General features: G+C 59.8%; 55 protein-coding genes, 2 tRNA genes and 1 rRNA gene. 32 read left to right on the forward strand and 26 right to left on the reverse strand.

Translation table 11 applies throughout. The annotated features are described in order from the left end of the window. Window positions 1–142: 142 nt before the first annotated feature. From QWI20_RS25095 to QWI20_RS25120, 6 genes are all read right to left on the reverse strand, one after another. Complete coding sequence (locus tag QWI20_RS25095) at window positions 143–619, reverse strand: hypothetical protein (RefSeq protein WP_369307703.1); 477 nt, start codon at window positions 617–619, stop codon at window positions 143–145. Window positions 620–702: 83 nt separating this feature from the next. Then, entirely contained in the window at window positions 703–1,149 is a 447-nt protein-coding gene (locus tag QWI20_RS25100; RefSeq protein ID WP_369307704.1) for a hypothetical protein, read from the reverse strand. Window positions 1,150–1,224: 75 nt separating this feature from the next. Then, window positions 1,225–1,701 (reverse strand): hypothetical protein, encoded by a 477-nt coding sequence (locus QWI20_RS25105; RefSeq protein ID WP_369307705.1) that lies wholly within the window; start codon window positions 1,699–1,701, stop codon window positions 1,225–1,227. Window positions 1,702–1,876: 175 nt separating this feature from the next. Further along, entirely contained in the window at window positions 1,877–2,164 is a 288-nt protein-coding gene (locus QWI20_RS25110) for a PA4642 family protein (RefSeq protein WP_369307706.1), read from the reverse strand. 67 nt (window positions 2,165–2,231) lie between these two features. Beyond that, on the reverse strand, window positions 2,232–2,717 hold the full coding sequence (locus QWI20_RS25115; protein WP_369307707.1) for a hypothetical protein: 486 nt from the start codon (window positions 2,715–2,717) through the stop codon (window positions 2,232–2,234). A 152-nt stretch (window positions 2,718–2,869) separates the two neighbouring features. Then, the gene (locus QWI20_RS25120) at window positions 2,870–3,427 is read right to left on the reverse strand and encodes a hypoxanthine-guanine phosphoribosyltransferase (RefSeq protein WP_346626971.1); all 558 of its coding nucleotides are present in this window, start codon (window positions 3,425–3,427) and stop codon (window positions 2,870–2,872) included. Window positions 3,428–3,624: 197 nt separating this feature from the next. On the opposite strand from QWI20_RS25120, the gene upp reads away from it, so the two are divergent. After that, a complete protein-coding gene (gene upp, locus QWI20_RS25125) occupies window positions 3,625–4,263 on the forward strand; it encodes a uracil phosphoribosyltransferase (protein ID WP_369307708.1) in 639 nt (212 codons plus the stop codon). Continuing rightward, a complete protein-coding gene (locus QWI20_RS25130; RefSeq protein ID WP_037018282.1) occupies window positions 4,263–5,543 on the forward strand; it encodes a uracil-xanthine permease family protein in 1,281 nt (426 codons plus the stop codon). The genes upp and QWI20_RS25130 overlap by 1 nt, the downstream gene beginning before the upstream one ends. 223 nt (window positions 5,544–5,766) lie before the next feature. Here QWI20_RS25130 and hemH read toward each other — a convergent pair whose 3' ends face one another. Together hemH and QWI20_RS25140 are read right to left on the reverse strand one after the other, a co-directional pair. After that, the gene (gene hemH, locus QWI20_RS25135; protein WP_369307709.1) at window positions 5,767–6,798 is read right to left on the reverse strand and encodes a ferrochelatase; all 1,032 of its coding nucleotides are present in this window, start codon (window positions 6,796–6,798) and stop codon (window positions 5,767–5,769) included. A gap of 14 nt (window positions 6,799–6,812) precedes the next feature. Next, entirely contained in the window at window positions 6,813–7,715 is a 903-nt protein-coding gene (locus tag QWI20_RS25140; RefSeq protein WP_369307710.1) for a TIGR01777 family oxidoreductase, read from the reverse strand. 299 nt (window positions 7,716–8,014) lie between these two features. Here QWI20_RS25140 and QWI20_RS25145 point away from each other — a divergent pair, with 299 nt between their 5' ends. The 6 genes from QWI20_RS25145 (at window position 8,015) to QWI20_RS25170 (ending at window position 13,124) form a co-directional block, all read left to right on the forward strand. After that, on the forward strand, window positions 8,015–9,001 hold the full coding sequence (locus QWI20_RS25145; protein ID WP_369307711.1) for an NAD(P)/FAD-dependent oxidoreductase: 987 nt from the start codon (window positions 8,015–8,017) through the stop codon (window positions 8,999–9,001). After that, window positions 8,998–9,213 carry a TIGR02450 family Trp-rich protein gene (locus QWI20_RS25150; protein WP_369307712.1) on the forward strand — a complete coding sequence of 72 codons (216 nt, stop codon included), beginning with the start codon at window positions 8,998–9,000 and terminating at the stop codon, window positions 9,211–9,213. Before QWI20_RS25145 ends, QWI20_RS25150 begins: the two co-directional genes overlap by 4 nt. A gap of 169 nt (window positions 9,214–9,382) precedes the next feature. Continuing rightward, window positions 9,383–10,363 (forward strand): DUF523 and DUF1722 domain-containing protein, encoded by a 981-nt coding sequence (locus QWI20_RS25155; RefSeq protein ID WP_192174941.1) that lies wholly within the window; start codon window positions 9,383–9,385, stop codon window positions 10,361–10,363. Window positions 10,364–10,365: 2 nt separating this feature from the next. Then, window positions 10,366–11,304 (forward strand): MerR family transcriptional regulator, encoded by a 939-nt coding sequence (locus QWI20_RS25160; RefSeq protein ID WP_369307713.1) that lies wholly within the window; start codon window positions 10,366–10,368, stop codon window positions 11,302–11,304. Between the two features lie 9 nt (window positions 11,305–11,313). After that, complete coding sequence (gene phrB / locus QWI20_RS25165; protein WP_369307714.1) at window positions 11,314–12,759, forward strand: deoxyribodipyrimidine photo-lyase; 1,446 nt, start codon at window positions 11,314–11,316, stop codon at window positions 12,757–12,759. 53 nt (window positions 12,760–12,812) lie between these two features. Beyond that, on the forward strand, window positions 12,813–13,124 hold the full coding sequence (locus tag QWI20_RS25170) for a YkgJ family cysteine cluster protein (protein ID WP_074883972.1): 312 nt from the start codon (window positions 12,813–12,815) through the stop codon (window positions 13,122–13,124). A gap of 193 nt (window positions 13,125–13,317) precedes the next feature. Here QWI20_RS25170 and QWI20_RS25175 read toward each other — a convergent pair whose 3' ends face one another. The 6 genes from QWI20_RS25175 to hemA all read right to left on the reverse strand — a co-directional run bounded on the left by QWI20_RS25175 (window position 13,318) and on the right by hemA (window position 18,700). Beyond that, window positions 13,318–13,836 (reverse strand): acyloxyacyl hydrolase, encoded by a 519-nt coding sequence (locus QWI20_RS25175; RefSeq protein ID WP_192174944.1) that lies wholly within the window; start codon window positions 13,834–13,836, stop codon window positions 13,318–13,320. Between the two features lie 113 nt (window positions 13,837–13,949). Then, window positions 13,950–14,750, reverse strand: a complete 801-nt coding sequence (murI, locus tag QWI20_RS25180; protein ID WP_369307715.1) for a glutamate racemase — start codon at window positions 14,748–14,750, stop codon at window positions 13,950–13,952. Further along, window positions 14,743–15,516 (reverse strand): molybdopterin-synthase adenylyltransferase MoeB, encoded by a 774-nt coding sequence (locus QWI20_RS25185; RefSeq protein ID WP_369307716.1) that lies wholly within the window; start codon window positions 15,514–15,516, stop codon window positions 14,743–14,745. Before QWI20_RS25185 ends, murI begins: the two co-directional genes overlap by 8 nt. Continuing rightward, window positions 15,510–16,343 (reverse strand): peptide chain release factor N(5)-glutamine methyltransferase, encoded by an 834-nt coding sequence (gene prmC / locus QWI20_RS25190; protein ID WP_369307717.1) that lies wholly within the window; start codon window positions 16,341–16,343, stop codon window positions 15,510–15,512. The genes QWI20_RS25185 and prmC overlap by 7 nt, the downstream gene beginning before the upstream one ends. Continuing rightward, on the reverse strand, window positions 16,344–17,426 hold the full coding sequence (prfA, locus tag QWI20_RS25195) for a peptide chain release factor 1 (protein WP_369307718.1): 1,083 nt from the start codon (window positions 17,424–17,426) through the stop codon (window positions 16,344–16,346). Next, complete coding sequence (gene hemA, locus QWI20_RS25200; RefSeq protein WP_369307719.1) at window positions 17,423–18,700, reverse strand: glutamyl-tRNA reductase; 1,278 nt, start codon at window positions 18,698–18,700, stop codon at window positions 17,423–17,425. Before hemA ends, prfA begins: the two co-directional genes overlap by 4 nt. Before the next feature lie 258 nt (window positions 18,701–18,958). Here hemA and QWI20_RS25205 point away from each other — a divergent pair, with 258 nt between their 5' ends. The 8 genes from QWI20_RS25205 to ychF all read left to right on the forward strand — a co-directional run bounded on the left by QWI20_RS25205 (window position 18,959) and on the right by ychF (window position 25,799). Next, window positions 18,959–20,686 carry a tetratricopeptide repeat protein gene (locus QWI20_RS25205; protein WP_369307720.1) on the forward strand — a complete coding sequence of 576 codons (1,728 nt, stop codon included), beginning with the start codon at window positions 18,959–18,961 and terminating at the stop codon, window positions 20,684–20,686. A gap of 4 nt (window positions 20,687–20,690) precedes the next feature. Further along, the gene (gene lolB / locus QWI20_RS25210) at window positions 20,691–21,308 is read left to right on the forward strand and encodes a lipoprotein insertase outer membrane protein LolB (RefSeq protein WP_369307721.1); all 618 of its coding nucleotides are present in this window, start codon (window positions 20,691–20,693) and stop codon (window positions 21,306–21,308) included. A gap of 2 nt (window positions 21,309–21,310) precedes the next feature. After that, a complete protein-coding gene (gene ispE / locus QWI20_RS25215; RefSeq protein ID WP_369307722.1) occupies window positions 21,311–22,162 on the forward strand; it encodes a 4-(cytidine 5'-diphospho)-2-C-methyl-D-erythritol kinase in 852 nt (283 codons plus the stop codon). A gap of 36 nt (window positions 22,163–22,198) precedes the next feature. Then, window positions 22,199–22,273 (forward strand) — tRNA-Gln (locus tag QWI20_RS25220). A gap of 47 nt (window positions 22,274–22,320) precedes the next feature. Then, window positions 22,321–23,262 (forward strand): ribose-phosphate pyrophosphokinase, encoded by a 942-nt coding sequence (locus QWI20_RS25225; RefSeq protein ID WP_037018241.1) that lies wholly within the window; start codon window positions 22,321–22,323, stop codon window positions 23,260–23,262. A gap of 140 nt (window positions 23,263–23,402) precedes the next feature. Further along, window positions 23,403–24,017 (forward strand): 50S ribosomal protein L25/general stress protein Ctc, encoded by a 615-nt coding sequence (locus tag QWI20_RS25230; RefSeq protein ID WP_369307724.1) that lies wholly within the window; start codon window positions 23,403–23,405, stop codon window positions 24,015–24,017. Between the two features lie 75 nt (window positions 24,018–24,092). Further along, window positions 24,093–24,677 (forward strand): aminoacyl-tRNA hydrolase, encoded by a 585-nt coding sequence (pth, locus tag QWI20_RS25235; protein ID WP_369307725.1) that lies wholly within the window; start codon window positions 24,093–24,095, stop codon window positions 24,675–24,677. A 21-nt stretch (window positions 24,678–24,698) separates the two neighbouring features. After that, window positions 24,699–25,799: a redox-regulated ATPase YchF gene (gene ychF, locus QWI20_RS25240; RefSeq protein ID WP_065991776.1), complete on the forward strand. Its 1,101-nt coding sequence runs from the start codon at window positions 24,699–24,701 to the stop codon at window positions 25,797–25,799. Between the two features lie 123 nt (window positions 25,800–25,922). Here the strand turns inward: ychF and QWI20_RS25245 are convergent, their stop codons facing one another. Next, window positions 25,923–26,579 carry a class I SAM-dependent methyltransferase gene (locus QWI20_RS25245; RefSeq protein ID WP_369307726.1) on the reverse strand — a complete coding sequence of 219 codons (657 nt, stop codon included), beginning with the start codon at window positions 26,577–26,579 and terminating at the stop codon, window positions 25,923–25,925. 147 nt (window positions 26,580–26,726) lie between these two features. Continuing rightward, window positions 26,727–28,784 (reverse strand): methyl-accepting chemotaxis protein, encoded by a 2,058-nt coding sequence (locus QWI20_RS25250; RefSeq protein WP_369307728.1) that lies wholly within the window; start codon window positions 28,782–28,784, stop codon window positions 26,727–26,729. 431 nt (window positions 28,785–29,215) lie between these two features. Between QWI20_RS25250 and QWI20_RS25255 the strand changes: the two genes are divergently transcribed. Continuing rightward, window positions 29,216–29,292: transfer RNA gene (locus QWI20_RS25255), tRNA-Met, on the forward strand. A gap of 147 nt (window positions 29,293–29,439) precedes the next feature. On the opposite strand, the gene QWI20_RS25260 is transcribed toward QWI20_RS25255, so the two are convergent. Genes QWI20_RS25260 through QWI20_RS25280 form a run of 5 tightly spaced genes read right to left on the reverse strand, consistent with a single transcriptional unit; the run spans window position 29,440 to window position 34,159 of the window. Beyond that, window positions 29,440–31,458, reverse strand: coding sequence for an LTA synthase family protein (locus QWI20_RS25260; protein WP_369307729.1), 2,019 nt, complete (start codon window positions 31,456–31,458; stop codon window positions 29,440–29,442). Continuing rightward, a complete protein-coding gene (locus tag QWI20_RS25265) occupies window positions 31,458–32,057 on the reverse strand; it encodes a hypothetical protein (RefSeq protein WP_369307730.1) in 600 nt (199 codons plus the stop codon). Before QWI20_RS25265 ends, QWI20_RS25260 begins: the two co-directional genes overlap by 1 nt. Then, on the reverse strand, window positions 32,057–33,325 hold the full coding sequence (locus QWI20_RS25270; protein WP_369307731.1) for an exo-alpha-sialidase: 1,269 nt from the start codon (window positions 33,323–33,325) through the stop codon (window positions 32,057–32,059). Before QWI20_RS25270 ends, QWI20_RS25265 begins: the two co-directional genes overlap by 1 nt. A gap of 22 nt (window positions 33,326–33,347) precedes the next feature. Then, the gene (locus QWI20_RS25275) at window positions 33,348–33,893 is read right to left on the reverse strand and encodes a cytochrome b/b6 domain-containing protein (RefSeq protein WP_369307733.1); all 546 of its coding nucleotides are present in this window, start codon (window positions 33,891–33,893) and stop codon (window positions 33,348–33,350) included. Beyond that, a complete protein-coding gene (locus QWI20_RS25280; protein ID WP_092253609.1) occupies window positions 33,893–34,159 on the reverse strand; it encodes a PepSY domain-containing protein in 267 nt (88 codons plus the stop codon). Before QWI20_RS25280 ends, QWI20_RS25275 begins: the two co-directional genes overlap by 1 nt. Before the next feature lie 148 nt (window positions 34,160–34,307). On the opposite strand from QWI20_RS25280, the gene QWI20_RS25285 reads away from it, so the two are divergent. The 4 genes from QWI20_RS25285 to QWI20_RS25300 all read left to right on the forward strand — a co-directional run bounded on the left by QWI20_RS25285 (window position 34,308) and on the right by QWI20_RS25300 (window position 39,326). Beyond that, on the forward strand, window positions 34,308–34,970 hold the full coding sequence (locus tag QWI20_RS25285; RefSeq protein ID WP_369307734.1) for a response regulator: 663 nt from the start codon (window positions 34,308–34,310) through the stop codon (window positions 34,968–34,970). Further along, window positions 34,967–36,364, forward strand: a complete 1,398-nt coding sequence (locus tag QWI20_RS25290; RefSeq protein ID WP_369307735.1) for an ATP-binding protein — start codon at window positions 34,967–34,969, stop codon at window positions 36,362–36,364. The genes QWI20_RS25285 and QWI20_RS25290 overlap by 4 nt, the downstream gene beginning before the upstream one ends. Before the next feature lie 535 nt (window positions 36,365–36,899). Further along, window positions 36,900–37,604 carry a hypothetical protein gene (locus tag QWI20_RS25295; protein ID WP_369307736.1) on the forward strand — a complete coding sequence of 235 codons (705 nt, stop codon included), beginning with the start codon at window positions 36,900–36,902 and terminating at the stop codon, window positions 37,602–37,604. 141 nt (window positions 37,605–37,745) lie between these two features. Then, window positions 37,746–39,326 (forward strand): aldehyde dehydrogenase (NADP(+)), encoded by a 1,581-nt coding sequence (locus QWI20_RS25300; RefSeq protein WP_369307737.1) that lies wholly within the window; start codon window positions 37,746–37,748, stop codon window positions 39,324–39,326. 98 nt (window positions 39,327–39,424) lie between these two features. Here the strand turns inward: QWI20_RS25300 and QWI20_RS25305 are convergent, their stop codons facing one another. Next, entirely contained in the window at window positions 39,425–40,033 is a 609-nt protein-coding gene (locus QWI20_RS25305; protein ID WP_369307738.1) for a flavin reductase family protein, read from the reverse strand. Window positions 40,034–40,213: 180 nt separating this feature from the next. Between QWI20_RS25305 and QWI20_RS25310 the strand changes: the two genes are divergently transcribed. From QWI20_RS25310 to QWI20_RS25340, 7 genes are all read left to right on the forward strand, one after another. Continuing rightward, window positions 40,214–40,351, forward strand: a complete 138-nt coding sequence (locus tag QWI20_RS25310; RefSeq protein WP_369307739.1) for a hypothetical protein — start codon at window positions 40,214–40,216, stop codon at window positions 40,349–40,351. After that, window positions 40,348–41,100, forward strand: coding sequence for a metal ABC transporter ATP-binding protein (locus QWI20_RS25315; RefSeq protein WP_369307740.1), 753 nt, complete (start codon window positions 40,348–40,350; stop codon window positions 41,098–41,100). The genes QWI20_RS25310 and QWI20_RS25315 overlap by 4 nt, the downstream gene beginning before the upstream one ends. Beyond that, window positions 41,097–41,966, forward strand: coding sequence for a metal ABC transporter permease (locus tag QWI20_RS25320; RefSeq protein ID WP_133771835.1), 870 nt, complete (start codon window positions 41,097–41,099; stop codon window positions 41,964–41,966). The genes QWI20_RS25315 and QWI20_RS25320 overlap by 4 nt, the downstream gene beginning before the upstream one ends. Window positions 41,967–41,993: 27 nt before the next feature. Then, window positions 41,994–42,881 (forward strand): metal ABC transporter substrate-binding protein, encoded by an 888-nt coding sequence (locus tag QWI20_RS25325; protein WP_369307742.1) that lies wholly within the window; start codon window positions 41,994–41,996, stop codon window positions 42,879–42,881. A 128-nt stretch (window positions 42,882–43,009) separates the two neighbouring features. Further along, entirely contained in the window at window positions 43,010–43,660 is a 651-nt protein-coding gene (locus tag QWI20_RS25330; RefSeq protein WP_369307743.1) for an HD domain-containing protein, read from the forward strand. A gap of 195 nt (window positions 43,661–43,855) precedes the next feature. Further along, the gene (locus QWI20_RS25335; protein WP_369307750.1) at window positions 43,856–45,478 is read left to right on the forward strand and encodes a methyl-accepting chemotaxis protein; all 1,623 of its coding nucleotides are present in this window, start codon (window positions 43,856–43,858) and stop codon (window positions 45,476–45,478) included. A gap of 119 nt (window positions 45,479–45,597) precedes the next feature. Beyond that, entirely contained in the window at window positions 45,598–46,764 is a 1,167-nt protein-coding gene (locus tag QWI20_RS25340; protein ID WP_369307744.1) for a hypothetical protein, read from the forward strand. Between the two features lie 120 nt (window positions 46,765–46,884). Here QWI20_RS25340 and can read toward each other — a convergent pair whose 3' ends face one another. Further along, window positions 46,885–47,526, reverse strand: a complete 642-nt coding sequence (gene can / locus QWI20_RS25345) for a carbonate dehydratase (RefSeq protein ID WP_065991764.1) — start codon at window positions 47,524–47,526, stop codon at window positions 46,885–46,887. Between the two features lie 161 nt (window positions 47,527–47,687). On the opposite strand from can, the gene QWI20_RS25350 reads away from it, so the two are divergent. Further along, window positions 47,688–48,101, forward strand: coding sequence for a serine kinase/phosphatase (locus tag QWI20_RS25350; protein ID WP_369307745.1), 414 nt, complete (start codon window positions 47,688–47,690; stop codon window positions 48,099–48,101). A 56-nt stretch (window positions 48,102–48,157) separates the two neighbouring features. Here the strand turns inward: QWI20_RS25350 and rimI are convergent, their stop codons facing one another. Next, a complete protein-coding gene (gene rimI, locus QWI20_RS25355; RefSeq protein ID WP_237254780.1) occupies window positions 48,158–48,610 on the reverse strand; it encodes a ribosomal protein S18-alanine N-acetyltransferase in 453 nt (150 codons plus the stop codon). Further along, window positions 48,603–49,409 (reverse strand): energy transducer TonB, encoded by an 807-nt coding sequence (locus QWI20_RS25360; RefSeq protein ID WP_369307746.1) that lies wholly within the window; start codon window positions 49,407–49,409, stop codon window positions 48,603–48,605. Before QWI20_RS25360 ends, rimI begins: the two co-directional genes overlap by 8 nt. Window positions 49,410–49,553: 144 nt before the next feature. Between QWI20_RS25360 and mksB the strand changes: the two genes are divergently transcribed. Genes mksB through mksF form a run of 3 tightly spaced genes read left to right on the forward strand, consistent with a single transcriptional unit; the run spans window position 49,554 to window position 54,359 of the window. Next, entirely contained in the window at window positions 49,554–50,831 is a 1,278-nt protein-coding gene (mksB, locus tag QWI20_RS25365; protein WP_369307751.1) for an Mks condensin complex protein MksB, read from the forward strand. Beyond that, the gene (gene mksE / locus QWI20_RS25370) at window positions 50,821–51,528 is read left to right on the forward strand and encodes an Mks condensin complex protein MksE (RefSeq protein ID WP_369307747.1); all 708 of its coding nucleotides are present in this window, start codon (window positions 50,821–50,823) and stop codon (window positions 51,526–51,528) included. The genes mksB and mksE overlap by 11 nt, the downstream gene beginning before the upstream one ends. Continuing rightward, the gene (gene mksF, locus QWI20_RS25375) at window positions 51,525–54,359 is read left to right on the forward strand and encodes an Mks condensin complex protein MksF (RefSeq protein WP_369307748.1); all 2,835 of its coding nucleotides are present in this window, start codon (window positions 51,525–51,527) and stop codon (window positions 54,357–54,359) included. Before mksE ends, mksF begins: the two co-directional genes overlap by 4 nt. Before the next feature lie 152 nt (window positions 54,360–54,511). On the opposite strand, the gene rrf is transcribed toward mksF, so the two are convergent. Then, window positions 54,512–54,613: ribosomal RNA gene (rrf, locus tag QWI20_RS25380) — 5S ribosomal RNA — on the reverse strand; the annotation flags it as partial.

The following is a 54,613-nucleotide window of genomic DNA, read 5'->3' on the forward strand; positions in this document are numbered from 1 at the left end:
TCGAGCAACTGCTGCTGAATGGGCATAAAAAAAATCCGATGCCAGGGGGCTGACATCGGATTCTCTATAAAGCCCGGCTTGGACTCAAATGCTTAAGTGAACAGCATTACGCTCACTGAGCGGGGCTTTTTATTTGCGGAGTTCACGACGGATTGACGTCACCCATTTTGACTCGAACGGTGTAGGCCTCCATCGATTTGTGCCCTTTGATGACAGAAGCACTGCACGACGCCGGCACTGTGCCGACTGACCGCGCACTGGCAAACTTGTCAGGCGCCGGGCTGATCCCAAACCATGAGAACGTCTTCTCATGCCCAAGTTTGAATTCACAGACGCGGGCGCCGTCTTTCATGCGAAAGGTTGCCGAATCGTTTCGTGGGTTATTCAACGTCATGCCGAAAGAGGCATTAAGCAGGTTGCCCGGCATGACGTAGCCAGCCAGATCGGTGCCGGGAGGTAACCAGGTTGCAGATGCCAGATACAGATCTGCGTCGGTGTCATTCCACATCTCTATGGTCACGGCCATTTTGTTCGGATAGGCGGCATGGGTGAGCGGCGCGGTGGCCAACGCACCGGTCAGTAACACCGCGCTGCTTGAAAAGATCCGTCTTGTTTTCATTTTGCTTCCTTCCATTCAAACCTGCGTAGACCTGCTCACACGCTATAGCGCGCGGACGGTCGGTTGGTGGATGCAGCCCGGCATCATTTCATCTCGAAGCTCAGGCGCATGCCGTTTGTGTAGTCCCAATCATCCAGCGTCGTTGAACATGTCGCGGGCTTCTTACCCTCGCTTTGCGCATCAGTCCAGATACTGGGCCCTGTCAGCGTGACCGCGCCCCTAACATACGTACGAGGACCATACTTGATGTCATAGACGCAGGCTGCTTTACCGTCGGCGTCACCTCCAAGGAGTGCGAAATAAATCTCACCGCCGTGAGCATCCGCCAGGAAATTAAAGCCGACATGTCCACCGGCGCTGACCACAAGGTCTTTTTCAGCAAACTCGCCTGTTTCCCAACTTTGATAATACAGGCGCACATCGTGACTCAAATCGTTTCGTATCTCCCCTTCAACCTTCATTGTCTCCGAGGCATGTACGCTGGTAAAAAACAGCGAAAAAAAGACAGCGATAATTTGTTTTGAATACATTTTCGAATTCCATTTCAATAAAGATCATTTAAAACACACCCCTCCTGGGTAGTGCGATGGCATCAGGCTGCTTCCTCACTGAATACTGAACTTCAAATCATAGCCCTTGCCCCACACTTTCTTTTTGATGGCTGCCGTGCAGTCAGCATGGAAGCTACCTGTCGATTTGGCGCGAGCCCAGGGGTAGGTTTCAAAGTCATAAATGAGCCAGCCCGCCACTCGCCTTTGATCCAATCCACCCGAAAAATTACAGGTTTTGTCGCCGATCGTATAACTGAAGCTGATTCGGCCTTTTTTCTGGTCTGACACTTTTACCCTAAACTTCCCTGAGTGATGCTTAGGGATTGCATAGTCATCCGATTCAAAGCTTCCGAACGGCCAGGAAGCTTTATTCAATGCAAGATGCTCCCCCGACCCATTCACAAGCGTCACATCAAACGTATGCGGAGTATTGGCGGTCGCTGCACCGGCGGCCAGTGTAAGCAACAACAAGGAGGTTACATTCGGTATATATCGAGTCATTAGAGAATTCCATTTCTTTAGCAAGTCCATTAATGCGCGTCCTGTGCGCAAACAAAAGTATGGCCTCGATAAATATTAACGCATGGGGAATGTAACGATAGAAGAGGTAGGAGAGTTCTTACGACGTGGTAGTGCAACGCCTGTCAGCCGGTATGAGTCTGATCCGGCTGACGAGTGCCTGTCACCAGGCACTGACGGAAGGTGTTCAGCCGCGAGCCTGATTGATCAGATCGATGTACTCGTCAGCGTTGCGCTGATCCTTGATCAACGTAACAAAGTCGTTGCCGTGCTCGTCCTTGCCGTCAAGGTCGTAGCCGGCTTCTTTGAAGAACACCAGAAAACGCGCGAAATCGTCAACGCGCAGGCCTCGGTAAGCCTTGATCAGCTTGTGCAGCGACGGCGAAGTCGCGTCAACCGGCTCGAAATCCAGGAACAGCTTGATCTGGGCGTCGCCGATTTCATCGCCAATCACCTGCTTCTTATCTTTACGCATTGCTGACTCCAACTGACTTGCGGGACATTTCACGGGCGGGCAGTTTACCCCCCGCCCGGTCGCCGGCTCAACGCGCGCGTACGCTGCCGGTGTGCAGGTCAGCCCATACGTGACCGTTGGCGTAACTCAGGAACTGGCAGTAGACCTTTTCGTTACGCAGCAAATCCACGAGCACACGGTATTGCGAAGCCGGGTAATACAGCGTCAGCGTGCGGGACGGCTCGTCGTACGTCGGTTTTTTCAGGCTTTTGCTTTCGCCGTCGAAGTGGATCAGCACGTCGGAGATAGTCGCGCCCTTGTTCATGGGCTTGCCTTTGAGGCGCAGGATCAGCGGCGAGGTGACCGGGATCGGTTGCTGATTGGACTGACGCTGGCTGCCCACCACCACCGAATACTCAGTGATCTGCAGCAATTGCTGCTGCTCGGGTTCGCCCTCGCGCACGGACAACTCGTCCGGCGGCAAGTATTGCGCGTGCATGGGTTCGGCGAGTGCGGGGAGTGGCAGCGTCAACAGCAACATCCACGCAGCGGTGGTTCGAAACGATAACGGCATGGGCGCCTCCCGAAAAAGTGGGGGCACTCTATCATGCGAGTGTCTGTCGACCGTCAACACCCTCCAATCGACCCGGCACCACCCAAAACATCGATAGATGTGGCATGTGTGGAAGCGAGCACGCTCACTCCCACACTGTGACCATGCTTGTCTTACATGCCTTTAACGGCGTAGATCCCGGCCGCATTGCGCCAGTAGCCTTTGTAGTCCATGCCGTAACCGAAGATGTAGCGGTCAATGCAAGGCAGGCCGACGAAGTCTGCTTTCAGGTCAGGGCGCGCCTTGCGGTCGTGGTCCTTGTCGATCAGCACAGCGGTATGAACAGCGCTTGCACCGGCATGTTTGCAGAAGTCGATGATCGCGCCGAGGGTGTGACCTTCATCAAGGATGTCGTCAATGATCAGCACGTCACGGTCGATGAACGAAACTTCAGGTTTGGCTTTCCAGAACAGGTCGCCACCGCTGGTCTCATTCCGATAGCGGGTAGCGTGCAGGTAGGACGCTTCCAGCGGGAAATTCAGATGAGTGAGCAGCTTGCCGGCGAAGATCAGGCCGCCGTTCATGACGCAAAATACCACCGGGTTACGGTCGGCCAGCACGCCATTGATTTGCTCGCCGACGCGGGCGATGGAGGCTTCGACTTCAGCCTCGTTGTAAAGGCAGTCAGCCTCGCGCATGACTTGACGGATATGCTCGAGATCAGCGGACATGACGCTCTCCAAGGGGGCTGTGTAAGGAAAAGCGGGCAAAGGTACGCATCCGCCGACATCAGGGCAAGTGTTTCTGGACTAACGTTGCACTGCCGTTCCAGAAATCTCGACACGCGAACCTAACCGTCAGGACAAGTTACAGCTGAATAGATTAATCTAAGCCGTTTTTTTTGCCCGCCCGCTGGAGCCTTTCCCCTATGCCCATTCGTGAGATCCGCCACCCGCTGATCCGCCACAAGCTCGGCCTGATGCGCCGTGCCGATATCAGCACCAAGAATTTTCGTGAACTGGCTCAGGAGGTCGGCGCGCTGCTGACGTATGAAGCGACCAAGGATCTGCCGCTGGAAACCTACGAGATCCAGGGCTGGGCCGGCACGGTTCAGGTCGAGAAGATCGCCGGCAAAAAGATCACCGTGGTGCCGATCCTGCGGGCCGGTATCGGCATGCTGGAAGGCGTGCTCAGCCTGATCCCGGGCGCCAAGGTCAGTGCCGTGGGCGTTGCGCGCAATGAAGAAACCCTCGAAGCCCACACGTACCTGGAAAAACTCGCCCCCGAGATCGACCAGCGTCTGGCGCTGATCATCGACCCGATGCTCGCCACCGGCGCCTCCATGGTTGCCACCATCGACCTGCTGAAAAAAGCCGGCTGCCGCGACATCCGCGCGATGGTGCTGGTTGCCGCGCCGGAAGGCATCGCCACCGTCGAGAGGGCCCACCCGGACGTCAACATCTATACCGCATCCATCGATCAGCAACTCAACGAACACGGCTACATCATTCCGGGCCTGGGCGATGCCGGTGACAAGATTTTCGGCACCAAGCAGAAGGACGCCTGATGAAGCCGGATGAGTTCAACGATCCACTCTGGCGCACCATCTTGTCGGGCGCGCAGATGCTGTTCGTGGCCTTCGGCGCGCTGGTATTGATGCCGCTGATCACTGGCCTCGATCCCAATGTCGCGCTGTTCACGGCAGGCCTGGGCACCCTGTGCTTCCAGGTGGTGACAGGCCGTCAGGTGCCGGTCTTCCTCGCGTCGAGCTTTGCTTTCATTACCCCGATCATTCTCGCCAAGGGCCAGTTCGGCCTGGCCGCGACCATGGGCGGCGTCATGGCAGCAGGCTTCGTCTACACCTTCCTTGGCCTGGCCGTGAAGATCAAAGGCACCGGTTTCATCGACCGCTTGCTGCCGCCGGTGGTCATTGGCCCGGTGATCATTTCCATTGGTCTGGCGATGGCACCCATTGCAGCCAACATGGCAATGGGGCGCACGGGTGACGGCGCCGCAGAGCTGATCCCGTACAACACTGCAATCATCATTTCGATGGCGGCGCTGCTGACGACGTTGATCGTTGCAGTGTTTGGCAAAGGCATCTTCCGCCTGGTGCCGATCATCTCGGGCGTGCTGGTGGGTTTTGCGCTGTCGTTCTATTTCGGCGTGGTCGACGTGGCGAAAATTGCTGCCGCGCCCTGGCTGGCCTTGCCGCACTTCACGGCACCGGAATTCAACTGGCAGGCGATCCTGTTCATCGTACCGGTGGCACTGGCCCCGGCCATCGAGCACATCGGTGGCGTGATTGCAGTGGGCAGCGTGACGGGCCGCGATTACCTGAAAAAGCCCGGCCTGCACCGCACCTTGCTGGGTGACGGCATCGCGACGACCGTGGCGGGTGCGTTCGGTGGCCCGCCCAACACCACCTACGCCGAAGTCACCGGCGCAGTGATGCTGACCAAAAACTACAACCCGAAGATCATGACCTGGGCGGCCATTTTCGCCATCACCCTGGCCTTCATCGGCAAGTTCGGCGCGTTGCTGCAAAGTATTCCGGTGCCGGTCATGGGCGGGATTTTGTGCCTGCTGTTCGGCTCGATCGCGGCGGTAGGCATGAACACGCTGATTCGCCACAAGGTCGACCTGGCCGAAGCGCGCAATCTGGTGATCGTGTCCGTCACGCTGGTGTTCGGCATTGGCGGCGTGCTGATCGGCACCGGCAACGGCCCTGATGATTTCGGCATGAAAGGCATCGCGCTCTGCGCCGTGACCGCCATCGTGCTGAACCTGATCCTGCCGGGCAATGACGCATGGAAGAACAAGCACCTCGATGATCAGCTGCCGTAGTTTGGAAGCGTTGTGAAAAAGGGGGCATCACTCACGTGATGCCCCCTTTTTGCTTGTGCAACCCCTGAGATCCTCGGCGTACACCGAAACTGTGGGAGTGAGCTTGCTCACGAAGGCGGCGCATCAGGCTCATCAATGCCTACTGAACAGACGCATTCGCGAGCAAGGTGGAACGCCACCCCGGTCGCTCCCACGGGGAATGAACACCACACCCAAGTTCAGGTTATTCCACCACCATCGCCGGTGCCTTTTCGCACAGTGTGTTCAGCGCTTTCGCCCAGTTCGGATCGTCGTTCAGGCACGGAATCAACACCAATTCCTCGCCCCCCGCTTCCCTGAACTGCTCGGCCCCGCGATCGCCAATTTCTTCCAGCGTTTCGATGCAGTCCGCGACAAACGCCGGGCACATGACCAGCAGCTTCTTCACGCCTTTGGCCGCGAGCTCTGCCAAGTGCGGCTCGGTGTAGGGTTCGATCCACTTGGCGCGCCCCAGACGTGACTGAAAAGACACCGACCATTTGCCATCGGGAATCCCCATCAGCTTGGCGAATTCAGCCGATGAGCGCATGCATTGGGCGCGGTAGCAGACCGCCAGAACTTCGGGCGACGCCGTCTCACAGCAGTTCCCGCTCTTGAAACAGTGGTTGCCGGTCGGGTCCAGCTTGGTGATATGCCGCTCGGGCAGACCATGAAAACTCAGCAGCAGGTGATCGTAATCCTGCTGCAGATGCGGCCGCACGCTCGCCACCAGAGCGTCGAGGTATTCCTGCTGATTGAAGAACGGCGTCAGCAGCGAGAAGTCAAAATTCAGCTTTTTCTCACGCACTACGCGTTTGGCTTCTTCAATCACCGTGGTCACGGTACTGTCCGCAAACTGCGGATACAGCGGCGCCAACGTGACTTTCTTAATGCCCTGGGCTGCCAGGCGCGTGAGCACGGTTTCAATCGAAGGCTCGCCATAACGCATCGCCAGCTCCACCGGACCGTGTTTCCACTCCTTGACCATGGCCTGCTGCAGTCGCTTGCTCAGCACCACCAGCGGCGAACCCTCGTCCCACCAAATCGAGGCATAGGCATGGGCCGACTGCTCCGGGCGCTTGATCAGAATCAGCGAGACGATCAGGCGACGCACTGGCCACGGCACGTCAATAACGTAAGGGTCCATCAGGAACTGATTGAGATAGCGGCGCACGTCGGCGACCGACGTGGACGCCGGCGAACCCAGGTTAACCAGCAATAGAGCGTGATCGGTCATGCAACACCTTGATGTCAGTGGCGGCCCAAAAGGTTTTCCAAGGCCGCGCGCAGATCAGTGAATCGGAAAGTAAAACCCGCCTCTTCCAGACGGTCTGGCCGGGCGCGTTGACCGCCCAGCAGCAGGATCGACAGCTCGCCCAGCAACACTCGAAGCGCAACGGCCGGCATCGGCATGAAGGATGGTCGGTGCAGCACGGACGCGAGGGTCTTGGCGAAATCCCGGTTGCGGGCCGGTGATGGCGCGCAGGCATTATAAGGACCTCGGGCCTCGTCCCGGTTCATCAGAAAATCAATCAGGGCGATTTGATCTTCTATATGAACCCACGGCATCCACTGGCGTCCGTTGCCAATCGGTCCGCCCATGCCCATCTTGAAGGGCGGCAACAAGCGTTGCAGCATGCCGCCTTCATCGGCCAACACCAGACCGGTGCGCACCAGCACCACGCGAATGCCCAGGGTCTCGGCACGCTGCGCGGTCTCTTCCCAAGCAATGCACAGACGGCTGGCGAAATCTTCGCTGACCGGTTGCGCGTTTTCGTCGAGCTCGCGCTCACCGCCGTCGCCATACCAGCCTACCGCCGAGCCGGAAATCAACACGTCGGGTTTCTGCTCGCGGCGCTCAAGCCACGTGACCAATTGCTCAGTCAGGGTGATGCGGCTGTCCCACAGCAGTATTTTGCGTTTGCGGGTCCACGGACGGTCGGCGATGGGTGCGCCGGCCAGATTGATCACTGCGTCGACGTGCTGGCTGCCTATGTCGTCGAAGTGAGCGATCCCGCGAACGTTGGCGCCGCAGAGCCGCGCAACGTCATCGGGTTTGCGACTCAAGACCGTCAGTTGATGGCCCTGCGCGAGCCAGTGTTTACACAAACGACGCCCTATCAAGCCTGTACCGCCGGTCAGCAAGATGTGCATGACTGAGTTCCTTACGTGGCGTTCATCGCAATTGCGGAGTCTATTTCTTCACAAGCCATAAGCTCGTGCGCGGAGTCATCACTCCACTTTAGGTCAGGTTACGGCGATCCACTCCACGGCTGTTCTTTAGGACAGCCCGATCGTGCAGTTGAACGATTGAAGTTAAGCGTCAGACTTGTCAGCGAGTCCTTGGAAAGGTCAGCGTCCTGCCTGTGCAGGGCGACAACTTATACCGAAAAACGGCATTGTACAGCTTTTGCCTGAGGCGTAGTCTGTGCAGACAAGGTAACGAGGCCCCTATGACTGTCCCCATTGCAATCATTGGTACCGGCATCGCCGGACTCTCCGCCGCCCAGGCATTGCAAGCCGCCGGGCATAGCATTCATCTCTTTGACAAGAGCCGCGGCAGTGGCGGCCGGATGTCCAGCAAACGCAGCGATGCCGGCGCACTGGACATGGGCGCGCAATACTTCACTGCCCGCGACCGTCGCTTCGCCGCCGCCGTCCAGCAGTGGCAAGCCGCGGGCCACGTGGCCGAGTGGAAGCCGCTGCTCTACAACTATCACGGCGGAAAGCTCAGCCTGTCGCCCGACGAGCAAGTGCGCTGGGTCGGCGCGCCGCGCATGAGTGCAATCACCCGGGCCATGCTCGGCGACATGCCGGTGACCTTTTCCTGCCGGATCACCGAAGTCTTTCGTGGCGAACAACACTGGAATCTGCTGGACGCCGACGGCCAAAGCCACGGCCCGTTCAGTCAGGTCGTGATCGCTATCCCCGCGCCTCAGGCCACCACCCTGCTGGCCGACGCGCCGAAACTGGCGAGCGTTGTCGCGGGCGTGAAGATGGAACCGACCTGGGCGGTCGCCCTGGCTTTCGATGCCCCGCTGGATACGCCTCTCGAAGGCTGCTTCGTGCAGGACAGCGCCATCGACTGGCTGGCCCGCAATCGCAGCAAACCCGGGCGCGACAGCCAGATGGACACCTGGATTCTGCACGCCACCAGCGCCTGGAGCCGCCAGCATGTGGACATGGCCAAGGAGGACGTCATCGATCACTTGCACGGCGCGTTCGCCGAGCTGATGAATTGCGCGATGCCGGCCCCGGCATTCACCCTCGCCCACCGCTGGCTGTACGCAAGGCCGGCTGGCGGACGCGAAGTCGGCGCGTTGTCCGATGCAGATCTGGGTCTGTACGTCTGCGGCGACTGGTGCCTGTCGGGTCGAGTCGAAGGCGCCTGGCTGAGCGGTCAGGAAGCCGCGCGACGTCTGCTGGAACACCTCAAATGAATAGAATCAATCCGCGCAAGCTGCTGCTGTCGAAATGGACGGCAGCGTCTCCTCAAAACCGTGAAAAGCACTTTCTGGTCACCGAGTTGTTTTGTGACGAAGAAGGCACTGTGTTGGAGATCGAACTGCAAGCCGTCATGACCAAGCGCAGCCAGACGCTGGCCTGGCAGACCTTGCAGAATGACCAGAGCTGGCAGATGGGCTGGAGGTAAACCCTTGCAAACTGCCGCCTCATCTCGTCATTACGGCTGAATTCCCGCACCTTGTCGTTTCATTCCCCGATCTTGTACAAATTATTTGACTTGCACTGCGACAAACCTATGATGGGCAAATGTTGTACAGAGAAACGGATCTGTATAAGAAGTTCATCGAGGGTTTGTCATGTCTGCTGTACTCGATCATTCATCAGAGCAAGCCTCCAAACCCAAGCTGGGCGTCAGCGCCTGCCTGATGGGTGTGGAGGTCAGGTTCAATGGCGGGCACAAGGAATCGCACCTTCTGACCCGGGCCCTCAACGAATACTTTGATTTCGTGCCGGCGTGCCCCGAGGTCGCCATCGGTATGGGCATTCCTCGCGAAGCCATTCGTTTGGTGGGAGACACCGATCACCCTCGGGCCATCGGCACGGTTCATCACGCCATGGATGTTACCGAGCAACTGGCTGATTACGGCGAGCACATGGCTACTGAGATGAGCGACATCTGCGGCTATATCTTCATGCAGAAATCGCCGTCGTGTGGCCTGGAGCGCGTCAAGGTGTACCGCGATAACGGCGTGCCGTTCGAAACCGGCGGACGTGGCATTTATGCCCAGGCGTTCTGCGCGCGTCATCCTGATCTGCCGGTTGAAGAAGACGGCCGTTTGAACGACCCGGTGCTGCGGGAGAATTTCATCACCCGTGTGTTTGCCTACGCCGCGTGGCAAGAGCTGCTGAAAAGCGGCATCACCCGCCGTGCGCTCACCGAGTTTCACGCCCGCTATAAATACCAATTGATGGCCAACGATCCCGTCCAGTACAAGGCGCTGGGGAATCTGCTGGGCACCATGGGCCGGAATGACCCTGCCGAGATAGCCCCGCGCTACTTCAGTCAATTGATGAGCGCGCTGAAGAAACCGGCGACCCGGCGCACCCACACCAACGTGCTGCAGCATCTGTGCGGTTATCTGCGCCAGACCCTCAGCGCATCCGACAAGAAAGAAATCCAGGGCGTCATCAATCAATACCACCAGGGCATTGTGCCGCTGGTTGTGCCGCTGACGCTGCTCAAACACCATTTCCGCCGACACCCCGATCCGTACATTGCGCTGCAGGTTTATCTGCAGCCGCATCCGGAAAACCTCAGTCTGCGCAACGCGATTTGAACATGACAACTACCGAGCAAGAACCGCCGGAAGGCGACCCGCAGGACCCCGCGAGCGCGTTCGAAAACGGCTGGCTGCCGATTCGCGAAATCGCCCGACTGACCGGTGTCAACGCAGTGACCCTGCGCGCCTGGGAACGTCGATATGGCCTCATCGTTCCGCACCGTACACCCAAGGGCCATCGCCTTTACAGCAACGAACATGTCGATCGCGTGCTGACCATCCTCACGTGGCTGAATCGCGGCGTGTCGGTCAGTCAGGTCAAGCAGTTGATCGACGATCAGCAGGCGCCAGCGCCAAGTGTCGAGAATGACTGGGACATTCTTCGCCAGACGTTGCAGGAAGCCATCGGCGCCCTGGCCGAGCGGCGACTCGATGATTCGCTCAACCGCGCGATGTCGCTGTATCCCCCGCGCACGCTCTGCGAACAACTGTTGCTGCCGCTGCTGGCGTCACTTGAGCAGCGCTGGCAGGGCCAGTTCGGCGCGCAGCTTGAGCGGGTGTTTTTCTACTCGTGGCTGCGCAGCAAGTTCGGCGCCCGGCTTTACCACAACAACCGTCAGGTCAGCGGCGCGCCCTTGCTGCTGGTCAATCAGTCCGACCTCCCGCTCGAGCCGCATCTGTGGCTGACGGCGTGGCTGCTCAGCAGCGCCGATTGCCCGGTGGAAGTGTTCGACTGGCCATTGCCGGCCGGCGAGCTAGCCCTGGCCTGCGAATACCTCAAGCCGCGCGCAGTGCTGTTGTATTCCAGCAAATCACTGAACGTCGGCCAGTTGCCTCGCCTGCTGCACAACATCGAGTGCCCCAAGCTGATCGTCGGGCCTGCGGTGCGCATTCATTCGACGGAATTATCCGCTGCCGAGGGTGACGTCTCCGGCCTCTCGCTGGCTGAAGACCCTTTGACCGCCCAGGCCACTTTGCAACGGCTGGGGCTCATCTAAGGAATAACCATGCAATTGATATGGCTGCGCAGTGATCTGCGTGTGCACGACAACACCGCGCTGAGCGCTGCCATGGAGCAGGGCCCGACCTTGGCCGTGTACATGATCAGCCCCGGCCAGTGGCAGAGCCATGACGATGCCCCATGCAAAGTCGATTTCTGGCTGCGCAACCTTCGTGAATTGAGCAAGGCACTTGCGGCGCTCAACGTCCCTTTGCTGATTCTCCATGCGGACACGTGGGCGCAGGCACCCAAGGCGATCCTGAAGCTGTGTCAGCAACACGGGATCGAAGGCGTCCACGTCAACGACGAGTACGGCATCAACGAGACCAAACGAGACCGTGACGTGGAGACGACACTCGACGGCGTCGGCATTCCGTTTCGTCGTCACCTCGACCAGCTGTTTTTTCAGCCGGGCAGCGTGCTCACCAAAAGCGGCGGCTATTTCAAGGTCTTCACGCAATTCCGCAAGGTCTGTTACGCCCGCTTGCATTACTCGATGCCGGCCCTGGTTGCGCTGCCCAAGCCACAACAGAAGCTGTCCGTCAAAAGCGATGTCGTGCCGGATGCGGTCAAGGGTTTCGCCGCGCCGACCGAGACCCTGCGCTCGCTCTGGCCGGCCGGCGAAGATGAGGCGCGTGATCGGTTGCAACACTTCACCGACGAGCAAGTGCATTACTACGATCAAGAGCGCGACTTCCCCGCCAAGCCCGGGACCAGCCAACTGTCTGCGTACCTGGCGGCCGGAGTGGTCTCGCCCCGCCAATGCCTGCATTCAGCACTGCGCAGCAACAACGGCGAATTCGAGACCGGTAACCCGGGCTCAGTCACCTGGATCAACGAGCTGCTCTGGCGTGAGTTCTACAAGCACGTGCTGGTGGGCTTCCCCCGTGTCTCCCGTCACCGCGCCTTCCGCCCGGAAACCGAAGCGCTGAAATGGCGCAATTCGCCCAAGGATCTGGAAGCCTGGCAACAGGGTCGTACCGGGCTGCCGATTGTCGATGCAGCCATGCGCCAGCTGCTTGAAAACGGCTGGATGCACAACCGCCTGCGGATGATCTCGGCGATGTTCCTGACCAAGAATCTGCTGATCGACTGGCGCGAGGGTGAACGCTATTTCATGCAGCACCTGATCGACGGTGATCTTGCGTCGAACAATGGCGGCTGGCAGTGGAGCTCATCGACCGGTACCGACGCATCGCCCTACTTCCGGATTTTCAATCCGCAAAGTCAGTCGGAGCGCTTCGATCCTGAAGGTCGATTCATCAAGCAATGGGTGCCTGAACTGGCTGAGTTGAACAAGCGCGACATTCATAACCCGACCGCGCTGGGCGGGCTGTTCGGAGTGGAAGGTTACCCCGCGCCCATCGTCGATTTGAAAGCCAGCCGCGAACGCGCGCTGCAAGCATTCAAGTCGCTGCCCCAGCGGCAGGCGGAGACGCAGGAGAATGGGTGAGCATTCGTCACGCCGGTTAGCGGTCGACTGCGCGGTGATTTAAACTGCCGCCCATGACGACTGTGATCCCTTCGCTTCAACTCCCTGCCGAACCCGCTATCACGTGTTCCACTTGCGCGGCCTGCTGCTGTCAGCTGGAAGTCATGTTGATTACCGACACCGGCGTGCCCGAGCGTTACATCGACACCGATGACTGGGGCGGCGAAGTGATGCTGCGCTTGGACGATGGCTGGTGCGCGGCACTGGATCGCGACACGATGATGTGCACGATCTACGACCGTCGACCGTTGATTTGCAGGGAGTTCGAAATGGGTGCGCCGGAGTGTATTGCCGAACGAGAAGGGATTGCGACGGCTTATCTGTGATAGTCGCGGTAAGCAGAAACCAGAAAGCCCGGGATTTGATGGTTGCCTGCATCAGCTGCGTTGGCTGACACATTCCCGGCCAAAGCCGGTCCTACGAGGTGGTTTTTCAGTAGGATCGGCTTTAGCCGGGAATAAGCGGGTAGTACGTTGCAAGTGCGGTTAAACCCGCTGGTGCAATAACGCAATCAAACGCTTAGAACGGCATCGTGTAGTGAATCGCGTAGCTTTCGATACCGTCGTTATTGGTGGTCATGCCGCCGTTGGAGTAGTGAGTGGCGCGCAGGCCAACTTCATGTCCACCGGCAAAGCGCAGACCAAAACCCAGACGGTCTTCGAACTGGAACGCGCTGCCCAGCTTGTTGCCTTCCACTTCGGTGCGCTGGAATACAGCGGCGCCGATACCGGCTTCAATGTAAGGTTTGACGCTCTCACCCGAAAACTCATAAACGAATACCGGAGAGAACGACAGGCTGTTGTTGCTGGAGCTCTTGTCGCCTTCCCAGTAGGTGTAAGCGCCGCTCCAGTAACCGGTCAGGCGACCGACACCGGTTTGCCACCAGCTTTGATCCCAATCAAATTGCGCGCCCAGACGATAAGTCATCGTGGATTCGCCAGTGTGTCCTACGGAAAACTCGACCCCATCAGCTTGAGCAATTGCGCTTTGCCCTAACAACGCAGCCGCAATCGCAGCCAAACAAAACAGTCGCTTCATCTGAAACATCCTATTTTCGAAAGCAGTTAAAAATTTTTTATATCGACAGAAGTGCTGTAGAAGCCGGCGGCTGAACTTTAGTTCACCCACAGCCGAAGCGATTCACGTTTTTTTCACGAAACGAAGCTTCGCACATTGTCGGAGTTGTTACAAAGCACACGTAGGACGTTTCTGAAATCTTCTGGATCACCGGTCGTCCAGAACTGAGCAGTCCGAGGATGACCGCTCGCCAGCAGCTCGCGCTCGCCCAGTAACCGCTGCAACTGCCGGGCTACAGCGGCACCGGTGTCAATCAGCGCGATGGACGCAGGGATCATTTCCCGCAGCAATGGCTTGAGGAACGGGTAATGGGTGCAGCCCAGAATGATGGTGTCGCAACCTGCAGCGAGCAGCGGCGCCACGTAATCCTGAAGCAACTGGCGAATCGCCGGGCTGACCAGATCGCCCGTTTCGATTAACTCCACCAGTCCCGGGCAGGGCTGCGTAATGACTTGCACGTCTGCCGCGAAGCGATCGAGCAACGCGGCGAACTTGGCGCTTTGCAAAGTGCCCGTGGTCGCCAGCACGCCGACGACGCCGGTCCGGGTCGCCGCGGCCGCAGGTTTGACCGCCGGCTCCATGCCCACAAGTGGCCAGTCAGGATAGCGGACGCGCAAGTCGGCGATGCCGGCCACCGTTGCCGTGTTGCAGGCGATCACCAGCGCCTTGGCGCGCTGGCTGTGGAAAAACTCGGCAATGGTTGCGCAACGTTCGCGGATGAATTCGGGGGTTTTCTCGCCGTAGGGAATGTGGCCGCAGTCGGCCACGTAGAGCAGCGATTCCCGTGGCAGCAACTGCTGTATTTCCGCCAGCACCGACAATCCGCCGACGCCGGAATCAAACACCGCCACCGGCGCATCGCTGTCTCTATTCATGCTCGGCGACAGCTCGGACCCCGGGACCGCACACACTGCAGCCAGGGTCGCGTTTGACTTTCAGTTCGCGGAATCGCGTGCTCAAGACATCAATCAGCAGCAGTCGCCCCACCATCGGCTCGCCAAATCCGGCCAGCAGCTTCAGGGCTTCGATGGCCTGCAAACTGCCGACCAATCCTACCAACGGGCCGATCACGCCGGCCTCGCTGCATGTCAGTTCGGTCTCGCTGCCGTGCCCGTAAAGGCAGTGGTAACACGGACTCTCCGGACGGCGCGGATCGAACACCGACAGTTGCGCTTCGAGGCGAATCGCAGCGCCGCTAACCAATGGTTTGCAGGCGGCGACGCAGGCGGCATTGACCGCTTCACGCGTTGAGAAATTGTCCGAGCAGTCGAGCACGAGGTCTACACCGGCAACGGCTGCGGCCAGGGAGTCGACATCAAGGGCGGCGCGGTGGGGTACCAGCGTGATCAGCGGATTGATCGCGGTCAGTCGCGTGATGGCTGAATCAACCTTACTCAGCCCCACGCTCTGGGTGTCGTGAATGATCTGGCGTTGCAGGTTGGTGAGATCGACGCTGTCGAAATCCGCCAGATGCAGTTCGCCGACGCCGGCCGCCGCCAGGTACAACGCCACCGGCGAACCCAGCCCGCCGAGGCCGACGATCAACACGCGGCTCTGCTTGAGGCGCAACTGACCGTCGATGTCGATCTGTTGAAGAAGGATCTGCCGGCTATAGCGCAGCAGTTCTTCGTCCGTCAGCACGGCACTCGCCCGAAGGTAATGCGCTCGTGGTCGCCCAGGTCGCGGCGGGTCTTGATCTCTTCGAATCCGTGCTCAAGCAACAGCTCGCGAACCGCTGCGCCTTGATCGTAGCCATGCTCCAGCAACAGCCAGCCGCCAGCTTCAAGGTGCGCGGGCGCTTGCGACACAATCAAACGCAGATCGTCCAGGCCATCGGCGCCGGAGACCAACGCACTGCTTGGCTCGAAGCGCACATCACCTTCGACCAGGTGCGGGTCGTTGGAAGCAATGTAAGGCGGGTTGCTCAGGATCAGGTCGAAACGCTGCCCCTCGACAGCACTGAACCAGTGGCTGTGCAAGACCTTCGCGTTATCCAGATGCAGGCGCTGGCGATTGCGTTCGGCAAGCTCGACCGCCTCTTCAACGCGATCCACCGCCGTGACGCTCCACTGCGGACGATCCTTGGCCAGCGACAGCGCGATGGCGCCGGTGCCGGTGCCGAGATCGAGCAGCGTGTGAGGAATCGCTCCGGGCAAAAGCTCCAGCGCGGTTTCCACCAGCATCTCGGTTTCGGGCCGCGGGATCAGCGTATGGGGGGCGACTTCCAGATCGATGCTCCAGAACCCTTGCAGGCCCAGGATGTACGCGACCGGTTCGCCGGTTCGACGACGCTTGAGGTAGCCGTCGAAAGCGTGCGCCGCTTCGGTGCTGACAATACGCTCGGGCCAGGTGTGCAGAAAACTGCGCGGCTTGCCCAGGGCAGCGGCCAGCAACAATTCTGCATCCAGACGCGCTGTCGGAGAATCCGGCAACTCGGCGCTTCTTAACAAGCTGGCGATGATGGTCATTTAATCACCCAGTGCCGCAAGTTGATCTGCCTGATACTCGGCAAGTAACGGTTCTATCACTGCATCGACCCCGCCGGCCAGAACTTCATCAAGGGAATAGAGCGTCAGGTTCACGCGGTGATCCGTGACTCGCCCCTGTGGGAAATTGTACGTACGAATGCGTTCCGAGCGATCCCCGGAACCTACCAGCAATTTACGCTCGCTGGCGATGGCGTTGGCGGCCGCAGCGGTCTGCTGATCATTGAGCTTGGCCGACAGCCAGGACATCGCCCGCGCACGGTTCTTGTGCTGCGAACGTTCTTCCTGGCATTCCACCACAATGCCGGACGGCAAGTGCGTAATGCGGATGGCCGAGTCGGTCTTGTTGACGTGCTGACCACCGGCGCCGGATGAGCGATAGGTGTCAACGCGCAAGTCGGACGGGTTGATCTCGATGGTCTGCTGTTCGTCAGGCTCCGGCAACACCGCCACGGTACACGCAGACGTATGAATGCGGCCCTGGGATTCGGTTTCCGGCACGCGCTGAACGCGATGCACACCCGACTCGAATTTCAGCTTGCCGTAGACGTGCTCGCCTTCGACCCGCGCAATGACTTCCTTGTAGCCGCCATGCTCGCCCACGTTCTCCGACAGGATCTCGACACGCCACCCACGCCGCTCGGCATAACGGGAATACATGCGGAAAAGGTCGCCGGCAAAGATCGCGGCCTCGTCACCACCCGTGCCGGCGCGGATTTCCAGAAACACGTTACGGCCATCGTTCGGGTCTTTGGGCAGCAGCATTTTTTGCAGGTCAGCTTCAAGCACCAGTAACTGATCCTTGGCTTCGCGCACTTCCTCGACTGCCATTTCGCGCATGTCGGGATCGCTGTCCTTGAGCAGCGCCTGCGCGCCTTCGAGGTCGCTCTGCACTTTCTGCAGCTGCCGGTACACCTGAATCACTGGCTCGACTTCGGAGTACTCACGGGAATACGCGCGAAACTTGGTCTGGTCGGAGATGACTTCGCCATCGCCGAGCAGCGCGGTCAATTCCTCGAAACGGTCGCTGAGCACGTCCAGCTTATTAAGCAGTGAAGCTTTCATTGCGGGGATTTATCCGTAGAGCCCTCGTTGAGGGCAAAGAGTTCCTGGGCCATGGCCAGCGCATCGACGCGGCCTTCAGCGGAGAGCTTTTTGAGCTGCACGCTGGGGGCGTGCATCATTTTGTTCGTCAGGCCACGTGCCAGCGCCATCAATACATCTTCGGCGTTGCTGCCATTGGCCAGCATGCGCTGGGCTTTCTGCAATTCTTCGTCACGCAGGCGTTCGCTCTGCTGACGATACGCCTTGAGCACGTCGACCGCCGCCAGTTCGCGCAGCCGCGACATGAAGTCGTCGACGCCCACGCTGACCAGTTCTTCGGCCGCCTGCGCCGCGCCCTGGCGGCTTTTGAGGTTTTCAGCGACGACTTCGTGCAGATCGTCGACGGTGTAGAGGTAGACGTCGTCCAGCTCGCCGACCTCGGGCTCGATGTCGCGCGGCACGGCGATGTCGACCATGAAGATCGGCTTGTGTTTGCGCAGTTTCAGCGCGCTTTCCACGGCGCCCTTGCCCAGAATCGGCAACTGACTGGCCGTGGAGCTGATGACGATGTCGCTGTTGACCAGCTCGGCCGGGATGTCGGCCAACAGCACCGCATGAGCACCGAACTGCTCGGCCAGAATATTCGCGCGCTCGAGGGTGCGGTTGGCAACAACGATACGCTTGACCCCGAGATCATGCAGGTGACGCGCGACAAGCGTGATGGTCTCCCCTGCCCCGATCAACAGCGCCTGGCTGCGCTGCAGGTCGCTGAAAATCTGCTTGGCCAGGCTGACGGCGGCAAAGGCGACGGACACCGGGTTCTCGCCGATGGCGGTGTCGGTGCGTACCTGTTTGGCAGCGCTGAAAGTGGCCTGAAAAAGACGCCCGAGCAGTGGGCCGACGGTGCCGGCCTCCCGGGCAACGGCATACGCCGATTTCATCTGACCGAGGATCTGCGGCTCGCCGAGCACCAGTGAGTCCAGGCCCGACGCCACGCGCATCATGTGTCGCACCGCCGCGTCGTCTTCATGCACATAGGCACTGGCGCGCAGCTCATCGACATTCAGGTGGTGATAATCCGCCAGCCAGCGCAACACGACGTCGGCGGTCAGCTGATCCTGCTCGATATAAAGTTCGCTGCGATTGCAGGTGGAGAGAATGGCCGCTTCCCGGCTGCGGGTCAGGCGGCAGAGCTGCTGTAGCGCCTCAACCAGCTGCTCAGGCGTAAATGCCACGCGCTCGCGGACATCAACTGATGCAGTCTTATGGTTGATACCCAGAGCAAGAAAGGCCATTCAAGGTCGCTGATGGTGACGTGAAGCCGGCAATTGTCCTACTTCGATAGAGTCAGGACAACCACCGCAATACATTCAGAACGTCCGCAGCACACTATTGTCCCTATACAGGTTGCTTATCACCGCCTCTGGCCTGCGACAAAATGTCCACGCACAGGCTGTAGATTAAGCATATCCAGATTTCGCGCGGGCTGTGGGTTTGCTCCCGGCCTTGTGTCATGATGCTTCCAAACCGCAGGTAAGCCGCCCCTCTTCTATATGAATAAATCCTCCGCGTTGTTCCTTGCCCTTGTCGCTCTGAGTGGCTGCCAGTCTACGGCCTCCGTTTCTACGGAGCCTTCTGCTCCCGCGAAAGAAGCGCCGCCCGCACCCGAGGCCAAACCTCAGGTGTACGGCTCGTTTACTCAGGAAACCGTCGTCAGCCTGCTGACCGCCGAGCTTGCCGGCCAGCGCAACCGCTTCGACATCGCGCTGGACAACTACGTGACCCAGGCGATCCAGACCCAGGATCCGGGGATTTCCGAGCGCGCCTTCCGCATCGCCGAATACCTGGGGGCCGATCAGGCCGCCCTCGACACCTCGATGATCTGGGCGAAAAACGACCCGGGCAATCTCGAGGCACAGCGCGCGGCGGCCATACAGCTGGCGAGGGCCGGGCGCTACGACGATTCCATGCGCTATATGGAGAAGGTCCTTCAGGGCCAGGGCGACACGCATTTTGATTTCCTCGCGTTGTCGGCGTCGGAAACCGACTCCACTACGCGCAAGGGGCTGATCACCAGCTTCGACCGCCTGTTGACGAAGTACCCGAAAAACGGCCAACTGATCTTCGGCAAGGCGCTGCTTCTTCAGCAGGAAGGCGACAGCGCCGCCTCCCTGAAACTGCTCGAAGACAACCCGCCGGGTGAAGGTGAAGTGGCGCCGATCCTGCTGCGCGCTCGCTTGCTGCAAAGCATGAACCGCGGCAAGGAAGCGATCCCGCTGCTGGAAAAAAGCATCAAAAAATACCCGGATGACAAGCGCCTGCGCCTAACCTATGCGCGCATGCTCGTGGAACAGAACCGTATGGAAGACGCCAAAGTGCAGTTCTCCAGCCTGGTTCAGCAGTACCCGGATGACGACGAGCTGCGTTATTCGCTTGCCCTCGTCTGCCTGGAAAACAAGGCATGGGATGAAGCGCAGGGTTATCTCGAGGACCTCGTTGCACGCGGCAGTCACGTCGACTCGGCTCACGTAAACCTCGGCCGGATCTACGAAGAGCGCGACGATCCGCAAACCGCGCTTGCCGAATACGCCCAAGTGGGCCCCGGCAATGACTTCCTGCCTGCCCAGCTGCGTCAGGCCGATATCCTGATGAGCAACGGCAACGCTGCAGAAGCGTCGAAGCGGCTGGCCCAGGCACGTGCCGATCAACCCGATTACGCCATTCAGCTGTACCTGATCGAAGCCGAGACCCTGGCCAACAACAACCAGAGTGACCGCGGCTGGCAGGTGTTGAGTCAAGCGCTCAAGCAGTACCCGGATGATCTGAACCTGCTTTACACCCGCTCGATGCTGGCCGAGAAACGCAACGATCTTAAACAGATGGAGAGCGACCTGCGGGCCATTCTCAAGCGCGAGCCGGACAATGCCATGGCGCTGAACGCTCTGGGCTATACCCTCTCGGACCGCACCACGCGCTACGCCGAGGCCAAGGAATTGATCGAACGCGCACACCAGCTCAATCCGGAAGACCCGGCAGTGCTCGACAGCCTCGGCTGGGTCAATTACCGCCTCGGCAACCTAGATGAAGCCGAGCGTCTGCTGCGTCGGGCGCTGGAGCGCTTCCCGGATCACGAAGTCGCCGCCCACCTGGGCGAAGTCCTGTGGGCCAAAGGCGAGCAGCGTGAAGCGCGCAAAGTATGGGGCAAGGCCCTTGAACAACAACCTGACAGCCCGGTTCTGCGCAACACCATCAAACGCCTGACCGGCGCCGAGACCCTTTGAATTTATGCAATTGCGCCACGTACTCGTATTCAGTCTGATCGCCCTGCTCGCCGGCTGTGCCGGCATGTCCTCCCGCGAAGCCGTGCAAGGCAAGGGCGACGCCAATCAATGGCGTGTCAACAAAGAACAACTCAGCGGCCTCGATGGCTGGCAGATCAACGGCAAGGTTGGCATCCGCGCGCCAAAGGATTCCGGCAGCGGTACGCTTTTCTGGCTGCAACGCCAGGATTACTACGACATTCGCCTGTCCGGCCCGCTGGGGCGCGGTGCTGCCCGCCTGACCGGTCGCCCTGGCGCGGTGTCGCTGGAAGTCGCCAATCAGGGCCGCTACGACGCGCCGGACCCGGAAACCCTGCTTAAAGATCAGCTTGGCTGGAAATTGCCGGTGTCGCATCTAGTCTGGTGGGTGCGCGGTCTGCCGGCGCCAGACAGCAAAGGCAACCTGACCCTTGACGGTGACAGTCGCCTGTCCAGCCTTGAACAGGATGGCTGGCAGATTGAATACCTGAGCTACACCCAGCAAAACGGTTTCTGGCTACCTGAACGCATGAAGCTGCACGGGCAGGATCTGGACGTCACGCTGGTCATCAAGGACTGGCAACCACGCAAACTGGGGCAATGAGCATGTCGCAACCACGACTGACACTGCCCGCCCCTGCCAAACTGAATCTGATGCTGCACATCACCGGACGCCGCGCCGACGGTTATCACGAACTGCAGACGCTGTTCCAGTTTCTCGATTACGGCGACGAGCTCAGCTTCGCGCTTCGTGACGACGGCGAAGTGCGACTGCAGACGGAAATTGCCGACGTCCCCCACGACAGTAATCTGATTGTCAGAGCGGCTCGCGCCCTCAAGCAACAATCGGGTTGCCCGCTTGGCGTTGATATCTGGCTGAAAAAAGTCCTGCCCATGGGTGGCGGCATCGGCGGCGGAAGTTCCGACGCGGCAACCACACTGCTGGGCCTGAATCATCTCTGGCAGCTTGGCTGGAATGAAGATCGGCTGGCGGCGCTGGGCCTGCAGCTTGGGGCTGACGTGCCGGTTTTTGTGCGCGGACATGCTGCATTTGCCGAGGGCATCGGCGAGATCCTGACCCCCGTAACCCCCGAAGAACCTTGGTATCTGGTGCTAGTGCCGCAAGTATCTGTAAGTACAGCAGAAATTTTTTCAGATCCACTGTTGACACGTGACACTCCTCCCATTAAAGTGCGCCCCGTTCCCAAGGGAAACAGTCGAAATGACTGCTTACCGGTTGTAACGAGGCGGTATCCAGAAGTTGGTAACGCTTTGAATTTGCTAGGTAAATTTACCGAAGCAAAATTAACCGGAACTGGAAGTTGTGTGTTTGGGGCCTTCCCAAGCAAAGCTGAAGCTGATAAAGTCTCGGCCCTTCTTACAGAGACCCTTACAGGGTTTGTAGCAAAAGGCGCAAACATCTCGATGTTGCACCGGAAGTTACAGGCGCTGCTCTAAAAGGAACCGAGTGCCAGGCACTCGTGCAACAGATACAGGGGCGTCGCCAAGCGGTAAGGCAGCAGGTTTTGATCCTGCCATGCGTTGGTTCGAATCCAGCCGCCCCTGCCATTTTCCTATAGTCATCCAGGCATACCCTAAGCCTCCAGGTACTGCGCGTGTCCAAGATGATGGTCTTTACGGGGAACGCCAACCCCGATCTGGCTCGGCGTGTCGTACGTCAGCTGCATATCCCTCTCGGTGACATCTCTGTTGGAAAGTTTTCCGACGGTGAGATTACCGCTGAGATCAATGAAAACGTTCGCGGTAAAGACGTCTTCATTATTCAGCCGACCTGCGCTCCGACCAACGATAACCTGATGGAACTCGTCGTGATGGCAGATGCCTTCCGTCGCTCCTCGGCCACTCGTATCACTGCTGTAATCCCTTACTTTGGTTATGCCCGCCAGGACCGCCGTCCGCGTTCCGCCCGTGTGGCCATCAGCGCTAAAGTGGTTGCGGACATGCTCACCGTCGTCGGTATCGACCGTGTGCTGACTGTCGACCTGCACGCTGACCAGATTCAAGGCTTCTTCGATATTCCGGTAGATAACATCTACGGCTCCCCGGTTCTGGTGGATGATATCGAAGACCAACGTTTCGAAAACCTGATGATTGTCTCCCCGGATATCGGCGGCGTCGTGCGTGCACGTGCTGTGGCCAAATCCCTGGGCGTCGATCTGGGCATCATCGACAAGCGCCGCGAGAAGGCCAACCACTCCGAAGTGATGCACATCATCGGTGACGTTGAAGGCCGTACCTGTATTCTCGTCGACGACATGGTCGATACCGCGGGCACTTTGTGCCATGCGGCCAAGGCGCTGAAGGAACACGGCGCTGCCAAGGTCTTCGCGTATTGCACACACCCTGTTCTGTCGGGCCGTGCGATCGAGAACATCGAAAATTCCGTGCTGGACGAACTGGTGGTGACAAACACCATTCCGTTGTCCGCTGCTGCACAGGCCTGTGACCGTATCCGTCAGCTGGATATCGCACCGGTAGTCGCTGAGGCGATGCGTCGCATCAGCAACGAAGAATCGATCAGCGCGATGTTCCGATAAGGGCCATGCCCTGCCGAACCATCCGTTGACGAAAAGCGCCCCGCCCCGACACTCAATGCCGGGGCGGGGCTTTTTTGCCCATACCGTGTCAGGCGCTGGTCGCAAACGCCGCTCGGTCATGGCTATTTTGGAGATGCAAAATGAACGAATTTACTCTGAACGCCCAAGCGCGTACTGACCTGGGGAAAGGTGCGAGCCGCCGCCTGCGTCGTCTCGCCGCCTCCGTCCCAGCCGTTGTCTACGGTGGTGGCCAGGAAGCAACTTCGATCACCATCGAAGCCAAAGAACTCGCCAAAATGTTCGAAAACGAAGCTGCCTACAGCCACGTTATCGAGCTGAACATTGCTGGCGCCAAGCAGAACGTCATCGTTAAAGCGATGCAGCGTCACCCTGCCAAGCAGTTCATCATGCACGCCGACTTCATCCGCGTCGTGGCTGGCCAGAAACTGACCGCTATCGTTCCAGTGCACTTCATCAACGAAGAAGCACCGGTCAAGAAAGGCGGCGAGATCTCGCACACCACCACTGAGCTGGAAGTGACCTGCCTGCCGAAAGACCTGCCTGAGTTCATCGAAGTTGACCTGGGCGCGCTGGAAATCGGCGACAACGTTCACCTGTCCGATGTTAAAGCACCTAAAGGTGTTGAATTCGTCGCTCTGGCGCACGGCAAGGACCTGGACATCGCTAACGTCCACGCTCCTCGCATCGTCCAGGACGAAGAAGAAGAAGGCACCGCAGAAGGCGAAGCAGAGTAATCATTACTCGCTAGCCGGTTGAACCCGTGATGATGCTCGCCATCATCACACTCGACCCAAGGAAGAGCCCCTGACGTGACCGCCATCCAACTGATCGTCGGCCTGGGAAATCCAGGCCCCGAATACGAACAGACCCGGCATAACGCAGGGGCTTTTTTCGTTGAGCGCATTGCCAGCGCACAGCGTGTCAATCTGACCGCTGACCGCAAATATTTCGGCCTGACAGCTAAGTTCAGTCATCAAGGCCAGGACGTTCGTCTGCTGATTCCCACCACCTACATGAACCGCAGCGGCCAGTCCGTCGCAGCTCTGGCGGGTTTCTTCCGGATTCCTCCGCAAGCCATTCTGGTGGCCCACGACGAACTCGACCTGCCTCCGGGCGTCGCCAAACTCAAACTGGGTGGCGGGCACGGCGGGCATAACGGGCTGCGCGACATCATTGCGCAGCTCGGCAACCAGAACGGCTTCCACCGCCTGCGGCTTGGCATCGGCCACCCGGGCGACGCAAGTCTGGTGTCCAATTTCGTCCTGGGTCGTGCGCCACGCGCCGAGCAGGAAAAACTGGACGCCAGCATCGACTTTGCCCTCGGCGTGCTGCCGGATGTACTCGCTGGCGACTTTGCCAAGGCGATGCGCGTCCTGCACAGCCAGAAGGCCTGACATCACTCGAGGGGAAACACCATGGGATTCAACTGCGGCATCGTCGGCCTGCCCAACGTCGGCAAGTCCACCCTGTTCAACGCCCTGACCAAATCAGGCATTGCGGCGGAGAACTTTCCCTTCTGCACCATCGAACCGAACACCGGCATCGTGCCCATGCCGGACCCGCGCCTGCAGGCCCTGGCGGACATCGTCAACCCGAAGCGCATCCTGCCGACCACGATGGAATTCGTCGACATCGCCGGGCTGGTAGCCGGTGCCTCCAAAGGTGAGGGCCTGGGCAACAAGTTCCTCGCCAACATCCGCGAGACTGACGCCATTGCTCACGTCGTGCGCTGCTTCGAAGACGAGAACGTGATTCACGTCTCCAACAGCGTCGACCCGAAACGCGACATCGAGATCATCGATCTGGAACTGATTTTCGCTGACCTCGACAGCTGCGAGAAACAACTGCAGAAAGTCACGCGCAACGCCAAGGGCGGCGACAAGGACGCAGTGGTCCAGAAAGGCTTGCTGGAGCAACTCATCGCTCACTTCACACTGGGCAAACCTGCGCGCAGCCTGATGAAGAGCATGAGCGCCGATGAGAAAGCCGTCATCAAGGGCTTCCATCTGCTGACCACCAAACCGGTCATGTACATCGCCAACGTCGCTGAAGACGGTTTCGAGAACAACCCGCACCTGGACGTGGTTCGCGCCATCGCCGAAGAAGAAGGCGCCATGCTGGTGCCGGTCTGCAACAAGATCGAAGCGGAAATCGCCGAACTCGACGACGGCGAAGAAAAGGACATGTTCCTGGAGGCCCTGGGCCTTGAAGAGCCTGGCCTGAACCGCGTGATCCGTGCCGGCTACGAAATGCTGCACCTGCAGACCTACTTCACTGCCGGTGTCGAAGAAGTGCGTGCATGGACCGTCCGCGTCGGCGCCACCGCGCCACAGGCTGCGGGTGTTATCCACACCGATTTCGAAAAAGGCTTCATCCGCGCCGAATGCGTCGCCTACAACGACTTCATCCAGTACAAGGGTGAGGCCGGTGCCAAGGAAGCGGGCAAATGGCGCCTGGAAGGCAAGGATTACATCGTCAAGGATGGCGACGTTCTGCACTTCCGTTTCAACGTCTAACGCGCTCGTGGACCTCCACGAACCTCGTTGAACATCAAAGCCCGCGTATCACTCAGTGATTCGCGTGCTTTGTACTTTCAGCGCTTTGTATCCATCGGAAGCGCTCGCCTGCCTCGGTGCGGCCTAGACAATCGGCTGTGCTGCGCGGAACAGCAGAACGACGCCTTCGCGCTTGAGCGTCACGTCGCGAAAATGCGTGCGCAAATGCGCTTCGAAACCGGCTTGGGTGTCGTGGCTGTTTCCGAAGATGCCTTTCTTGTTGTAGACCGCCATCAGCTTGCGGCCGAAGCCATTGTGACCCGCCTCGTCCCCCAGAATCGTTGCGCCAAACAGTACGCCGTCCGGGTTCAGGTTGTGTTTGAGGTGAGCGAAGATCGCCGCTTTGGCTTCCAGCGGGCCTGGCAGGCAATGCAGCAGGTAAAACAGCGATATCGAATCGAAGCGCTCGTTTCCGGGGATCGGCGCCATCACGTCATGCTGAAGGGTGCGCGTGTCTGGCCGGCCGATCCTGCGATTGGCGGCGGCGAGGCTGCTCGGGTTGAGGTCCATCAGGGTGACTTGGGTGTTCGGCGGCAGCTTGGCTTTCGCCAGGTAGTAACCCGTGCCGACGCCAATATCCAGATGATGGGCACGTACGTTGGCGCGGAAGAACGGCAACAGCACCTCATCTGTCGGGCAACGCCAGGCGTATCGATTGGAAATGCCCAACACCCAGGCGTCGTACAACGCTAAAGTCAGGGGCGAATAAACCGCCGCACCCGCGGCACTGCTGTCGGTCATGGAAAAATCCCTACGGCGATGGTTATCGAAATGCGATGAGAAAGCGACAAATCTTATACGTCGCCTGGCTTTCGGCTTTCAACCCACACCCCATGCGCGCCCGTCAAAACGTGCGCGCCGATCGCCCTCGTGTCTTGCTTGCGCGGCTTACCCCAACTGGAATCTCGCGGTGTTGTCGCTCAAGGCCCGGCTACCTTTGGTGAGGGTGTCTGCAGCCTGATTGACCGCACGCGCGCCGTCCAGCAGACGGCCAGCGGCCTGATCCACTTGCTGGATATTGCCGCTGACCTCGTCCGCCGTGGCGGCCTGCTCTTCAACCGCGGTGGCGATCTGCGCCAGCGTGTCAGTGACGATCTGCACGGCGCTGGCAATCTCTTCCAGCCGCTCGCCCAGCCCTGTCACCGACTGCGCATCACTCACCGCCTGGCCACACGCCGCTTCCATCAGGCTGACGGCCTGGCTGACGGTCGAGCGCAAGCTGTCCACGGTTCCGGCAATTTGCGCGGTCGATGCCTGGGTCCGCTGGGACAAACTGCGCACTTCGTCAGCGACCACGGCGAAGCCACGGCCCTGCTCGCCCGCACGCGCCGCCTCGATGGCGGCATTGAGCGCCAGCAGATTGGTCTGTTCGGCGATGCCGCGAATGGTGTCGACCACAGACTGGATCTGCTGCCCCTGCTCACTGACCTTGCCCAGCGCGTTGGCGGTATCGGTCAGTTTCTGGTTCAGTTGCTGAATGCTCGCCGTGGTGCGCTGGCTGTCGCGGCTGCTGTCTTCGGCGATGCGTCGGGTGGCCTGCGCACTGCCGGATGCGGCTTCGCAACTTCGGGCGACGCCCATGGACGTTGCGGCAAGCTCAGTAGCCGCCGCTGCAATCTGGCTGATCTGCTGTTGTTGATCTTCGACTTCGTTGAGCGTGCTGCCGGACTGCGCATTGAGGGTCAGCACCGCAGAGCCCAATTGCTGGGTTTCGTGGTTGACGCCCAGCAGACTGGTGCGCAGTTGCACCACCGCGACGTTGAGGGCGGTGCTAATGGCAGCCAATTCGTCACGCCCTTCAACGGCGACCTCGACGCACAAGTTGCCGTCACGCAGGGACTCGGCCAAGGTCGTGATGCCTTTGGCGCTGCGCTGAATCGACGCCTGGAGGCACATAAAGAGGTACAGCGCCGCGAGCGCGAGAATGCTGAATATCGCGGCCACCGGCACAAACTGCTGAGTAGCCTGTTCATGGTAATAATCGAGCCGGCTGGTGAGTGACGACAGTGACTGCTTGCGCAGGGCCGCCAGTCCGTCGCTGACGTTATCGACGCTGCGTTCGAAACCGGCCGGGTCGAGCTTGATGCTGCCGCCGAACACACCGTCGTCGAGCACTTTCAGTTCGGTATCGAGGCGCTGAAGGCTGTCTTCATACTGACGCGTCCAGACTTCCATTCCCGGATAGGCCTTGGCTTTCAAGGAGCTCACGGCCTTGACCAATTGATCGCGGGCGTCACCGATGCGACTGCGCAAGTCGCGCATCTGAAGACGGCTCTGCAAAGAGAACTGGCCGGAAGCGATCGAAGACTGGCCGATACTCGCCATGCGCCCTACCCGCTCGACAAGGTCCGGCGCCTGCTGCGTGGCGATTTGCATCAGCAAATAGGTTTCAAGCCACGGATCGAGGATCAAACCGCTGTCCATGGCAATCTGTTCACGCAGGCTCTGTAGCGCCGTGAGGGCGGAGGTAAAACGGTCGTAGCCGTCCGGCCACCAGCCAACCGCGCGCAGGGAGTCTGAATCCATCCCTTTGACCGAGGCTTGCAGCGCCTGATACCGCGTCATGATTTCACCGCTGGCGTTCTGTGCCTTGAGCTCATCGCCAAGGGACGCCAGGGATCGGCTCAGCTCAGGGTTCGCAGCATCCAGCGCACCCATGGCTGCCTTGGCGGCCGGCGTCGGATCATGAAGAATGTCGGCCGCCTTCCAGCGCGCGGCGCGATTGCGCTGGGCCGTCAGTTGCACATCCAGCGCGTCGAGGGCCATGAGCTGGCGCACGCCGGATTGTTCCTGAGAAATCACCTCCAGCTTGCTGCGGTAATCCTGGCCGATCATCCACAGGCTGCCCGCCAGCGGCAAAATAAACAGAAAGAAGAGCACCTGAAACTTGCGTGCGAACCCGAGACGTCCGAGCAGGCGGATGCCTGGCGACAAAAGACTCTGCATAGCCGACCACTCCTCACCGACAAACGCTGCGTGACAAATGATCGTCGCTGCGCTGCCTTACATTCTCACCGGCAAAATGCCATGTCTGTGTTTTGAAAACGATAACCGCCCATCTTTTGATCGAAGGACGCGTTTGGGCCTATCGAAATCTGCTGCCGCTTCCATCTATAACGGCAGCGTTGCGGCAGGCATAAGCAAGAACTGGACCGATAGCACGAAGCCATCAAACCGGGCACGAGCCCGATCACGGTGCAGGGTAAGTGCGCGAAAGTGGGGCAAAAGCACTCAGCGTCGCGTTAGAAACTGTCACCGACGTGCAGAGATGAGAAATGGTTGGAGGCCCGAGAGGCTAACCGATTGATCATGTAGATAAATTTTTTCAAAGACAGGCTTGACACATATCCGATCTGAGCGAATAATGCGCGCCACTTGGCTACATAGCTCAGTTGGTTAGAGCATAGCATTCATAATGCTGGGGTCCGGGGTTCAAGTCCCTGTGTAGCCACCAAGTACCTCAACAAAGCCCGCCTTGTGCGGGCTTTGTTGTTTCTGGCTTTCCACCTCTGGCTACCTCTACTGCTAGCGCAAGACCCAGAACGCCACTCAGTGCCAGGACGGGCCAGGGCTCTCAGTCATCCAGCGGAGAACCGAGCCGCTAGGGAATATTGCGATAGAGCATCAGCCGAGCCGTTTCATGCAGTCCCCGAGTCAGCCCACTCAGGCGACGAAACTCCTCAGGGTGTTGCGCGGCCACATCGTCGCGCGGCGTGGGTGATGCCAGATCATGTAGGGTCGGCGAACTACCGTCGTGCTGCATCTGCAGCAGGAAGTCCTTGGTGACACCGCCGATGATCGGGAACATGCCCTCACGCAATACCAGCGGCACCACACGCTCACCTTCTGGTGCCGGCTGCTGAATGTCCCGGCCCATTGCGCCATTCCTGAACGGTATGCCTGCCATGCCGGCCACCGTAGGCAGCAGGTCCACAAGACCGACGGCATCTTCGATTACCCGAGGTTGCAGACCGGGCGCATGGATCAGCAGCGGCACGTTGTTGCTCTCCAGGCCCAGTTGCTCGAAAGCCGGGGCCATGTGGGGGATCTGGCTGATGCGCGTGTTGTGGTCTCCGAAGAACACAAAAATGCTGTTGTCGTAATAACCCCCCGCCTTGGCGATTTCCATCAGGCGCCCGATGTTGTGATCGAGCAGGCGCACGGCATTGTATTGCTCGACGCTGCGCGAGCCTGCAGCCTGGACTTGCTCCAGCGTCACATCCCGTACCTGGAAGCCGTCGTTTTGCTTGGGAATGGTGAAGGGCCGATGGTTGCCCGAGGTTTGCAGGTAGGCAAAAAACGGCTGATCCTGGGAAACACCACGCAGCAGTTGGTCACCTTCCTTGAATAGGTCGAGATCGGAGATACCCCAAACGTCCACCCGGGGCGAGCGCCAGTGGCTTTCATCATAAAGCTGCACGCCGTCGATGCTCTGGCGGATCAGCGCGTTGATATTCGCCCAGCCTGCGTTGCCGCCGATCAAGTAGAACTTCTGGTACCCCTCGAACGCATTGATCAAGGTGTGCTGCCGCGTGATCAGCGGGTTGCGCGTAGCCGTATCCTGGCGGGTCACGTCCGGCACGCCAGTGATGCTGGCCCATACGGTTTTGGCGGTGCCGGTGACGGGCACGTAGAAGTGTTTGAAGAACCAGCTTTGTGCGGCCAGTTTGTCCAGGTTCGGCGTAGGGTTGAGCGGGTTGCCGTAGGCCCCGACGGCGCTGGTGCCGAGGGATTCGAGCATCACGAAGATCACATTCGGCGGACGCTTGCCGGCCAGGTGATAAGGCTGCCCGCCTTGTTTACGGACGAAATCCAGTGCCTGGGCGTCGGGTTGCTCAACCCCAAGGTAGGCGGCGACTTGCGGGTAGTGCTCGCGCACGCTGGCCTCGTCGAATTGCGATTGGCCAACCTTGATCGTGTCATACAGATACAGCACCGGGTTCAGGCCCACGGCGGCCACTTGGCTGTTACCGGAAAAGAACGCATCACTCCAGCGCAGGGGCACAGGGTTTTCCAGATTGAGGTGGGCGACGCGGCCGAGCAAAGCCAACAGCACGACGACAACGCCCAGCACCGAGGCCGATGCCAGTGCCCACTTGCTGATGGGCGCGGGGGAGCGATGCAGGGTGACTCGCTCCAGGCAGATCAACGCCCACACCCAAAGCGCCACGACCACCAGCCAGCCTGCGGTTATCCACAGCACCGGGTAGGTTTCCCACACCATCTGTTGTGAAATCTGCGCGTCTTGCAAGTAGCGCAGCACCGTCGCATTGATACGCACACCGAGGTAGGCGTAGTGGCCGAAGTCGATGACATAGACCAGGCCGACCACCGCCAGCGCGATGACCAGATAACCTCGCGCCAGCCAGCGCAGGGCCGGCACGGTGGCGAGGTTCCAGCGTGGCAGCCATGCGAGAAAGGCCAGCGGCAGCAATAGCAACACGGCCAGGCGCAGGTCGAAACGCAAGCCGACTCCCAAGGTTCCCGGCAGCGTCGGAGTGTTTAACGGCAAGCCGGAAAAGCCCAGCACAAACACCAGCCGCAACGCCGCCAGCAACGCAAATACCAATCCGATAGCGCCCATGCCGTAGCGCAGGCGGCGTGATTGCAACGCACCCATCATTGACCTCTGTGCCAGTTCATAAGAAGGGGCCAGGCGCTGCTGATCAACAGCCCCGCACCGGCGATCAGGCAATAACCGGTCAATAGCGGGTCGACCAGATAATCCCAATAGTTTTCCGAGGCCTTGAGCCGCAGGGCGAACGCCAATGTGCCTATCGTCAGCATCCACACCGCCAGCGCATTACGCAGCCACAACAGCAGCAGCGCGGTTGCGGCCAACAGCGCAATCATCGGCCGAGGATTGAAGCCCCAGCGGTAGGGGTCGAAGTAGGTCAGGCCCAGCGTGGCCGGGTATAGCACCAGGCTGAGCAGGCCAAACAGCAGCAACATCTGCACTTGGTGCTGACGGCTGATGGGCGAAACCAGCCCCAACCGGCACATCCCCGCCCACGCCATTAGCACCAAGGTGCTGATGGCCAGGTCATCGGTAAAACTGCGCACATACGCCGCCAACGGCAACTCATTGACCGGAATAAAGCTCACGGCCACCAGCGCAGGCAGCAGCCACGGTCGTATGGGCGCGGTAAACCGCAGCGCGCATAGGGCCACAAACCCCAGCAGCACGAAACTCAAATGGGCCTGCCACAGGGAAAACATCAGAGACGCTCCGCCAGCCAGGCTTCGTTGAAGCTGACATGTTTGATAAAGGTGTTATTCCACGAGTACACCAAGTGGTACATACCGTCCGGGCTACGGCTGAAGTACGGGTATTCGTATTCGAAGTCGCAGCCCGCAGGTTTGCACACCCGGTAATCCAGGCTGCTGAGAAAGCGCTCTGCCAATGGCAAGCGTTTTGCGCCGCTGGAGGCACGGAAACCTTCACCGATGATCTCTTTGTAGGCTTCGGGGGCGAACGGTTGGCCAAGCGGGTCCGGCGACTCGTCCAGTTGCACTACCGTGTGCCATTTGTTGAGCTGTGCGTCGGTGCCGTACAGGCTGAGTTTGAAGCGCCCGTCCTGCAAGTCGTTAAGGGCCACCAGCAAACCATCGTCCACCGTGCCCACCGCCGCCAGTGACGAGTTGGGGTTGGCCGGCTCCAGCGGGTACGGCTCGCTCCAGGTTTGCCCGGCGTCTTCGGTGCGGCTGGCCAGCACGCGGTGATGGGTGTCGCCGGCATAACGCAGCATGGCCACGGCGCGCTCACCATCCAGCGGCACGATAGTCGGTTGCAGTGAGTTCTTTCCCCGACTGATGCGGAATTTGTCGATCACTGCGCCGTCGGCGCTCAGGTACAGATATTCGGCAAACTTGCCCATAAATTCGTGGTACACGGGCAGACCAATTGAGCCATCGGAATGAAATACCGGCGCTGCGCGCACTAAGGTACTGATATTGAAAAACGGCGACGTCACCAGTTGTCTCGGTGCCGACCAACTGGCGCCAAGGTCGTCCGAAACCATCAGATTGATCGCACTGGCGGCCCAGCCGCCCACCGACACCGACACATAAAACATCCACAGACGTTGATCCGGCCCCATGGCAATCACCGGGTTGCCCAGTTTGCGAATGTAGCGCCGGGTGCCGTCGCGGGTGCTTTCGCGCGTGGCCAGCACCTGCTCGCCGCCCCACTCACCGCTTCGCGCATCAAAGCGTGCGGTGCGCACCTGCACATCAGCCGCGCCTTCACGGGAGCCGGCGAACCACACCGCCATCAAATCGCCGTTGGGCAAAGCGGTGACGGACGAAGAATGCACAAAGTCGGTGAGTTGTGTGGACACGAACCGGCTGCTGTACTGCGCCGGCGTCGCCATTTTGGCGGTGTTCGGGATGGCTTGGGCAAACGGCGCCAGCACATGGGACGGGTGGCTTTGCCATGCAGCAAAAAACACTGCCAGCAGGCTGCAAATCAATAGGGCGGAGCGCATAGGGAACCTGGCAGATTGAGGGTTACTGCACACGCTTGGCCGGCAGGCGCTTCCTGCGACCGGTGAGCATGGATAACGGCAGGTTGTCCCGCACCTGGATACTTTCAAGCACCGCCGCCAGCACATGCACGCAGACCAGGCCCAGTAGCACATTGGCAGCGGTTTCGTGAATTTGCAGCGGCCAGTCGGAGCCCCATAGCGCGTCGACTTCCTGCATAAGGAAGCCGCTGACACCGATGCACAACAGCGCCAGCAACATCAACAGCATCACCAGCGCGCCAATCGGCGAATGGCCCAGGCGATGCTGCGGCCGGCCATTCAGCAGAGAGCGCAGGTGACCCTTGAGCCGTTGTGGTGTGGGCCAAAAATCCACCCAGCGCGCACTGCGCGGCCCCACGAAACCCCATGCTGCACGCACCAGCAGCCAGCCCATGGCGTAGTAGCCCAGCCAGACATGCCAGTCCTCGCCCGCTTCGTTAAAGAAGTAATTGGCGATGAAGACCCCGGCGATAGACAGATGGAACAGCCTTACCAGAGGGTCCCACAGGCGCAGGGATTCCCTGGGCATCAGCCCTTGATCTCAGTCTTCACGGCTTTGCCGGTGACCGGGTCGTGGTAGATCTCGACTTTGCGCTTATCCTTGTCAAAGCCGTAGATCTCGTAGCAGTTGCCGTCGGTAACCTTAAACTTGCTGATCTCGTAGCCTTCGGTTTTGAGCTTATCCTGGAAGGCTTTTTCGTCTTGCCATTGCGAACGCTCGGCAGTGGTGCATTGCGGGCCGGCGACGGCCAGGGGGCTAGCAATGATCAAGGACAGCAGCAGAATTTTGCGCATGGAAAATTTCTCGGCAGATACGGGAAACTGCACAGTGCAAAACCAACCTTAAAGCAACCTTAGTTGGCAACGAGCCGTAACATCTTTGCTGAAATAGCGCCGCCCAGAACCCGGCATGATGCCGCCGATCCCTACAGAGATTTTTGCTATGCGCTTACTCCTCGTCGAAGATGATCGAGCTCTCGGCCAGGGGATTCGCGTGGCGTTGGGCACCGAGGGCTACGTCCTGGACTGGCTGCAGGACGGCGTCGCGGCCCTGCACGCCTTGCGCACCGAGAGCTTCGACTTGTTGCTGCTCGACCTCGGCCTGCCACGCCTGGACGGCCTCAACCTGTTGCAGCAACTGCGCGCCGAACAGCACGACTTGCCGGTGCTTATCCTCACCGCCCGCGACGGCACCGCCGAGCGAATCGCCGGGCTAGATGCCGGCGGCGACGACTACCTGGTAAAACCCTTCGATGTCGAAGAACTCAAGGCTCGCGTGCGTGCTCTGTTGCGCCGTAGCCAGGGCCGCGCGCAACCCATGCTCGAACACGCTGGCATTAGCCTCGATCCGGCCAATCAGCAAGTACGCTTCCTCGGTGAAGACATCATCGTTACCCCCATGGAATACCAACTGCTGCATCAACTGATAGTGCGCCCCGGCAAAGTGGTGACCCGCGAACGCCTGTCACGCGCCCTGTACGGCTGGCAGGACCGCGTCGAAAGCAACACATTGGAAGTGTTGATTCACAACCTGCGCAAAAAGTTATCCACCGAGCTGATCCGCACGGTGCGCGGCGTTGGGTATTTACTGGTGCTTAAACCATGACTTCCGTACGCGCACGCATTCTTATCCCGGTCCTGATGCTGATCCTGCTCGGCGACGCGTTGATCAGTTGGCTGGTGCTCGGTGACAGCCACCACGAAATCGAGGAAGTCTACGACGCCCAACTCGCTCAAAGCGCACGCCTGCTACAAGGCGTGCTGCGCCAGCGCCACCCTGGCGAAGCGGATTGGGACCGTTTATACCAGGCGTTTGACCAAGCCATGAGCCGCGTAGGCAAGGAGGGCGTGGCCCATCCTTACGAAACCCGCTTGACCTTCCAGGTGTGGCGCAATGACGGTCAGTTGCTGGTACGTTCCGCCGAAGCGCCGGTGTTGGCCGCGCCGCCGGCTAGTCTCGGCTTCCACGACATCATGGACAACGGCAACGACTGGTGCGCCTTCCTCCTTGCAGACCCGCAACAGGGCCTGCTCATCTGGGTGGGCGAACGCGACGACATCCGCCAGGATCTGATCCAGCGCATCATGCGCCACACCCTCTGGCCCACCCTGATCGGCGTGCCCCTGCTCACCGTGTTGATCTGGCTGGTCATCGGCTGGGGCCTCAAACCCCTACGCGCCATGGCCCGCAAGATTCGCGGGCGAACCGCCGAGACCTTGCAACCACTTAACCTCAAGCCGCTGCCCACCGACCTTGAACCGATGCAAACTGCCCTCAACCGCCTGTTGGTCCAGGTGGATGATGTATTGGAGCGCGAACGCCGCTTCATCGCTGACGCCGCCCACGAACTGCGTACACCCCTGGCCGTCCTGCGCATCCACGCGCAAAACGCCCAAAGCGCCGCAACAGCCGAACAACGGCGCGATGCGTTGGGCTTTCTGGTCAACGGCGTCGACCGCGCCACACGCATCGGTAGCCAGCTACTGACCATGGCCCGAATCGAACCGCAACTGAACAACCCCAAACGCAGCAGCGTGCAACTCACCGAATTGGTACGCGAAGAGTTGGCTGAATTGACGCCCTTGGCCATGGAAAAAGGTGTGGAACTGGTGCTGGAAGGGGACGAAGAGTGTTGGGTAGAAACCGAGCCGGTGGGGTTGGCTATTGCACTGCAGAACCTGGTGACCAATGCCCTCAACTTTTCTTCCTCAGGGAGCGAGGTCACTGTAGTGGTGCGTAAGGACGAGAGGGGCATGGCCTGCTTGAGGGTTGAAGACGCCGGACCGGGAATAGAGGAAGCGGAACTGGCGAGGGTGTTTGAGCGATTTTACAGCAGAGGCAATGCCAATGGCGCGGGCTTGGGGTTAGCTATAGTGCAGATGATAACGTTTAAAATTGGCTGCACCTTAGAGATCTATAATCTGCCAAGCGGCGGCGTACGTGCAGAACTCTGCCTGAACCAACAGCATGCGATAACTTTCTCGCAAACCGAACTGTAGTAATCATCGCATCCAGACACGACGTTACTGTTCCCTCGGTTCAAACTGGCGCCAACCCACCGTTGAATGGGTGAGGCACAAATCCAGTTGTGCCACCCGAACCTCAGCAAAGCCCGTCTTGTGCGGGCTTTGTTGTTTCTGGCGTTCCGTGGCTAAAGTGGGATCCCAATACGCCGATAGCCCTGTACTGTATCTCGCAGTGCACGGAGGCTATATGAAGAAGATCGCTATCGCTGGACTGGTCGCTCTGCTTTCCATCGTTTCACTTTCTGCGTCGGCGTGCCCGAAAGGTACTCATCCGACAGGCGGGACGGGCTCTCACCACAAAGGCGGGACCTGCGTATAAGACCAGCCCGGCAATTGCCGGGCTTCTAGATGCTGTGGTCTAGTCTGTGACGTCCAACGCCAATCTTCCTGTGGTCCGGACGCAAGCGGCAATCCGTGACAACTGCGCCTTCGTCCAATAGATTACGCCCCTCGAAACGCCCCGAGCTTTTCGCGCCTCAACCCCAGTTAACGAAGCAGTGGATGTTCAATGTCTGATTCCCATACCGATCCGGCGGCAAACGCCGTGTCGTCGAAGCAAGCCTACGAAGAAGCCATCAACCTTTCACAGCATGTGCCTCAGGCCAAAACCATCAGCGAGATGGTGCTCGACGCTTTCCAGAGCGCCAAGGAAAGCGACCAGATTCGTGATCTGCGCCTGGCCATACGCGCCGCCCATGACCGATTCGATGACGACCAGGCCTACGCGCTGATGGGTCAGCTTAAACAGCTCAAGGACGCCGAAGCCGCCGACATGGCCGCGCTCGAAGACCTGAGCGCGAAATTTCCGATCAGCCGGATTCTCTCAAGCTACAAAGACGATCCGAGTTTTCAGGAGCTCGTCTACAGCCTGGCGTTGAAGGTGCTGAACCAGACGCATCAAGCGGTCAGCAACCCGAGTGGCGGCAAGGGCAAAGCGGCACGGCCGAAGAAGGAAGCCGAGGTTTTCGTCATCAGCAAGGACGGCGTCAGCGTCACCCTGCCCCTGCGCACGCCACGCTCGAAAGCCAACGCTGACCGCCAAGCCTATGAGTTCCTGGGGTTCACGTTCGTGGGTGAAGGCGATGAGGCCGAACTGCAGAGCGAAGTGTTCGTGGACAAGGACGGTAACCAGCAGCCCGCCACGCGCAAGAACATCGTCAGCGCGATCCAGCAGCAAACTGCGTTCGAAGGATTCAGCGCCGTTCAGCAATAAGCTGCAGCAATACGCTCGGCCCTAAGCCGGGCGGCAAGCTCAACACCAGGACCGGTGGCGATCGTAGCGCCATGATGTAACCTCAGAGGCTGGCCACAGCGGTACCCACTGACGGTCTCCGCCCTCGAGAGGTGTTGAGCAATGCAGATTCTTGGTGAAACGATCATCGGACAACGTGCTGTGCGTGGCCAGGCCGGAGAGGTTTTTGCCCTTGCCGCCGCCACGGGTGAACCCCTGACACCTTCGTTTGGCGCCAGCACGCTGGAAGACGTCAACGCCGCGTGCGAACTGGCCGAAGCGTCATTCGACCGCTACCGGCAACTGAGTGACGCTCAACGCGCCACCTTTCTTGAGGCTATCGCCCAAGGCCTTCTCGATCTGGGCGATGTGCTCACCGAGCGCGTTCACGTCGAAAGTGGCCTGCCCAAGCCGCGCCTTGAAGGCGAGCGGATGCGCACGGTCAATCAGCTCAAACTGTTTGCCAGCCTGCTGCGCGATGGGCGTTGGCACGGTGCCGTAGTCGACACCGCGCTGCCGCAGCGCCAGCCCCTGCCGCGCGCCGACTTACGTCTGCGGCGCATCGGTCTTGGTCCGGTGGCAGTATTCGGCGCGAGCAACTTTCCCCTCGCCTTCTCGGTTGCGGGCGGCGATACCGCCTCAGCGTTGGCGGCCGGTTGCCCGGTCATCGTCAAGGCGCACCCGGCTCACTTGGGGACCAGCGAAATGGTGGGGCGCGTGATCCAGAAAGCCGCACGCGATACCGGCATGCCAGAAGGCGTGTTCTCGTTACTGATCGACAAAGACATTGCTGTCGGCCAGGCGCTGGTCAGCCACCCGTTGATTCAAGCCGTGGGCTTCACTGGTTCGCGTCGCGGTGGTTTGGCGCTGGTGGCGGCGGCTCAGGCACGTCCGGTGCCGATCCCGGTGTACGCCGAGATGAGCAGCATCAACCCGGTGTTCCTGCTGCCGGCCGCTTTGCTGGCCCGCGCCGAAACCATCGCCAAAGGTTTTGTCGAGTCGCTGGTCATGGGCGCGGGGCAGTTCTGCACCAACCCCGGCATTCTGCTGGCACTTGAAAGCGACGCGCTGGAAACGTTCGTGTCGGCTTCGGCCAAGACGCTGTCCGAGAAACTACCAACCACCATGCTCACGCCGAACATCCACGGCGCTTACTGCAACGGTCTGAATAAGCTGCACAGCGCATCCGGCGTGACGCTGGTGGCGGAAGGTCAGGAGGCCGAAGGTTCATTCCAGGCCCGCCCCGCCTTCTTCCGTACCGACTCGGCCACCTTCCTCGCCAACCCTGCGCTGGAAGACGAGAACTTCGGGCCAAGCGCGTTGTTGATCGTCTGCACCGACGTCGCCGATCTGCAGAAGGTCGCTGCCAGCTTCGACGGGCAACTGACTGTAACGCTGCAGTTTGACGACGGCGACGAGGCAACTGCTCAGGCACTGCTGCCGATCCTGGAGCGTAAGGCGGGACGGATTCTGTTCAATGACTTCCCGACCGGCGTCGAAGTAAGTTATTCGATGGTCCACGGCGGGCCGTTCCCGGCCACTTCCGACAGTCGCAGCACCTCGGTGGGGGCGACCGCCATTGATCGCTTCCTGCGGCCCGTCTGTTATCAGAACGTGCCGGACTCGCTACTGCCCCCTGCGTTGAAAGCCAGCAATCCTCTGAAGACCTGGCGTCTGGTGAACGGCGAACTGTCCAAGGACTGAGCTGCACCAGGGCTCGCCACCCGCGAGCTCTCGGCTGCAAAACTGCTTGCCGCGCCTCTTCCAGTAAGGGGCGCGGCCCTACCAAAATCGGGTGCGAGTCAGTCAGCGCGTCGCTGCAGCACCTTGCCATCCACGCCATCGCCGATGACCAGAAAATGCCCGCCCGCCACATGGTGAAGGGTGCGCAGCGCATCATGCCCCTCGAAATGCCAGTGCCCTTCAGAGAACACGCGCTCATCCGCCCACGCTGCGACCACTTCGCCAATGAACAGATCGTGCGCGCTCTGATTGTGGGGCTCGGGAATCAATCGGCATTCCAGCCAGCCCGCGCAGCCTTCCAGCAACGGCGCTTCAACGTGGGAGCCTGCGAAGGTCTCCAGACCATAAGCCTTGAATTTATCCAGGCCCTGCTCCTGGGAGATGTCCAGCCCGGAGGTCGAGCCGACGGTTTCGACGATATCGATCTGGCTGAGGGTCGGCACGTTGATCACGAACATGCCGGAGCCTTCGAGCAACTGTCGCGTCCATACGGATTTATCCAGGACGACCGTAACTTTCGGCGGCTGGAAGTCCAGCGGCATCGCCCACGCCGCCGCCATGATGTTGCGTTGACCCTCGTGAGCAGCGCTGATCAAGACGGTCGGGCCGTGGTTGAGCAGGCGATAGCATTTGGCGAGGGGTACCGGACGCCGGTGAGAAGCAGTCATGGAAATCATCCTGGCAAAGAGAAAAGTGGTCGAAAACTACAGGGTTTATCGCGGCCGGGGAACGCCACCCTCCACAGCGGACGCAAACTGTCGCCTCCCTGAAGTTCGCCCAAATCGCGCTTTGCAGATCAAGCCAAAGGTGATGTAATACTATAACAAAGTATTTCAGGCAGTCTTTTTGTGAAACGCGATTCCCGGCTCTCCCCCTCCCTTGCAACATCCGCCCTTGCCCAGTCGGCCGGCAAGCGCATGTTGATTTCCCTCGCCATGCTGGTGTTGCTGTGGATCGGCATTGCCTGGGCAGTGGCGATTCCATGAGTGCCGCCATCGACCTCCATGACCTGACACTAACCTACGAGCGCCGGCCAGCGGTGCATCACGCCAACGGCCGATTCGCGGCGGGCAGCCTGACGGCGATCGTCGGCCCGAACGGCGCCGGTAAATCCACGCTGATCAAAGCCATCGCCGGCACGCTCAAACCCGCGGTCGGACGCGTCGAGCGCAACCAGTTGGCAACGCGGCACATCGGTTATCTGCCCCAAGCTGCCGAGATCGACCGTAGCTTTCCGCTCAGCGTGGCCGACACCGTGATGATGGGCGCATGGCGCAGCATCGGGGCGTTCCGGGGCGCCACGCGACAGCATGCTCAACAGGCTCAGGGGGCGCTGGCAGCTGTGGGGCTCGCAGGATTCGAGCAACGCAGTATCAGCTCGCTGTCGTCCGGTCAGTTTCAGCGCGTGCTGTTCGCCCGGCTGTTATTGCAGGACGCCTCGGTGATTCTGCTCGACGAGCCCTTCACCGCCATCGACGCACGCACCACGCTCGACTTGCTGCAGTTGATCAACACCTGGCACGGCCAAGGCCGCACCGTCATTGCCGTGCTGCATGACATCGAGCAAGTGCGCCAACATTTTCCGAGCACGCTGTTGCTGGCGCGGGAAATCATTGCCTGGGGCGACACCGCCGACATCCTCAACGACGACAACCTGCGCCGCGCCAAGAACATGGCCGAGCACTGGAACCCTGACGCACAGCCGTGCGACGCTGATGCGGAGCAAACGCTGTGACGCTCTATAGCCTGTTGATCCAACCCTTCGTTGATTTCGGTTTCATGCGCCGCGCCCTGGTGGCGTGCCTGGCGCTGGGCATCGGCTCCGGCCCGGTCGGCGTGCTGCTGATGCTGCGGCGCATGAGTCTGGTGGGCGACGCCATGAGCCACGCGGTGTTACCGGGTGCCGCCGTGGGCTTCCTGTTCGCCGGGTTGTCACTGCCAGCCATGGGCTTCGGCGGCCTGATCGCAGGCCTCGCCGTGGCGTTGTTGTCGGGACTGGTGAGCCGTTACACAACGCTGCGCGAAGACGCCAGCTTTGCCAGTTTTTACCTGACGTCCCTTGCTGCCGGCGTGCTGATCGTTTCTCTGCACGGCTCGAACGTGGACCTGCTTCACGTGCTGTTCGGCACCATTCTGGCCATCGACGATCAGGCGATCTTCATGGTCGGCGGCATCGCTTCATTCACCTTGATTCTGCTCGCGCTGATCTACCGCCCGTTGATCCTCGAATGCTTCGATCCGGGCTTCCTGCGCGCGGTGGGCGGGCGCGGGTCGCTGTATCACGTGCTGTTTCTGCTGCTGGTGGTGCTCAATCTGGTGGCGGGGTTTCAGGCGTTGGGCACGCTGATGGCCGTCGGCATGATGATGCTGCCCGCCACGGTCGCGCGGTTCTGGGCGCGCTCGTTGACCGGCATGATCGTGATTTCGACTGCAGTGGCCACGCTCTCGGGCTTCATCGGCCTGATCGTCTCCTACCACGCCAGCGTCGCTTCGGGCCCGGCTATCGTGCTCACCGCCAGCGCCTTCTACGGGTTCTCACTGTTCTTTGGACGCAGCGGCTTTGTGCGCCGACTGTTCCCGAGGGTTCATCTGTCCGGCTGATCGTCCTCTTACCGCAAGGAAACCACCATGAAACGTTTCACGCTTCTGACCGCCGCGCTGGCGTTGTCGGGCCTGGCTAACTTCGCCCAGGCAAAAACCCTGGAGACCGTCGCATCCTTCACTGTCATCGCCGACATGGTGCACAACGTCGGCGGCAATCATGTGCACGTGACCTCGCTCATCGGGCCCAACGGCGATCCTCACGTCTACGAGCCCACCCCCAGCGACGCCCAGGCGCTGAAAAAAGCCGATGTGGTGTTCGTCAGTGGCTTGCATCTGGAGGGCTGGCTGGATCGGCTGATCACTGCCTCTGGCTACAAAGGCCAGCCGATCGTGCTGTCTGACGGGATCATGACCCGCAGCATGGAAGAAGACGGCAAGAAGATTACCGACCCCCATGCCTGGAACAGCGCGGTAAATGGCGTCGTTTACGTCAGAAACATCATCAAGGCCTTGCAGAAAGCCGACCCGGACAATGCCGCCGATTACAAAGCCAACGGTGAGAAGTACATCGCCCAGCTGCAGGATATGGATGCTTACGCCCGCGCGCAGATCAGCGCCATCCCGGTCGCACAGCGCAAGGTGCTGACGTCCCACGACGCCTTCGGCTATTTCGGCGATGCCTATGGCGTGACATTTCTCTCGCCGCTGGGCTTTTCCACTGAAACCGAAGCCTCTGCGGCTGACGTCGGCAAGCTGATCAATCAAATCAAGAAGGAGCATGTCAGCGCCTACTTCTTCGAAAACTCCGGCGACCCGCGCCTGGTGCAGCAGATTGCCAAAGCCAGCGGCGCGCACCCGGGCGGCGAGCTGTATGTGGAATCGCTGTCACCTGCAAACGGCCCGGCGGCGACCTACGTGGCGATGTTTCGCTACAACGTAGACAAGCTGACGGCGGCGATGAAAGGCCAGTGACCTAAGGTCGTGACGGCTCACTGATCTCTGCCGCGTACCATACCTGGCAGAGATCGGCGAACCGGCAGCGCCGGCGCGGGTCAATCTGTATGCTGGCGCACCGTCCGCCGACATCGACAGGATGATCCATGACCGCCCTTTCCTTCGCGCCTTTTCAGTCCCTCGCCGACCTGCTGATTCCCCACACCGTGGCAGAAAGGCTCGACGGCTCTCACGACGTATCCCACCTGCACCGCGTCTGGACCAACGTCTGCGCCATTCGCGACACCGAAGGCGGCGATCATCAGGTTCTGCTTGCCGCCACCCTCCTCCACGACTGCGTCTCCGTGGAAAAGAACTCGCCGTTTCGCTCAAGTGCCTCGCGTCTGGCAGCGGCAAAAGCGACGGAACTGCTCGCAGAGAGGGGCTGGGACGAAGAGCGCATCCAGGCCGTCGCCCACGCCATCGAATCCCACAGCTATTCGGCCGACATCACGCCCACCTCGCTGGAAGCGAAGATCCTGCAGGACGCCGACCGTCTCGACGCGCTCGGCATGGTCGGCGTGGCACGGCTGTTCTACGTGTCCGGGCGCATGGGCAGCCACCTCTACGACCCCGCCGACCCGCAGGCGCAACAGCGCGACCTGGACGACAAACGCTTCGCCGTCGATCACTTCACCACCAAGATCTTCACGTTGGCGCAGGGCTTTCAAACGGCCACGGGGCGTCACATGGCACAGGTCAGGCATGCACGCGCGCAGCGATTCTTGATGGAGTTTATGGAGGAGATTGGTGCTTAGGGTGTTCAACATCCACGCTGATGCCTTGGCAGTTGAGTGGGCTAATCGCAACAATTCCGAAACATCTCCAGCAATGTCATAAAGACATCACGGAACACCTCTATAACCATCTCTCCGGTGTTTTCGTCGATGGGATGGGTGGCAGTGAAAAGGTTATTGCGTCGTGTAGTCCGTCCTTCCTCCAAACCTGCATTCCTGCGTCGTTTCAGGATTACCCAGCGGTTGGTGCTGTGCTTCGGCGTGACCGCGCTGTTGCTGGTGGCGCTCGGTGTGTTCTGCCTGTTGCAGATGCAGAGCATCCGCGATCAGGGCGAAGCGGTTGAGAGCGGGTCGCTGCCCAGTATTGCCATGGCGGACGCGATCGCCATCGACCTGATCAAGTTGCGCGGCGAGAGCGCCAGGCTGATCGCCAATGCCGACGACCCCGGCGCTGTGGTCACCAGCAAAATCAACGTCGAGCAGCTTAAGAACGAGGTTGAGAAAGGCTTCGTCGATTATCTCGCCCATGCCACCGACAGCACCGAGCGGGATTCCATCAAAGCCCTTCAAGATGCCTATGGCGCTTTTATGCCGGCGCTGCAAGACGAAATCTCCCTGATCGAACAACGCAAGCTCGACGACGCGCGCATGCTCCTCAACACTACGCTGAGCCTGCAAGGCGACCTGATGGACATGCAGGTGCAGTTGCTGCGTGAGCTGAACAAGCAAAGTGCGGCGGGCACCGTCGACGCGGCCGGCGCGCGGTTCCAGCAGACCCGAATCATTGCCGTCAGCGCCATCGTGGTGGCATTGGTGCTGACGTTGCTGCTGGCGTGGCGATTAAGCCTGAGCATCATTCGTCCCCTGCGTCAGTCACTGCATATCGCCAGCACCATTGCCCAGGGAGATCTGAGTCCGCAGCTGATTCCAGAAGGCAAGGACGAAACGGCTCAACTGCTGAAGACCCTGGGCCTGATGCGCGCCAATCTGCATGGCACGATCGATCAGATTTACGCTGCAGCGGGCCAGTTGAGCCAGTCGGTCCACGAGATGGGCGCGATTGCAGAGGCCAGCGCGAAGAACCTGCAATTGCAGAACGATGAGATCGAGCAGGCGGCAGTTGCCGTGAACCAGATGAGTCAGGCTGCCGGAGAAGTTGCCGACAACGCCAGCAGCACGTCGAGCGAGTCGAAGGCGTCCAACGAAGCCGCTGCTGAAGGGCGTCTGCGCCTGACTGGCACCATTGATTCGATCAAGGAGCTGACCGACAACGTTCTGGATTCTTCTCACCAGGCCGACGGTTTGGCCGAGCGCACGCTGAGCATCAGCAAGATTCTCGAAGTCATCCGCGCGATTGCCAACCAGACCAATCTGCTTGCACTGAATGCCGCCATCGAGGCCGCACGGGCAGGTGAAGCAGGCCGCGGGTTCGCCGTGGTCGCCGATGAAGTGCGCTCTCTCGCCCAACGCACCAGCGCGTCGACCACCGAGATCGAAACCCTGATCAACGATGTACAGAAAAGCACACAGGAGACCGCGCAAACGCTACGCGTCACCGCTGCCCAGGCCAATCTCACCCTGGAGCAGGCCGCTGCAACCGGTCACGCGCTGACCGTCATCATCAGCGCAACGTCGACCATTAGCGACCGGAACACGCTGATCGCCAGCGCCGCAGAACAACAGGCACAAGTGGCTAATGAAGTTGACCGCAACCTGAGCAGCATTCGCGATCTGTCATCGCAATCGGCGTCGGGCGCTCAGCAAACCACGGTGGCGAGCAATGCGCTTTCGATGCTGGCCACCGACCTGAACACGATGGTTCAGCGGTTCGTGCTTTAACGCGCGCGCCATTAAAAATGGCCCGCAGCCATCGTTGCCCATTCCCAGTCATGCCCAAGTGTTTCATCATCGAAACACCACCCACGCAGAGGGGTGTCTACGCCAACAAGGACATGAGCATGAAAAGAACAGCCGCATTGAGCATCGCCCTTACCGCAGTGACGCTGAGCCTCAGCGCTCAGGCCGACGTCAACGTCAAACTGGGGAGCAAGGAACGCGTCACACACCTGTTTGCCTACCCGAACAACTGCAATGTCATCTGCTTCCGAAACTGGACGCTGGAACAGACCGTCGAGCACTACCTCACGCAAAGCGTGCAGCGTGACGGCTACAGCGCGGCCAAGGTCGCGGTGCACAACGACAACGACGTGATCTACGCCGACATCACCGGCGTGCCGGACAGCTACGACAAACCACTTTCAGCGCTGCTCGACGCAGGCGACCTGGCCTACGCCGGCGCGAGCAAACTCAACGCCGATAACAAATTCGCCTACAACTGGTATCTGTTTTTGCCGCTGGGCATGGCGCTGGAAAACCGCAAGAGCGTCGAGCTGCTGCATTTTCCGCCGGACTATTCGCTGACGCAGGCTCAGGACTATCTTTTCTCGGCGACTACCGACCGCTGGTCCGAGCTGCTCACGGATAACGGCATCCCCAAGGAGCAGACGCCTGCCTATCAAACCATCATCGACATCGCGCCTATTGCTGCGCCATCCAACGCCGGCAAGGACCTCGAAAACGTCTACAGCTACTTCACCGATTACCAGACCAACATGGTCAAGCAGCTGACGCAAAGCGCGACGGGCACATCGCTGCCGATGGTGGCGTTTGGCGCGCCAGTGCGTGCGTGGCTCAAGCAGCAATACAACGCGACGGTTCCGGTGTTGGGCCTGGCAAGCATCAGTCCGGCTGGCGGGCAAAGCGTCGCCGTGCTGGGTTCGAATCACCCAAGCTATATCTGGAATGCGGCGGACAAAAGCAATTACGCCGGGGACGAAGCCAAGGCGGATGAAGCCGGTTTGAAGGTCATGGGCCAGGACCTGAGCGCGGCGTGCTGGCAAGCCGGCATGGGCCAGAAACCGACAACTGATCCGGCGGCGCTGTTGAACCAGTGCACCACAAACTGGCAAGTGACCAACAGGGTTGAAACCTGCAAGTTGTTCTTCACCACGGTCCGCAAGTTGACGCCGGATCAGGCAGCAGCGAAATGCCGGACAGGCGAGGTGTCGCGGCAGATCAAGCAGCTGCAGAAGCCGCTGCCTGAAATGAAGAACGCTCAGCTCTAACAACGATCCTGTAGGAATGAGCGTGCTCGCGATGTCTTCAATTCACATCGATGTGACTGGACTATCGCAATCGCGAGCAGGCTCACTCCTACCATTTTGATGGACGCTTGCCCTACCCGATCACTCCCCCTGCGGACGCAAGCGATACTGTGGCGGCAATTGCTCGGGCCCGCTGATGGTCGCGTTCAGACTTTTCCAGCGCCCATCCTTGATGCCATAGATGCAACCATGGACAGACAACTTTTGCCCACGGTGCCAGGCGTTCTGCACAATGCTGGTGTGGCCAACGTTAGCGACCTGCTGAATCACGTTCAACTCGCACAGCCGGTCGACCTGTTCTTCCTCAGTCGGCAACTTGGCCAGCAGCTCGCGGTTTTCGTAGTACAGATCTCGAATCGTGCGCAGCCAGCCGTCGATCAGGCCGAACTGACGATCCTGCATCGAGGCCCGCACACCGCCACAACCATAGTGACCGGTGACGAGGATGTGTTTGACCTTCAGCACGTCGACTGCGTACTGAATCACCGACAGGCAATTGAGGTCTGTGTGCAGCACGACGTTGGCCACGTTGCGGTGCACGAACAGATCGCCCGGCAGCATGCCGACGATTTCATTGGCGGGCACACGGGCGTCCGAACAACCGATCCATAGGAATTCCGGCGTCTGCTGGCGGGCCAGCTTGGCAAAGAACTCGGGGTCTTCTTCCTTGATGGCGGCAGCCCAACGTTCGTTGTTGTCGATCAAGTCTTGTAGTTCGTTCATGCGTTGATGCCTCGGAAATGATGCTCAGCTATGACTGGGGCTCGGCGCTTCGGGTCACGCGGGAAGATCGACCGATCAGCGACGACCGATCAGGAAGCGGATGGAATCTTCGCCATATCGTCCGGTCCACCCATTAGGACCGACATTATTGAGGATTTGCCATGAACGATTCACGCCGTCCATTCGATGCCACTCAACCTGAGTCCATCGATGACAACGAAGACCGCATGGGATCGATGGAAGAGCTCAACTTCAACGACAACAATGAGCCTAGCGGGCGCATTGGCGACATCATTCCTGAAGATGAGCTTGAAACGTTGATTCCTGATGAACGCGTACGTGAGGCAGGGCTGACTGGTGCATCTACCGAAGATCACAACCCGACCGATGACGACATGAGCCCTGAAACATTGATCCGGGAAGACGGTGCGCGCGGTCCCCGTGAAGCGGGTGAAGATGGCCCGGCTGACTTGGATTTGAGCATCGTTGATGAAGATGACATCGGCGGTGGGGATGGTCTGGACGAAGAAGAAATGGCCATTCTTGATCCGTTGGATGGCAAGCCCGGCGTCTGATCCGCGGCGTGAGCGTTGTGGGAGCGAACCTGGTTCGCCCCACAAGGGCACCTGGATTATTCGAACAGCGTGCAGGCCATGACGATCGCATCCTCACGCCCGCCCACTGCCGGGTAGTAATCACGGCGACGGCCAATTTCGTTGAAACCGTATCGCTCATACAAACGATAGGCCGACCGATTGCTGTCTCGCAGTTCGAGAAAACATTCCCGCCCATTGATCTCGTAGGCTCGTTTCATGAGCTGTTCCAGCAGCATCAGGCCCAAACCACGGCCCTGACTCTCCGGTTTAACGGTGATGTTGAGCAAGTGCGCCTCATCGATGATCACGTTGATCACCCCGTGCCCCACCTGCTGACTGCCCTCGAACATCAGCCATACTTCGTATGACTTCAGCGCATCGATGAAAATGCCCCGCGTCCAGGGATGACTGAAAGCGGCGTATTCGATCTTCAGCACGGCATCCAGGTCAGCTTCGGTCATGCGGCGAAAGGTTACTGCGTCATTCATCTACGGTCTTCCAACGGCCCATCAATTGACGCATGGAGCGCCACACTTCGGCCTTTCGCTGCGGCTCGTCCATCAACAGTTCCAGACCCGGCAGCGCCCAGGCTAACCCCAGGCCGTCGACCTGGAGTTCAAGATTGTAAGATTCCGCATCCGTTTCAGCCGCGAAACGCAGCGCTGGAAGCCCGATCAGCCACAGGCAGGTGCAGGGCTGTTCTTCGACGCGGGCGTAGAGAAAACCCTGGACAAAATCCCGCGCTGCTTCGGGCCCTTGGTCCATTTGCCCACGCACCAACAGCGGCCAGCGCACAGGCTCGCCGATGATCTGCGGACTGTCCGGCAGGCCGGCGGCGCGGAGCATGTCTTTGAGCAACAGATAGGAAGGGTCGCGGCTCTGGAACGGCTCGCCGGTCACTAACTCCACCAGCAGCAGGCAACTCCCGGCGCGCAGCAGTTGCAGGGCAAAACGTGGCGGCGGCGCAACCGGCGCTTTCACCACGGCCGGTGCGGGCTCTTCTACCTGCACAGCCTTTGGTTTGGGCGCGATGGATGGGCGAGGGATTTCGATCTTTGGCCGCTCGACGGTACGCGCAACGGGTGTCGGCGCGACGGAGGGCGAATCGCGATCCGGCGCGCGAGGCGTATCTGCCTGGATAACCGGCGCAGGCGCCTCCTCAAGCTGCGGCACGGGCGCAAGCAGTTCGGGACGCGATGGCGCAGCAAAAGGCAATTCAGTGCGCGGCAGCCAGCTGACCACCTGCATGGCGGTCAGATAAGCGCGACGACGAGGCTCGTTGAGCAAAGGTCAGCTACCTGTGGATAAAGTCAGGCGGAAGATTCTACAGGCCTTCACCGCTTCCCGCCGCTGTTGATCGACTGAGGGTGAAAAACGAGCCCGGCGATGCAGTACAATCGCCGCTTTTATTTGCCAGTCAGCGACCATCCGATGATCGAACCTAAGCGCGTCCTGCGCGCCCTTGCCGAACACTGGGCGCTTCTCGAGCCACTCTGCGAACACTTCGACCAAGGCACTCTGAGCCTGAGCGAACTGCGTTTGCAGCTGGCGGCCCAGCAACTGGAAAGCACGCCCCAGGACATCACCACTCTGCTGGACGTCTGGATTCGGCTCGACATTCTGGTGCCGGTCGCGAAAAGCCCGAACCGTTTCGAACTGAACGCGCAGATCCACGATTTCCTGTCATACCTGCGCCGCGAGCACCGGCTGGGCTTGTGCCTGGAAATCGAAGCGTACCTGCGCCACCTCGAACGGCTGGCCGGCTATATACAGGAAGCCTTCGACGCTCGGGACGCCAATGACCTCGCGCGGCAACTGCGCCTGCTCGACATGCGCGTACGCGACGTCCTGAAGAAGCTCGCCAATGACGAACAGGCCCTTGTGTCCGTGGCCGAACGCGCCAAGACCAGTGACCGGCAGATTCCGCTCCGTCAGCGTTACGCGGAAGTGCTGGCGACTTGGGATGAATACGTCGAGCCGATGATCCAGTTGGTGAATGCCGATGGCGCCTTCGAACAGGGCGTGCGCAAGGTAGAGAACGTGCTGCTGCGCATGCTCACCGACCAGCAACGTCTCGGTCATCTGGTCGACGACGACATGCTCCTGCGCACCCATGCACGCATCCTCGAAATGCAGACCAGCGCGCAACTGACCTTGCGCCACGCCCGCGAACTGCTGCTGCCACTGCGTGAAGAAGCGCGTCGCCACAACGCCGTGACGCGCGGTGCTGCCCTCGCGCTGTCGGCGATTCGTCGACGGGGGCTCGACGCGGTGCCGCAAGCGGCGATGCCGATGTTCACCCGTCCGCAAAGCACGTTCCTCGGCAGTGCCAATCAGGTTGAAGCTTACGTGTATGCGCTGGCGCGCTTCGAGCCGAAACCGGCGCGCTTCCCCAAGGCCAATATCACCCGCAAGGGCGAGCCGCCGCGCGCACCGCGTACGGTCAGGGAAATGGTCGAGCGGTGCGAAGACGCCCTGCCGATGCCGGATCTGATGGTCTGGCTGTTGAAACAGGAGCCCACCGGCGCGACCGATGAATTGCTGTATTGGTTTTCGCGCCTGTCGCGGGACAAACGCTTCAAGCGCGAGCGCCTTGAGCGCCGCGAATACCTGACCCAGGAGCACCGCGTCAGCCTGCGCTCCTTCGCCCTGCTCTCGAGCAAAGACGCCATCCCAGAGAATTCCGAGGGCACCGCCCATGCATCTTGATCTATCCGAAATGACCCAGCTGGCGCCGATCTTCCGCGAGCTGTTCAAGGGCTACCACGTCAGCCGCCGCGACCCGGAGCTGTACGCGCAACTGTCCAATCTTCAGGACCAGTACCGCGGCCTGTTCAAGGCGTTGGGCTTCGAGCTGGTCTGCGACACCCGTGGTTTCTACTACTTCGTGCCTGATCTCGCGGCCGGGCAGGTCAACAAGACGGCGCAACGTCTGGCGCTGTTCACATTCATCCTCGTCGAGCATTTGGCCGACCAGGGCCGTGACCCGGTCGCCGTGCTCGATGGCGGCAGCCTGGGCCGTGATGAATTGCCCTCGCTGCTGGAAAAGTACCGCGATCTGTTCCTGCAAGCTGAAGTCCAGACCCAGGAAGAGCTGGAAGAAAAAATCATGCGCCGCATGACCCAGCTGGGGTTCGCCTCCGAAGAAGTCGGCATCTATCGCTTCCTGCCGCCGATGCACCGTTTTCTCGACGTCTGCCTGTCCGTGCAGCAGGACCGTGATCTGGCGGCCAGCCTGCACAGCGCCCTGCCGTTGCCGGCCCCGGTGCTGATCGATGAAGACAGCGATGAGCGACTGCTGGAAACCGACGACCCGCTGGACCTCACCGAATTCGATGAATCAGCTGAAACCGAAGAGCAAGCGCTAGCCCGGGCAATCGCTGAAGAACAGGAGCATGACGCATGAGCCAGGAACGCTACGGCATACGCCGCTTTGCGCTGCTGAACACGGCCGGTTACAGCCTTGGGCTGTTTCCGCTTGAGCATCCACTGTCGGTCTACGGCGCGAATAACCTGGGCAAGAGTGCGTCGATCAACGCTCTGCAGTTCCCGATTCTGGCGCGCATGTCGGACATGAGTTTCGGCAAATACAGCCTCGATCAATCGCGTCGCTTCTATTTCGCTTCCGATACCAGCTATATCCTCGTCGAAGTCTCCCTGCCCCACGGCCCGCACGTCATCGGCGTGGTCGGTCGCGGCCCGGGCGGCGGTTTCGGGCACCAGTTCTTCGCCTATGCCGGCAAGCTGGACCTGGCTCACTACCAGAAGAACGACACCTGCCTGCGCCAGAAAGAACTATTTTCCAATCTGGAAAGCCAGGGCCTGAAAGCCTACGAGCTCAAGCCAGATGAACTGCGTCGTCTGCTGGTCGGTGGCCACACGTCGATTCCGCTGGACCTGACACTGATCCCCCTGCGCTCAACCAGTGAACAGAGCCTGAAGACCTTCCGCGCGCTGTTCATCAACTTGCTTCACATGCGCGAGATCACCGCTGCCAAATTGAAGCAGTTGTTTCTCGACGCGTTTGAGCACAGCCTGCGTTCCGGCAGCGTCGATTACATCGCCGCCTGTGAAGAAGCCTTCCGTGACGTACGACGCATGGAGCAGGACTACAACGCACTGGTGCTCGCCGGGCCGCTGGTTGAAGCGTTGGCCAATGGCGTGAGACAGCGCGACATCCTCCGCGGCAAGCTGCATCGCCTGTCGCCATTACTCGACTCGTTGCTGGGCACATGGCAGGACTACTCCAACGCGCGCAAAGAAGAGTTGGTCATTCAAAGCGAGCACTACCGTAACGAACAGGATTCGCTGCAGAACGACCAGCGTGGCAGCACTCAAGAGCTGATGCGGCTGGAGCGTGAGATCAGCAACATCCAGCGCTGGATCGGCGAACTGGCAGTGCTGAAAAATCGCTTCGCGTTGGTCGACGACGTTAGGGTTCTGGAACAGCAGCTGCTGGCTGCAAAAGATGCTCACGACGAACTGGCCGGTGCGCTCGCGCAGTCGCGTCAATTCAGCGCCGAGGATCTGGATGAGCGCCTGCGCGATCTGGAAAAACGCCTGAAATCAGTGAAACAACAGCTCGATCATGCGGACAACAACAGTTATGCCCGCCTCCGCGAAGAGTTCTCGCAGCCTGATGTAGAGCGCCTGATGCGTCTGTTCAACAGCGCGCTGTTCAGCTTGCCGCTGGGCGAGCAAGGCATCGCGCTGGATGATGGCGATGCATGGGTCAAATCCCTCGAAGCGATTCTCGATGGGTTCAAGGGCGAACGCTTTGAAGTGCCCGGCCTGACTGTCAACCTGTCGAACATCGAGCCACCTGCCCTCCAGGCGCTGGCCGATCGCGCCGCGCTGCGTGATCAGAAGGAACGCCTGGAGAAGGAACTCAAGCAGTTAAAGACTCAACAAGCCGTCGCGGCCGACCGTGCGGCGAGCAAAACCCAGACTGAAGCGTTGTACCAGCAGGTGCTGGACGCGCAGAAATCGCTCGAAGATTTCCGCCGCGCTCAAACATTGAGCGCCGAAGAGGGCGAGAAGCTTGAGCAGTTGGCCCAGATGGAAGCGGCGCAGGATGAGCTCAAGCGCTCCAGTGATGCATTCACCGAGCGCGTGCAACAGCTGTCGGCCAAGCTGCAGCTGGTCGGTCGTCAGATCGGCGATCTCGAATCCAAGCAACGCACGCTGGATGACGCGCTGCGTCGTCGTCAGCTGCTGCCGACCGATCTGCCATTTGGCACGCCGTTCATGGAGCCGGTTGATGACTCGCTGGAGAACTTGCTGCCGCTGCTCAATGATTATCAGGACAGCTGGCAGGGCCTGTTGCGCTGCGATGGTCAGATCGAAGCGCTCTACGCGCAAGTTCGCCTGAAAGGCGTTGCGAAGTTCGACAGCGAAGACGATATGGAGCGGCGTCTGCAGTTGCTGATCAACGCTTACGCTCACCGCACTGATGAAGCGCTTACCTTGGGCAAGGCACGTCGTGCCGCTGTAACCGATATCGCTCGGACGCTGCGAAACATCCGCAGCGACTACGACAGCCTCGAACACCAACTGGCATTGTTCAACCGAGAGATTAACCGCCGGCAGGTTTCCAACCTGGAGAGCTTCCGCATTGTGCTCGCGCCGAACAAGGAAGCGCTTAAGCACATCGACCAGATCATCCACAGCGCCGGTCAGTACGAAGAGGGCGAGACACTGTCGGTGTTTGATCTGAGCCAGAGCGCCGAGCAGGACAACAAGAACGAGGAAGCCAAAGAGTATTTGGCTCGCTTGGTTGCAGCTAACCACAACCAGCTCGGCTTGAAGGACCTGTTCGAACTCGCGTTCGAGATCACCAAGGTCAACAGCCAGCCGGTTATCCACACCGACATTGATGGGGCGGCGTCAAACGGCACCACCATGACCATCAAGGCACTGACCAACATGTACCTCCTGTTGCATCTGATGGATCGCGAGCAGGCTGGACGGATTCATCTACCCTACTACCTTGATGAAGCCGCTGATATTGATGAAAGGAACCAGGCAGCGTTGCTGGAAACTAGCCTGCAACTGGGCTTTGTACCGATTCTGGCGAGCGTTAAGCCTCAAGTGTCGGCACATGTGGCCATTGACCTGGAAGGCGGCAGTGGACCTGCTGGGATCTACATTGATGAAGCAGACTGGAAGTACATTCAACGTCGTGATGGAGCTACTCCGTTAAAAGCGATCCAAGCAGTTGAAACGCTAAGCGAGTAAGTAAGTCGCCTGGTAGCAGAAAGCCCCGCAGTGATGCGGGGCTTTTTTATGGGCGCTGATTATTGGCTGTTGGCCGTTGGCCGGACAAATAACTTTTCCGCGCGCAAAAACAAAACCCCATCTGCTTTCGCAAATGGGGTTTCGGAATTTAATCTTGACGATGACCTACTCTCACATGGGGAAACCCCACACTACCATCGGCGATGCATCGTTTCACTGCTGAGTTCGGGATGGGATCAGGTGGTTCCAATGCT

The organism is Pseudomonas sp. W2-17, from assembly GCF_041060445.1.
Taxonomy (GTDB): domain Bacteria; phylum Pseudomonadota; class Gammaproteobacteria; order Pseudomonadales; family Pseudomonadaceae; genus Aquipseudomonas.

Coding starts and splice junctions, on each gene's coding strand:
- QWI20_RS25095 (WP_369307703.1), bottom strand. CDS start 619: ATGAAAACAAGACGGATCTTTTCAAGCAGCGCGGTGTTACTGACCGGT.
- QWI20_RS25100 (WP_369307704.1), bottom strand. CDS start 1,149: ATGTATTCAAAACAAATTATCGCTGTCTTTTTTTCGCTGTTTTTTACC.
- QWI20_RS25105 (WP_369307705.1), bottom strand. CDS start 1,701: ATGGACTTGCTAAAGAAATGGAATTCTCTAATGACTCGATATATACCG.
- QWI20_RS25110 (WP_369307706.1), bottom strand. CDS start 2,164: ATGCGTAAAGATAAGAAGCAGGTGATTGGCGATGAAATCGGCGACGCC.
- QWI20_RS25115 (WP_369307707.1), bottom strand. CDS start 2,717: ATGCCGTTATCGTTTCGAACCACCGCTGCGTGGATGTTGCTGTTGACG.
- QWI20_RS25120 (WP_346626971.1), bottom strand. CDS start 3,427: ATGTCCGCTGATCTCGAGCATATCCGTCAAGTCATGCGCGAGGCTGAC.
- upp (WP_369307708.1), top strand. CDS start 3,625: ATGCCCATTCGTGAGATCCGCCACCCGCTGATCCGCCACAAGCTCGGC.
- QWI20_RS25130 (WP_037018282.1), top strand. CDS start 4,263: ATGAAGCCGGATGAGTTCAACGATCCACTCTGGCGCACCATCTTGTCG.
- hemH (WP_369307709.1), bottom strand. CDS start 6,798: ATGACCGATCACGCTCTATTGCTGGTTAACCTGGGTTCGCCGGCGTCC.
- QWI20_RS25140 (WP_369307710.1), bottom strand. CDS start 7,715: ATGCACATCTTGCTGACCGGCGGTACAGGCTTGATAGGGCGTCGTTTG.
- QWI20_RS25145 (WP_369307711.1), top strand. CDS start 8,015: ATGACTGTCCCCATTGCAATCATTGGTACCGGCATCGCCGGACTCTCC.
- QWI20_RS25150 (WP_369307712.1), top strand. CDS start 8,998: ATGAATAGAATCAATCCGCGCAAGCTGCTGCTGTCGAAATGGACGGCA.
- QWI20_RS25155 (WP_192174941.1), top strand. CDS start 9,383: ATGTCTGCTGTACTCGATCATTCATCAGAGCAAGCCTCCAAACCCAAG.
- QWI20_RS25160 (WP_369307713.1), top strand. CDS start 10,366: ATGACAACTACCGAGCAAGAACCGCCGGAAGGCGACCCGCAGGACCCC.
- phrB (WP_369307714.1), top strand. CDS start 11,314: ATGCAATTGATATGGCTGCGCAGTGATCTGCGTGTGCACGACAACACC.
- QWI20_RS25170 (WP_074883972.1), top strand. CDS start 12,813: ATGACGACTGTGATCCCTTCGCTTCAACTCCCTGCCGAACCCGCTATC.
- QWI20_RS25175 (WP_192174944.1), bottom strand. CDS start 13,836: ATGAAGCGACTGTTTTGTTTGGCTGCGATTGCGGCTGCGTTGTTAGGG.
- murI (WP_369307715.1), bottom strand. CDS start 14,750: ATGAATAGAGACAGCGATGCGCCGGTGGCGGTGTTTGATTCCGGCGTC.
- prmC (WP_369307717.1), bottom strand. CDS start 16,343: ATGACCATCATCGCCAGCTTGTTAAGAAGCGCCGAGTTGCCGGATTCT.
- prfA (WP_369307718.1), bottom strand. CDS start 17,426: ATGAAAGCTTCACTGCTTAATAAGCTGGACGTGCTCAGCGACCGTTTC.
- hemA (WP_369307719.1), bottom strand. CDS start 18,700: ATGGCCTTTCTTGCTCTGGGTATCAACCATAAGACTGCATCAGTTGAT.
- QWI20_RS25205 (WP_369307720.1), top strand. CDS start 18,959: ATGAATAAATCCTCCGCGTTGTTCCTTGCCCTTGTCGCTCTGAGTGGC.
- lolB (WP_369307721.1), top strand. CDS start 20,691: ATGCAATTGCGCCACGTACTCGTATTCAGTCTGATCGCCCTGCTCGCC.
- ispE (WP_369307722.1), top strand. CDS start 21,311: ATGTCGCAACCACGACTGACACTGCCCGCCCCTGCCAAACTGAATCTG.
- QWI20_RS25230 (WP_369307724.1), top strand. CDS start 23,403: ATGAACGAATTTACTCTGAACGCCCAAGCGCGTACTGACCTGGGGAAA.
- ychF (WP_065991776.1), top strand. CDS start 24,699: ATGGGATTCAACTGCGGCATCGTCGGCCTGCCCAACGTCGGCAAGTCC.
- QWI20_RS25245 (WP_369307726.1), bottom strand. CDS start 26,579: ATGACCGACAGCAGTGCCGCGGGTGCGGCGGTTTATTCGCCCCTGACT.
- QWI20_RS25250 (WP_369307728.1), bottom strand. CDS start 28,784: ATGCAGAGTCTTTTGTCGCCAGGCATCCGCCTGCTCGGACGTCTCGGG.
- QWI20_RS25260 (WP_369307729.1), bottom strand. CDS start 31,458: ATGGGTGCGTTGCAATCACGCCGCCTGCGCTACGGCATGGGCGCTATC.
- QWI20_RS25265 (WP_369307730.1), bottom strand. CDS start 32,057: ATGTTTTCCCTGTGGCAGGCCCATTTGAGTTTCGTGCTGCTGGGGTTT.
- QWI20_RS25270 (WP_369307731.1), bottom strand. CDS start 33,325: ATGCGCTCCGCCCTATTGATTTGCAGCCTGCTGGCAGTGTTTTTTGCT.
- QWI20_RS25275 (WP_369307733.1), bottom strand. CDS start 33,893: ATGCCCAGGGAATCCCTGCGCCTGTGGGACCCTCTGGTAAGGCTGTTC.
- QWI20_RS25280 (WP_092253609.1), bottom strand. CDS start 34,159: ATGCGCAAAATTCTGCTGCTGTCCTTGATCATTGCTAGCCCCCTGGCC.
- QWI20_RS25285 (WP_369307734.1), top strand. CDS start 34,308: ATGCGCTTACTCCTCGTCGAAGATGATCGAGCTCTCGGCCAGGGGATT.
- QWI20_RS25290 (WP_369307735.1), top strand. CDS start 34,967: ATGACTTCCGTACGCGCACGCATTCTTATCCCGGTCCTGATGCTGATC.
- QWI20_RS25295 (WP_369307736.1), top strand. CDS start 36,900: ATGTCTGATTCCCATACCGATCCGGCGGCAAACGCCGTGTCGTCGAAG.
- QWI20_RS25300 (WP_369307737.1), top strand. CDS start 37,746: ATGCAGATTCTTGGTGAAACGATCATCGGACAACGTGCTGTGCGTGGC.
- QWI20_RS25305 (WP_369307738.1), bottom strand. CDS start 40,033: ATGACTGCTTCTCACCGGCGTCCGGTACCCCTCGCCAAATGCTATCGC.
- QWI20_RS25315 (WP_369307740.1), top strand. CDS start 40,348: ATGAGTGCCGCCATCGACCTCCATGACCTGACACTAACCTACGAGCGC.
- QWI20_RS25325 (WP_369307742.1), top strand. CDS start 41,994: ATGAAACGTTTCACGCTTCTGACCGCCGCGCTGGCGTTGTCGGGCCTG.
- QWI20_RS25330 (WP_369307743.1), top strand. CDS start 43,010: ATGACCGCCCTTTCCTTCGCGCCTTTTCAGTCCCTCGCCGACCTGCTG.
- QWI20_RS25340 (WP_369307744.1), top strand. CDS start 45,598: ATGAAAAGAACAGCCGCATTGAGCATCGCCCTTACCGCAGTGACGCTG.
- can (WP_065991764.1), bottom strand. CDS start 47,526: ATGAACGAACTACAAGACTTGATCGACAACAACGAACGTTGGGCTGCC.
- QWI20_RS25350 (WP_369307745.1), top strand. CDS start 47,688: ATGAACGATTCACGCCGTCCATTCGATGCCACTCAACCTGAGTCCATC.
- rimI (WP_237254780.1), bottom strand. CDS start 48,610: ATGAATGACGCAGTAACCTTTCGCCGCATGACCGAAGCTGACCTGGAT.
- mksB (WP_369307751.1), top strand. CDS start 49,554: ATGATCGAACCTAAGCGCGTCCTGCGCGCCCTTGCCGAACACTGGGCG.
- mksE (WP_369307747.1), top strand. CDS start 50,821: ATGCATCTTGATCTATCCGAAATGACCCAGCTGGCGCCGATCTTCCGC.
- mksF (WP_369307748.1), top strand. CDS start 51,525: ATGAGCCAGGAACGCTACGGCATACGCCGCTTTGCGCTGCTGAACACG.